The sequence below is a fragment of the Lacinutrix neustonica genome (assembly GCF_026625145.1).
GTDB classification, from domain to species: domain Bacteria; phylum Bacteroidota; class Bacteroidia; order Flavobacteriales; family Flavobacteriaceae; genus Lacinutrix; species Lacinutrix neustonica.
This window is the reverse complement of record NZ_CP113088.1, coordinates 3,370,662-3,428,332: the sequence shown is the minus strand read 5'-3', so window position 1 is coordinate 3,428,332 and position 57,671 is coordinate 3,370,662. Positions and strand designations below refer to the sequence as shown.

Below are 57,671 nucleotides of genomic sequence, written 5' to 3'. Positions count from 1 at the left end.
AAATTTCTAACGAAGAGAACTATAAAGGCTATTATTGGAATCCGAGATAACAGTGAAATAGATTCTAATTGTGTTAAAGATGTCGATGCCATAATTCATTTGGTAGGCGCTAGTATTTCTAAGCGTTGGACAAAAAAGCACAAGCAGGCCATTTTAGATAGCCGACTTAAAACGACGGCATTACTTCACCAAACAGTAAAAAATAATCCGAATAATATAACACAAATCGTTTCTGCCAGTGCTATTGGATTCTATCCAGATTCAATCACTAATTATTATACCGAAGACCAAACTGAAGTCAATGATTCTTTTTTAGGACACGTCGTGGAAGCTTGGGAACAAGTGGTAGACACCTTTAAAACCTTAGATATTACCGTGTCTAAAGTGCGAATAGGATTAGTCTTTTCTGAGCACGGTGGAGCCTTTCCACAGATAATAAAACCAATTAAAATTGGAGCTGGAGCGCCATTAGGTTCGGAGAGCAATGGATGAGTTGGATTCATCTTGATGATTTGTCGAGACTTTTCCTTCACCTTATAGAAAAAAAACGAGAAGGTGTTTATAACGGTGTCTCCCCAAACCCAGTTACGAACACAGAACTCACTAAAGCCGTCGCTAACAAAATGAATATGCCACTTTTTCTACCCAATGTGCCAAAAATTATTATGAAATGGACCTTAGGTGACATGCATATCATTCTATTTGAAAGTCAGCGTGTAAGTTCTAAGAAAATTGAGAATACAGGTTTTCACTTTGAATATGTAACATTGGATCAGGCGTTGGAGGAGTTAATTTAAAACCTGAAAAAAATAATATAAAAAAAGCCATGTCTATCGACATGGCTCTTTATATTAAATTTTAAAATTTTTAATTAAGCTTTCTTTGCTTTAATAGACACTTTTAATTCAATAGCATCTTTAATCATATAATCTCCTAATTTTGCAGGATCTGCAAATTTCCCGAGTTATATTTGATATCCCATTCTGTTCTGTCAATAGTAAAGACATCACTAGTAATAGTCATCATATCACCATTCATCCCCACTTTAACTGGAAAACTTATATTCTTCTTAATGCCTTTCATCATTAAATTACCACTTACAGTGTTACCTTCTACGTTAGTAATTTCAAAAGAGGCATTTGGGAATTCTTCCGCATTAAAAAAGTCGGCACTTTTTAAATGCCCTTCCAATTTCGCTTTATCTGTAGCATCTTCTATATCTGTGTTTTCTAATGTAGAAATATCAAAAATGAAATTACCCCCTACTAATTCATTACCTTTAGTTTGTACGACTCCATTAGAAACATTAATGGTACCCGAATGACCACCAACCACTTTATTAGCCGTCCACACAATCATAGACGCTTCAGGAATGGCCTTAAACTTCGACTCTACCTCCATTTCTTTCACCACTTCTGCGTCACCTGTTTTGGCTTTTTCTGCTCCATCTTTACAGCCTGTCACAGCAGCACCTAAAGCCACTACTGTGAAAATATTTAATACAATGTTTTTCATTTTAAGTTTTAATTTTTGATTAAGTATCAAAGATAAATAAATATTCCTAGGGAAATACTTAAATGTTTCATAAAAAAAAGTGATGACATTTTGACACTTTTACAATACTGGCAATACTTTTGCCAAACTTTAATCGTATTAAAAAGATACAGAAATGAGTAAAGCAAAAGATAAAAAAGAAACCTCCCTTGACAATCAGGTAGAGACTAATGAGACACAACAAACCGTTGAAGTTCAAGAATTATCTATAGGAGACAGACTAAAGGAAGAATTAGACCAGGAGAAAGACAAGTTTTTACGCCTGTTCGCCGAGTTTGAAAATTATAAAAAAAGAACCTCTAAAGAACGTATAGAGCTTTTTAAAACAGCAAGTAAAGATGTTATGATTTCTATGCTGCCCGTTTTAGATGATTTTGAACGTGCTTTAATGCACATTGAAGAAGACAAAGAAGCAGAAGAAATGCGAAAAGGTGTGGTATTAATTTACCAAAAGCTTTTAAATACCTTAGAGCAAAAAGGACTATCTAAAATGGAAGTGCAATCGGGTGATGTCTTTGATGCTGAGATTCATCAAGCTATTACGCAAACACCGGCACCAACTGATGATTTAAAAGGTAAAATTATTGACGTTTTAGAAAAAGGCTACAAGCTTGGGGACACCGTAATTCGTTTCCCAAAGGTCGTTATTGGTCAATAAAAATTAATAATTTCTCTCATACTGAAGAAATAACATAGGAATGGCAAAAACAGATTATTACGAAATACTTGGTATTAGCAGAAATGCGAGTCCCGCAGAAATCAAAAAAGCATATCGAAAAAAAGCGATAGAGTTCCATCCGAGATAAAAATCCGGACGACAAAACTGCTGAAGCTAAATTTAAAGAAGCTGCTGAAGCATATGAAGTGCTAAGCGACGACAACAAAAAAGCACGCTACGACCAGTTTGGTCATCAAGCCTTTGAAGGCGGCGGCGGATTTGGCGGCGGGAGCATGAATATGGATGATATCTTCAGCCAGTTTGGAGACATCTTTGGCGGTGCTTTTGGTGGGAATGGCGGATTTTCCGGGTTTAGCGGTGGATTTGGCGGTGGCCAACAACGTCGAGTAAAAGGCAGTAACTTGCGTATTCGTGTGAAATTAACACTAGAGGAAATTGCTAATGGTGTAGAAAAGAAAATTAAAGTTAAGCGTAAAGTTCAAGCAGAAGGAACAACTTATAAAACCTGCTCCACTTGTAATGGTTCTGGTCAAGTCACACGTATTACCAATACCATCTTAGGTCGCATGCAAACGGCTTCTACTTGTACGACTTGTGGGGGTGCTGGACAAATGATTGACAAAAAACCAGCCGATGCAGATGCTCAAGGCTTGATTAACAAAGACGAAACAATTTCAGTTAAAATTCCAGCTGGAGTTGTAGATGGCATGCAACTTAAGGTTTCAGGAAAAGGTAATGATGCCCCAGGACATGGTATTCCAGGTGATTTGTTGGTTGCCATTGAAGAACTGAATCATGACACCCTACAGCGAGAAGGTGATAATTTACATTATGATTTATATGTCAGTATTAGTGATGCTGTTTTAGGAACGTCAAAGGAGATTGATACCGTTACTGGTAAAGTACGCATTAAAATAGATGCAGGAATGCAGTCTGGTAAGATTTTACGATTACGCGGTAAAGGAATTCCAAGTATTAATGGTTATGGTAAAGGAGATTTATTAGTACATGTGAATGTATGGACGCCAAAAACATTAAATAAAATTCAAAAAGAATTTTTTGAAGACATGAAGGATGATGAGCATTTTGCCCCAAAACCAGAAGAGAGTGACAAGTCTTTCTTCGAAAAGGTTAAAGATATGTTCTCATAATAATAGAACGAATGACACACAAAGCCCATTTAATTAAATGGGCTTTTTTAGTTATAAAACACAACTAATTACCTGTTTTCTACCCTAATTAAACAAAAAATAGTATATTTGATTTATCATTGGCGCAAGCCAGTGGTAATTTTTCTTTTTCATAGCAATTTTTTCCCATCCTTAATTTGCGTTAAGGGTGGGTTTTGTTTTTTTAAGCTCAACTGTTTCTGTACCGCTTTAAATACTACTTATTAATAGACTTCATTACACTCATTACAACCTGCAATAGAAGTAATAGCAAACCCACTATTTATTAAATTATTTCTTCTGCAAAGCGTTAAAATAAATGTAAAGCATCCTACTTCTGTTTTAACATTTTCTATATTTACCGGTATAATACCATTTAAACTTCACAACATCTATGAGCAACCTATTGGAAGCACACGCCGTTTCTAAAACATTTGGTGATTTCAAAGCCCTTAACCATGTTTCTATTGCCGTTGAAAAAGGCAGTATCTTTGGCCTTCTTGGTCCAAACGGCGCTGGAAAAACAACCTTAATTCGCATTATTAACCAAATTACAATGCCGAGATACGGGTCATGTGATATTAGATGGGGAACCACTGCAGCGACATCATATTCAAAACATAGGGTATTTGCCGGAAGAGCGTGGTTTATATAAATCGATGAAAGTTGGAGAACAAGCATTATATCTTGCTCAACTTAAAGGTTTGGAAAAATCGGAAGCTAAAAAAAGACTACTCATGTGGTTTGAACGTTTAGAAATTGGGGATTGGTGGAATAAGAAAATACAAGAGCTCTCTAAAGGAATGGCTCAAAAAATTCAATTTGTGGTTACCGTTTTACACCAACCTAAATTGTTGATTTTTGATGAGCCCTTTTCAGGCTTTGATCCTATAAATGCCGATATCATAAAAAATGAAATTTTAAGATTGCGAGACGAAGGTGCCACGGTTATTTTTTCGACACACCGTATGGAATCGGTTGAAGAAATGTGTGATCATATTGCTTTAATTCATAAATCTAATAAAATTTTAGATGGCAATTTAGATACCATTAAAAGAAACTATAAATCGAACACCTTTGAAGTAGGTATGGTAGCAGAAAGCCATTCCATATTGCAACAAACTTTAGCTGATAAATTTTCGATAATTCCAGCACATTTCAAATCCTTAGACAACGAGTTAAAACTAAATATTAAACTTAAAGACCACGAGACAGCTAATAATTTACTAAGCTATTTAATCACCCAAGGAGAAGTGTCTCACTTCGTAGAAGTGATACCAAGTGTTAGCGATATATTTATTCAAACCGTTAAGGACAATTAAATTATGAATCATTTACCACTTATCATTAAAAGAGAATATCTTACTAAAGTGAGAAATAAGGCTTTTATCGTTATGACGTTTGTTAGTCCTTTAATTTTTATTGCACTCTTCACGGTAGTAGGCTATTTGTCACAAATAAACAATAATACAGAACGAACGATTTATGTCTTAGATGAATCGGGTTATTTTGGCCAATCTTTTGAAAATGCAGAATCCATAACCTATCATTTTTTAAACGGAATACCTTTAGAAGCTGCAAAAAAACAAGTAGAAGCGGAAAACAACTATGGTTTGCTATATATTTCAAAGTTTGATAGTGTTTCTAAAGCTGTAAAAAGTATTGCTTTTTATTCTTCAGATTCACCATCGCTATCCATTATTGGCGCATTAGAATCTAAAATTGAAAAACGACTCACCAATCTTAATTTGGAAAGTAAAAATGTAGACGTCGCCATGATTAACGATGCACAAGTCACGGTAGAAATTAATCAGGAAAATTTTAGTGGTGAAAAATCTTCAAAACTGGATAGTTTAGTAAAACTCATCTTTGGTGGTGCCGCTGGTTATTTACTTTTCATGTTTATCATCATTTATGGTAATATGATCATGCGTTCTGTCATTGAAGAAAAAACCAGTCGCATTATCGAGGTCATTATATCCTCAGTAAAACCAATACAATTAATGCTGGGTAAGATTATAGGTACCTCTCTCGGCTGGTGTCACACAATTTATGATTTGGCTCATTGTGGGTGGGGTATTAATGGTTATAGCTTCCATTATGTTTGGAATCGATTTTGCAGCCGTGCAAACGCCACAACAAGAAATGATGGAACAAGCGATGCAAAACCAAAACGTTACCATGGAGGTTCAACAATTTGTGACCGCCTTTCAACATTTGCCTTTATTAAATCTCATCATTGCCTTTTTACTGTTCTTTATTAGTGGTTATTTACTCTACAGTTCGCTGTATGCTGCTATTGGGGCTGCTGTTGATAACGAAACAGACACACAGCAATTCATGCTGCCTATAATCATGCCACTCGTTCTAGCGGTATATGTGGGGATTTTTACGGTGATTGAAGATCCGCATGGTACAATTTCAACCATATTTTCGTTTATACCATTAACATCTCCAGTAGTAATGCTAATGCGTATTCCTTTTGGAGTGCCTTTATGGCAGCAGGCCTTATCATTGTTAATTTTAATTGGTACATTTATGTTCACCGTTTGGTTTGCTTCAAAAATATACCGTGTAGGCATTTTGATGTATGGAAAAAAGCCTAGTTACAAAGAATTAATTAAGTGGATTAAATACTAATGATGCAAGAGAACGTAACAGACAAGATTGAAAAAGAAGTGGAAAAAGTAAGCGATGTCATTACTGAAAGTAACCTTTGGGAAAAATTTATTGATTTTTTAAATTTTAAAATTTATACTTTCACAAATGATGATGGTGATTTTCAAGCCGCAATCAAAATTAAATATATCTTATTAGTCATTGCTATTTTAATAGTAACCACCTACATCTTAAGATGGGTAAAGAGACTATTGACCCGGAATATGCCAACTGAGGATGCCGCTAAATTTACCACGGTATTCTCATTTGCCGGATGGCTAATATACATGATTGTTTTTCTTATAGTTATAGATTCTATAGGCATCGATGTTACTGCCGTTTTTGCGGCATCCGCAGCCTTATTAATTGGTATTGGTCTCGCCTTACAAACACTTTTTCAAGATATTATATCAGGGGTATTCATACTTGTTGACCAATCGGTTCATGTTGGTGATATAATAGAACTTGAAGGTAAGGTAGGACGTGTGGTAGAAATTAAGTTACGTACTACAAGAGCGGTAACCATTGATAATAAAGTACTCGTTATTCCTAATCATTTATATTTAACCAATAGTTTATACAACTGGACGCAAAATGGCACGTCTACAAGGGAAACGGTAGATGTTGGTGTGGCCTATGGAAGCGATGTCCAGCTCGTTAAAAAATTATTAATAGAAGCCGCACAATCTTGCAAACTTGTTTTTAAACAACCTGCCCCAACGGTAATCTTCAATGACTTTGGAGAGAGTTCACTAGATTTTAGGGTGGCTTTTACGGTAGAAGACAGTTTTAACTCAAGAATTCCAAAAAGTGAAATTCGGTTTGCTATCGATAAATTATTTAGAGAAAACAATATAAGCATTCCGTTTCCTCAACGTGATATTCATATTATTCAGAAACCAGATCAAGACATTCAATTACAGATGAAAACCAATAACAATTCAAATTCTAACACAAACAACTAGTTTACTTACATGAACCCTAAAATTAGTATTACCAAATTAGGAATAACCTCATTGTTCATAGGGTTTTCCTTGATGAGTTTTTCTCAAACTTCTGATTTGTTAAGAATAGAATACCTCAATATCCCTAATAGTGATTCAAAGAATAGTATTGAGCGGTTCCGAGCATTTTTTCAACTACCCCTCAAGATAGATGAACAGAATTATATAGTTGTTGGAGGTGATTATAGAACCATACATTTTGACTGGCAAAATCTGCCTTTTTCAACAGACGAGATCAATTCTGTTCAAACCTTAGAAGCAACATTAGGCTATGTTTATAAAACGGAGGGCGATTGGATTTATGCTGCCAATGGAGGGTTGAGATTAGCTTCTAATTTTGCAGGTAAAATGGTATCCGATGATTACCTCTATGTTGGGAATGTATATGCCATTCGCGATCGTACTAAAACCCCTCAAGAAGGAAGTAGACCTAACCGATTAATTTTAGGACTCAGCTATTCAACGACACCAGGTAGAGATTATCCACTTCCTATTATTAATTACTACAGGGAGTTTCATCTAAACTGGACCTATACCTTAGGTGTACCAAAAACCAATATTCGTTATAAATTTGATAAGAACAATCATGTTCAAGCTTTCGTGACTTTGGACAATTTCTTTGCGAATATTCAGAAAAACAAAGTAGTAGAGGGAAAATTAGCTGAAAACATTTCCATGACAACGGTTTTAGGTGGCTTAGGCTACGAGCATTATTTTACAGATCATTTATTATATTACGGTTACATTGCGTATACTCTTTCAAATGATTTTAGGTTGAGAGATAATGAAAGGAATGACATTTATACTATTGATGAGCAACCCACAATCTATTTTAGAACAGGAATTAAATTTAAAATATAATGCCAAAAATATTAGTAATAGAAGACGAAGCAGCAATTAGAAGGGTTTTAATAAAAATTCTTTCTGAAGAAAACGACAAATACGAAGTAGATGAAGCAGAAGATGGTCTAGCGGGAATAGAAAAAATTAAAAAGGAAGACTTCGATTTGATCCTCTGCGATATAAAAATGCCAAAGATGGATGGTGTTGAAGTATTAGAAGCGGTCAAAAAGATTAAACCCGAAATACCCATTGTTATGATTTACGGTCATGGCGATCTAGATACGGCTGTAAACACCATGCGTTTAGGGGCTTTTGATTACATCTCAAAGCCACCAGATTTAAACCGTTTATTAAATACCGTCCGTAATGCTTTAGACCGAAAAGAACTGGTTGTAGAAAATAAAATCCTTAAGAAAAAAGTTAGTAAAAAATACGAAATGATTGGTGCGAGTGATGCCATTTCTCAAATTAAAGATATTATTGACAAGGTAGCACCTACCGATGCTCGAGTTTTAATTACAGGACCAAATGGTACGGGTAAAGAGCTCGTAGCACATTGGCTACATGAAAAAAGTGAACGTGTTAAAGGCCCCATGATTGAAGTTAACTGTGCCGCCATTCCAAGTGAACTCATAGAGAGCGAGTTATTTGGCCATGTTAAAGGCGCTTTTACAAGTGCAGTTAAAGACAGAGCTGGGAAATTTGAAGCCGCCAATGGAGGTACTATTTTTTTAGATGAAATTGGAGACATGAGCCTGTCTGCACAAGCCAAAGTTTTACGTGCATTACAAGAAAGTCGTATTCAACGTGTGGGGAGTGATAAAGACATTAAAGTAGATGTTCGTATCATCGCAGCAACCAATAAAAACCTTAAAAAAGAAATTGAGTCAGGTAAATTCCGGGAAGATTTATATCATAGACTCGCAGTCATTTTAATTAATGTCCCTGCTTTAAACGACAGACGTGATGACATCCCATTATTGATAAATCACTTTGCTAATAAAATATCTGAAGAACAAGGCACTGCCAAAAAAAGTTTTTCGGCTAAGGCAATAAAACTCCTACAAGAATATGATTGGACAGGCAATATTCGTGAACTACGAAATGTTGTAGAACGATTAATTATTTTGGGGAGTACCGAAGTTAGTGAAACCGATGTGAAACTATTTGCAAGTAAATAATATGAAGTTATTAAACCTATCTATTTATAACAAACGTGCGCTTTTTGGTGGTCTATTGGCAACTATTATCATAGGTCTTGGAGCCTACGGTTTAGGAAATATTAGTGGTTATGAAGCCAAATCATTAATAACAACATCACTTCCTGGTATCAATGCCTTATGTAATACTATTGTTTTAGGCTCAGCAACCATTTTAGCATTACTTTTAACACTATTAAGTATTAGTTCCAGTTCGAAATCAAAACTTACGGAAGAACACTACAAACATGTGTTATTAATAGCAAAAATTGATACCATTGTATTTGTCTCTGCTATGATTGTATTTCAACTTATGAATATACCAGTAACTGAAGCTGAAAATGTACCCAATTCCTGGTTTACTTCTATTTACTATATCAGTCTTGGTCTATCGGCCATACTTAGTGGAGGTTTAATAACAGTCGTTTTAATGCTTTATAATACCGTAGCCAGTATAATTAAAATTGTGGGATTAGGCATTAAAGACCACCCATTATTAACGAAAGAAGATGAGAATGAGGGATAGTACGATTGTGGAAAAGTAGAATAATAAAAAAGGCTCAACTGTAAAAGTTGAGCCTTTTTATATGCTTAAAAACTAATTCAAATTATTCTTTACACGCTTTCAATTTAGCACCAAAATTTTGAGAAATAGTAATGCTCTTATCTAAGTAAAAAGTTTTAATTTCCTGAATAGTTTTGGTCGATAAATCGGATACGCTTTCTTGAGAAGGTGCTAGGGAAGTCCGGCATTCACAAGACTTTAAAACATCATTATACGCATTGATACTACTCGTCATCGCTCTTTCATTTGAAGTGACAAACTGTTGTTTTTTTAAAATAGTTTCTTGTCTTTCTTGTTCTGCCAATTGCAGTTTAATGTCTTTTGCTTTCTGCTCTAACGCTGCCTGCTGTGCCTTTAACTCTGCTTGTTGTTGTTGTAAATCGGTTAATGCATTTTCACCGTAATTACTACTTACAGCATTGGCTTCTTCATTACTACAAACATCATATTCGTAAAACGCTTTAAGAATTAAATCTTCTGTTTTATTTAAATACGTTCTAGCAGTAACCAATTCTTCCGCCAATAAAGCAGTCTCTAGATAAATAGCTATACTATTCGATATATCAAGGGTATTATAGCACTGCTCAGATTCTGTTAATTTTTCTACGATTTCTATGGATTCTTTAGATAATCTAGCATGATATTTTAAATCTTCTAAATTATACGATTCTATACCAGCAATTACATTTTTACTCACTTTACCGAGATTAAATCGCACGTTCGTAGCATTAGACTGCTGACCATAAGACGCAGTTAAAATGAAAGTAAATAGAAAAAATAATAAGTAATTTTTTTTCATAATTTGGGAATGTATATTAAAAGTTAATTCGAAACACAAAAATATAAAAAAGGAGCATTTAATCGGAGTTAAAGTATATTTAATCGATGAAATTCATCGATTTTTATCAATTCAATATTTATTTATGCCATTCTTTGCGTATAAAGACACCTAAACCCTTGATCTATGGCACTAAAATCATTTCATCACGATGTAAAATAGCATTAATTATCACATAAGTTTTAAACGCAAAATTAGTATTCAGTGTAAAATCCTTTGCTACAGAAGTAGTGACCCTAAACTAATACGCCCTTTTTCTCTATAATAAAACTAACCATAGACTCACTCCTATAAATAGGATAAGGAAAAACCATCAAAAATAAACTTCTGATGGTTTTAAGGTTAGTAAGTATTAGAAAAACTCAAAAATAGGCCAATGACATCTTCTTAGTTATTTTTTACAACTATTTAGACTAGTCATATATATTTTTGTAATATTAATGTTCTTTTCAATAAAATAAGTTCTTATTTCTAAAACAGTCATTTTGGCTAACTCTCTTTCGTCATTAGGATCTGATATTTCCTTTCCACATCTACAAGCCTCCAGTGAAGCGTTAAAGTTATTTACTTGAGCCGTAAACGCATTTTGATTGGTTTCAATAAAACTAAGTTTTTTTAAGACCGCTTGTCTCGCTGCATAAAGTTTAGCTTCTCGTTCTAATTGATCTTTTTCAGCTAACTCCTGTTCCGTTAACACTTTATCCGTTGCGCTTTTTGTCGCTCCGGATAACTCATTTTCATCATTGTAGGCAACAACATCGGCGCTTGTGTCTTCAGTTTGTGCTTGTATGTTAAATTGCATAAATACAATAAACATGAATAAAAGTAGGTTGTTCTTTGCCATAATTTGAGAGTTTTGTTGATTAATTTTAATCTAATATAGTAAAATAAATACAGTACATCGTTTTTTTTTGCGTTTAATCGATGAAATGCATAAAATTTAACATTTTAAATAATGCCCTCATTTTACAAAAAACAAAGAAAATACTAATATCGGTAGTGATATCGGCTATTTCAAAGGTTATTAACACTTTACGTGTAAAATACTTTATAGGCATCTATTACATTAAAATTTAAGGCAAAAATAGAACACTTCAGTCATAAAAATGGAAATAATAACTATATTTATTAAGTAAGAAAGATACTATGAAAAAAATAGATATTGAAGAATTTAAAATTACTTCACCAATTAAAATTGAATCACTTCCAACATTGGTGAATTTAAAAACGGATGAAGAGACTATAAAAGATGAATTACGAAAAGTAAGACGTAAGTTGGGAAACCTTCAAGACACGATGTATGCTCATGGAAAATACGCCGTTTTAGTTTGTCTTCAAGGCATGGATACTTCGGAAAAGACAGTTTAATTCGTGAGGTCTTCAAAGATTTCAATGCCCGGGGTGTTGAAGTGATGAGCTTTAAAGTCCCTACGCCATTGGAGCTAAGACATGATTATTTATGGCGCCATTATTTGGCATTACCAGCACGTGGTAAATTTGGTGTTCATAATAGAACACATTATGAAAATGTTCTTGTTACACGAGTACACCCCAATTATATTTTAGGAGAAAAATTACCCAACATAAAAACAGTGGCCGATATAGATGATGCCTTTTGGGAGACACGTTTTAATCAAATCTTAAATTTTGAAAAGCATCTTGCTCAAAATGGAACCATTATCTTTAAATTTTTTATGAATTTATCGAAAGAAGAACAGAAAAACAGGTTATTGCGCCGTTTAGATTTAAAAGAGAAAAACTGGAAATTTTCTGCAGGTGATTTAGTAGAGCGTAAACTTTGGACAGATTATATGGCTTGCTACGAAGATGCCATTAATCGCACCTCTAAGGCGCATGCCCCTTGGTACAATATTCCTGCAGATAGTAAACCTGCTGCGCGGTTAATTGTTGCACAAATTTTATACAATACACTTAAAGAATATAAGGATATTAAAGAGCCTGAACTAGATAATAAAACAAAGGCAAATATCGATTTATACCGCCAAGAATTAAATAATGAATAACTAAAATAAAACATTCATTTAGAATTTAAAAAACCGAAAAATGAAAAATATCCTATTACTAATAATCTTAACTTTTACCTCTATGGTATTCTCTCAAACTGATGAAGAGGTGCTTAAAACCATTTACACACAATCCTTAACCAACGGAAAGGCATACGAGTGGCTTGACCACTTATCTAATACTATTGGCGGCCGTTTATCCGGCTCCGAGAATGCAGAAAAAGCAGTGGCATGGGGCAAAACTGAATTAGAAAATTTAGGGTTAGACAACGTGTGGTTACAAGAAGTTATGGTCCCAAAATGGATAAGAGGCGAAAAAGAATCAGCGTATTTTATAACAGGTTCCGGGACATCTGTACCGGTAGCTATCTGTGCACTTGGGGGCTCTATAGCCACTTCAAATTCAGGTCTAAAAGCTAAAGTGATTGAAGTCCAAAATTTTGAAGAACTTAGTACCTTAGGCAAAGACGCCATTAAAGGTAAAATTGTTTTTTTTAATCGGCCCATGCAAGCCGATTTGATTACTACGTTCTCGGCTTATGGTGGTTGTGTTAATCAACGTTATGCTGGTGCGATGGAAGCAGCCAAGTTTGAGGCTGCTGGCGTTATTGTACGTTCTATGAATTTACGATTAGACGATTTTCCGCATACAGGCAGTATGAGTTATGGCGATTTACCGAACGACCAGCGTATTCCATCTGCGGCCATAAGTACTATTGCTGCAGAAAAACTATCAGAAGCCTTAAAAAATGATACGAATTTAGAATTCTTCTTTAAACAAAGCTGTGAACAATTAGCGGATGTAAAATCCTATAATGTTATAGGAGAAATCACTGGTAGTGAATTCCCCAATGAGTATATGATTGTTGGGGGCCATTTAGATTCATGGGATTTAGGTGATGGCTCACACGATGATGGCGCAGGTGTCGTTCAGTCCATGGATGTTCTTAGACTTCTAAAAGAAAGTGGCATTACACCAAAAAGAAGCCTTCGTGTCGTTTTGTTTATGAATGAAGAAAATGGCTTAAGAGGTGGTAATAAATATGCGGAGGAAGCTAAGAAAAACAAGGAAACCCATGTATTTGCTCCGGAAAGCGATTCTGGAGGGTTCACGCCCGGAGGCTTTAGTTTTGATTGTAGTGATGCGAATTTTGAACAGGTATTAAGTTGGAAGGCTCTATTCAAGCCTTATTTAATTCACTATTTTGAAAAAGGTGGTAGTGGTGCCGATGTGGGCCCTTTAAAAAATGACAGTAACGTGTTAGCAGGTTTACGTCCGGATTCTCAACGTTACTTTGATTACCATCATGCTAGTAATGATACTTTTGATGCTGTAAACAAAAGAGAACTAGAACTGGGCGCTGCTACCATGACAAGCTTAGTGTATTTATTTGACAAGTATGGAACAAACCCGTTAACTTCATCTAAAGCATTGAAAAATTAGTATTACCGTGATTTTGTAGCGGTCTTTAAACAAAAACGATAGATCTGACTACAATTACAGTTTTGAAGAAAGCCACAAGAAAGCTCATAAGATAAAAGGACTATACATTTGCAAAAGCACATGTCTACAACCTCTAAAGAGCAGCTAATAATAGGATTATGTAGAAAAAACATAAATGAGACCTAAAAAAAATGTAATGATATATAAAATAACAGGTATTGTATTGCTATTCTCATCAGTTATATTCGCACAACAACCGGAAAAACCACTTCCTTATTATGAACTTCCCCAAGTTTCAGAAAAATATACTGCAGGAACTGTAGCGGCCGGACAAGTAGACGCTTTAGGATTTAGGTTTTTCTCGGTCTAGTGAAGGCTTAACTGAAAAAGATCTCGCTTATAAACCAACAGATTCTGTAAGGACTTCTTTGGAAACCATAGAACATATTTATGACCTTTCATACATTATTGCAAATGCCGCCTTAAAAAAAGCAAATTCTAAAAATGATAAGCCATTAGAAAATCTATTTGAATTAAGAAAACAAACCCTCTTAAATTTAAAACAAGCGGCTGATATTTTTAGAGTTAGTGCTGACATGTCACAATACAAACTCATATTTGGGTCTAAAGAAGTTCCCTTTTGGAATGCTATTAATGGCCCCATAAGTGATGCCATTTGGCATTGCGGACAATTGGCTTCCTTTAGAAGAATAACAGGAAATCCCATCAACCCAAAAGTAAATCATTTTAATGGAACCGTTAGAAAGTAATGCCTAAGCCAATACTGCATCAAATCCATCCTATTCTTCCCGTTGAAAATGTGGTTGACGCACTCACCTATTATGTGAAAAAATTAGGTTTTACCATTGCCTTTGCCGACGACAGCAAATTGCCAACTTACGCGGGGGTGCGTCGTGATGGTATTGAAATACATCTAGAACAGCATCAAGCAACACCCTTAGAAGTGGAGTTCCCAAAACCAATGCTACGCATAGTCACCGAGCATGTTGAAAGTTTGTACGAAGAATATAAATATAAAAAAGCGTTTCATGAGAACATCAAATTGAGAGCTACGGCCTGGCAAACTCGGGAATTCACCTTCAACGATTTGTATGAAAACAGATTAACGTTTTACCAAAATTTATAGTTGCTTTTTTATTGATTTTTTAGTCTTCGTCCCATACTCTTTTCTGTAAATTTTTGCTAATATAATGAACAAGCTAACTAGTAATGGCCCAAAAATCAAGCCTATAAAACCAAATAATGGCACACCAATAATAACGCCTATAAGTGTAATTAAAGGGTGTACCTTATCTAACTTTTGAAGCACATAAAGGCGTATTATATTATCTGTTGAGCCAACAACAACAAGGCCATAAATTAAAATGCCCCACGCTTGAAAGTTATGACCCGAGGATAAGGCCGTAACAAAAACAGGAAGAATCCCAAGTAGCGTGCCAATAAAAGGAACCATAGAACCGATTGTGACAATAACAAACCAGAAAAAAGGATCTTTAATCCCAAAAATTAAAAAACCAACCAAGGCTATAACACCCTGAGCCAAAGCAACTAATGGAATTCCAAGCGCATTGGCGCGAACCATAGATTTTATTTCATTACCAATTTCACTCATATTATCTTCTGCCAAAGGAATATATTTTAAAAGTGAATCTTTCATCAGCTGACTATTAGTGAGCATGTAATAAAATATGAAGGCCATCACACCAACAGAAATAAAAACAGTAAAAGTACCACCCGCGAGGCTTTCTAGATTTTTGGTCAGCCACCCTGTGATACTGCTTGTGTTTATCTGAGAATTTAAATCAAAACCTACAAATTGCTCTACTTTTTCTAATTGACCTTTAATAGCTTTAATGACTTTTTCACTATTATCCACAAAGCCACTAATTTTGTTTCCTAGCATTAAAAGAGTTCCTACAACAGGAATAATAATAACTATAAAAGAAAATAGAAGCAAAAGAATTGCAGAAAGGCTGGTACTCCACTTTTTAGTATTCACCATTTTTTGCATCCATTTATGCAGAAGTACATATAAGGTAATAGCGCCAAGGACACCACCAAGGTAAGGAAGCATTTCTGTAAAAATAAGGCTACCTACCAAAAGAATCAATGAGATTATAAAGATTTGACGTATTAGGATTGGTGATATTTTTTCCATTTTTATACTGTTTTACTGCGTCGTTAAATTTACATTAAAATATAACGAACTAATAAAAATATGACGCCTAAAAAATAAAATCTTTACTACAAAAAACTACGGCCGACCCAATACCATAGGTAGAATGTATTGAGTATTCACAAGAATGATTTAATTAATTAAAAATTTTATATGTGCAAAAAAAAACATCCAAGACGTGTTATTCTTGGATGCTATTCGTATTAAAATCACATATGAACTTGAGCCTTAATACTTTTTTTTTGTGGTAGTATGTCTATTTCAATTTGATTTCTTAAGATATCATCAAAAATTTCTCGTTTTCTAATTAAATGTGCTTTCCCATTATGCCACATCACCTCAGCAGGACGATACCGTGAATTATAATTACTAGCCATGCTAAAACAATACGCACCAGCATTTTTAAAGGCTAAAAGATCACCTTCATTAATTTCAGCAATACGCCTGTTATTAGCAAAAGTATCTGTCTCACATATATACCCCACAACAGTGTAAAACCGTTCTCTACCTGTAGGGTTGGATATATTTTGAATGTCATGCTGAGAACCATATAACATGGGTCTAATAAGGTGGTTAAAACCGGAATCGATTTGTGCAAACACCGTAGAAGTTGTCTGTTTTACAACATTAACTTTTGCTAAAAATTGTCCTGCGGCACTCACTAAAAACTTCCCAGGTTCAAAGGCAATGGTGAGCTCTTTTCCATATGTTTTACAAAAAGTATTAAATCGCTCACTTAATTTTTCGCCAAATTCTTCAATATTTGTTTCAATATCATCAGACTTATAAGGGACTTTAAAACCGGAACCAAAATCCATGAAATCTAAGTTTTTAAAATTTTTAGCGGTTTCAAATAAAATTTCACTAGCATACAGAAATACATCAATATCTAAAATATCACTTCCTGTATGCATGTGAATGCCGTTAATAGTCATGTTTGTATTCTCAACAATTCTTAGAATGTGTGGAATTTGATGTATCGAAATTCCAAATTTACTATCTATATGCCCCACTGAAATATTAGTATGACCACCCGCCATGACATGTGGGTTAATCCTAATACACACAGGGACATGAGGGTGTTTTGTACCAAACTGTTCTAGAATCGATAAATTATCAATATTAATCCGGCAGCCTAATGCCGCTACCGTTTCAATCTCTTCTAAGGAAACGCCATTTGGTGTGTAAATGATACTTTCTGCTGGAAAACCAGCAGCCAAGCCCAATTTCACCTCTTGTATCGATACCGTATCTAAACCAGCACCAAGCGTATGCATTAATTTTAAAATGGAAATATTAGATAAAGCCTTAACCGCATAGTTAATTTTCACACGCTTTACCTTATTAAAAGCAGACATTAACCGTTGATATTGAGTCGTAATAATTTCGGAATCATAGATATAAACAGGGCTTCCAAAGTCCTCTGCTATTTTAAGTAATTGGCTGTTTTTCATAAGTTATTTTTCACAAAGTTGCTTCTATTTAAAATACCAAAAAATAAATAACTACTAATATTACACATTTCAAACATTTTGTTAATTATTTAACATAACGTGTAACGGTAGTACGCGCTATTTTTCATAATTAAATATTAGGGTAAGTTATTGTGATTATTTACTTTTGTGGCTCTAAAATTTTACAGATTACCTCTTTTGGGGCAATAGAAAAAATAAATCTATCAAGGATGAATTTACACGAATATCAAGGAAAAGAATTACTAAGCACATTTGGCGTACGTATACAACGCGGTATTGTTGCTAAAAATGCTGCCGAAGCAGTAACTGCTGCCAAGCGTTTAACGGCTGAAACTGGAACAGGATGGCATGTTATAAAAGCTCAAGTTCATGCAGGTGGCCGTGGAAAAGGAGGTGGTGTAAAACTAGCCAAGAGTCTACAGGAAGTTGAAAGCATTGCAGAGCAAATCATAGGAATGGATTTAGTAACACCACAAACTTCTGCTGAAGGAAAGCGTGTTCACCAAGTTTTAGTTGCTGAAGATGTATACTATCCAGGAGCCTCTGAGCCTAACGAATTTTACATGTCTGTTTTATTAAATCGTAGTACAGGACGTAATATGATTATGTATTCTACCGAAGGTGGAATGGATATTGAAACGGTAGCTGAAGAAACGCCGCATTTAATTTTTACCGAAGAAATAGATCCTGCAACGGGTATTTTACCTTTTCAGGCGCGTCGTGTTGCCTTTAATTTAGGATTATCTGGTGCTGCTTTTAAAGACATGACCAAGTTTGTTACTGCTTTATATACAGCTTATGATAAATCTGATGCCTCTTTATTTGAAATCAACCCGGTTTTAAAAACCAGTGATGATAAAATAATGGCAGTTGATGCTAAGGTTACCTTAGATGATAATGCATTATACAGACATAAAGACTTAGCTGAATTGCGTGATTTACGTGAAGAGAGCCCGATAGAGGTCGAAGCTGGAAAGCTAGGCCTTAACTATGTTGACCTTGATGGCAACGTGGGTTGTATGGTGAATGGTGCTGGTTTAGCAATGGCTACAATGGATTTAATCAAGCAAGCCGGTGGAGAGCCAGCAAACTTTTTAGATGTTGGAGGTACCGCAGACGCTAAACGTGTTGAAGCTGCTTTTAGAATTATATTAAAAGACACGGCTGTTAAAGCAATCTTAATTAATATTTTTGGTGGTATTGTACGTTGTGACCGTGTGGCCCAAGGCGTTGTAGATGCCTATAAAAATATGGGAGACGCTATTAATGTTCCTATTATTGTACGTTTACAAGGAACCAATGCAGACATCGCAAAAGAATTAATTGATAATTCGGATTAGATGTTATGAGTGCAACCGAATTTCAGGAAGCAGCAGATAAAGTTCAAGCTGTCTTAGCTTAAATAAGTTAAATGCTATCAAACTGATGCTTATTGCAAGCACATTAATAAAAAAAAGAGCAACGATTAGTTGCTCTTTTTTTATGTTTTTGATGCATTGAAGTCTTATTTATTATCCAGTTTCTTAGTCTTTCCTTTTTCAGAAAGTGGCTTTTCCAAGGTTTCCCCTTTTTTCGGCATTGGTCCTCGCAGATGAATAATTAAAGCATTTAAAAAATTTCGCAAAATCTGATCTCCACATTCTACATAATTAGGATGCTCTTCTCGTCTAAAAAAAGCACTTAATTCTGACTTTGTAATTCTAAAATCTACCAGTTCTAATATCTTAATGATGTCTGTGTCTCTTAACTTATGTGCTACTCTTAGCTTTTTAAAAATATCGTTATTTGTCATGTCTTAAAATAGTGATTTTTAGATGTTTAAATACTGTATTTATGTTTCTAAAGGCGGGGTTTTTGATAAAAAGCATTTAAAATCGGTGTAAAGCTACTCATTTTTCGACAACCGACGTGCTTTCAACGTTTATTAATTAGTTTTAATGCTTAATTTTATAACATGTAATTTAATTCACTGATAACATGCCTAATAGAGTAGAAAAGCTAAGTTTATTATCTGAGATGATAGCTTTTGCAAAAGCAGACAAAGAGATTAAGAATATGGAATATAATTTTCTTATAGGGGTCTCTAGGCAACTTGAAATTTCTCGTGAGGATTTCGATTATTTAATAGAGCATCCGACCAACTACTATGTCAATTTAAAATCACATAGTGAGCGCATTGTACAATTTCATCGTTTAGTGCTCTTAATGCATATTGATAATGAACGTACTCATGCCGAAGTTGTAAAACTCTACAATTATGGCTTAAGAATGGGGCTCAATCACGAATCAATTACCAAGGTATTATATTTAATGGAAGGCTTTCCGGATATGATTGTGCCTGCCGATGTTTTAATCGACATCTTTAAGGTGCAGTACAATTAAGATTCTAAAATTTTTGCGATGTCAGGCTTAAAGTAATTTGGTCCTTTCAGGACTTTTCCATCGGCTCTGTATATAGGCTCTCCATTTTCGCCTAACTTACTCATATTACTGCGTTGTATTTCATTAAAAACCTCCTCTATTTTATGCTGCATGCCGTGCTCAATAATAGTACCGCACAAAATGTACAACATATCGCCCAAGGCATCAGCAACCTCAACCAAATCATTATTGTTTGCGGCTTCATAATACTCCTCGTTTTCTTCCTTCATTAAGTTGTAACGCAAAGTATTCTTCGAATGCCCTAAATCTCCTTTTGGATCTTCTAAATGCCCTATTTTAAATGCTGTATGAAAGGCTTTTACTGCTTCAATTTTATTTTTCATTCTCAATTTATTTTGATTTTCGTAATAATGGAAATCTGTATTATTCTGTTTTTTATCAATGCTCGCTCGCCTATATAAACTTTAGGCGAGATAAAAACAAAATATCATTTTTCTAACAGTTTCTAACAGCATGACTTGCTTCCTGAACAATACATTTCTTTATTCAACCCCTAGACAATAAGACGACTCAAAACTAGAAAAACGCGTTGATTTTTTTTTTAGTTATTAATCACACTCGTGGACAACCTTACTTAAAATGTCATCCAGTAAACGATTGGTCTCTATGATATTTACAAAATCAAGCCTATGCCAAGACTAGAAAAAATCACTCCTAATTCTTCTTATACATTTTTCAAATATAAAGATTATAACGCGTTTACATGCTACAGGATCTACATAAACTACTTCGGCATTCCTAATATTTCATATGAAAGACATCATACAAAAAACAGGAGATACCTGTGCCTATTTTTGTTGTTCTATGCGTTTTAATAAAGGCCTTAAAACAGTGTGTTTATATTTAGAAAACGCACTATATCCTTTCTTATAACAGTAACAAATACAGAACCATGATAGTGAATCGTGTTATTCTCTTTTTAAGAAGAGAGGGCTATAAATTATGGCCTTTGGCATTTTAATAGTATTTTTGACGAGTTGTAATGTAATCATTTTATATAAATTTAAAAGTAGGGATATGTTTAGTACAGGACAATTAATTTTTGCCATTTGTTTTGCCGTAGTCTTTATTACTGCACTAATCTATACTTATAGAAAAGACTTAAGACTACACAAGATGTATTACAAAGGCACAATCTGGGTTCTTTTAGCTTTTATTGCATTTATAGGCTTGATCGCTGCTATTAAGTTCTTTTTTAAATAGCATGTTTTTAAAAATAGGTATTGATAATTGTATATTATTATTTTAGTAACTTTGATAAACTAACAAATACCTCAAACCAAATGAAAGCCTTAAAATACATTTTCTTCCTTTTACTTATTACAATCATCGCTTTAGCACTTTATATTGCCGTGCAACCCAATGATTATGAAGTGACGCGAACAAGAACAATCAAAGCACCCGCGGCAGTAATTTATGACCATGTTAATGATTATAAAAACTGGTCTTCCTGGTCGTCTTGGGTAGAAAACAATCCGAATATGAAAATCACACTTCCCGAAAACACAAGCGGTGTTGGCGGCTCTTATTCCTGGGAAGATGCTGACGGCGTGGGTACAATGAAAACGGTTGAAGTGAACCCTAACAGCGCCATAGAACAGGAAATGCAAATAAATGATTACCCTAAGTCTGAGGTGTCATGGAAATTCAGTTCGAATGAAGATGGTTCTACAGATGTCACTTGGACCATTTCGGCAAAGATTTGCCTTTCGATTTTAAGGCATATACAGCATTTATGGGGGACATGGAAAAACAAATTGGCCCTGAATATGAGCGTAGCTTAGAGAAACTTGATAGTGTCATTCAAGTGGACATGAAAAAATACAGTATTGTCGTTGATAAAGAAACAACACAACACAGTGGTGGTTTTTATATCTATAATTCTACAGCAACAACCTTTGAAGATTTTCCATCTAAAATGGAACAAATGCTTCCTGAAATCATGAGTTATGCCCAAAAGAACAACATCAGCATTGCTGGTGCTCCTTTTGTCCTCTATCATAAATGGGATGAAGCTAATAATGCGGTTATGTTCTCTTGCTGTATACCTACAGCAGCCCGTGTCATTACAACTGGCAGCACTATTCTTACTGGCCAAATAGAGCCTTTTAAGGCCCTAAAAATAACATTAAATGGAAATTATAGTCATTTAAAAGAAGCCTGGGATACAGGTATGAAAGCCATTGCCGATAGTGGCTTAGAACAAGAAAAAGATGGACCAATGCTTGAAGCGTATTTAAATTCGCCAATGAACACACCAAATCCAGCGCACCTTAAGACAGAAATATATATTGCCGTACAATAAATTGGCATAAGTTGTAATTAATAAAAAAGCAGTTCTAAAGTTTAGAACTGCTTTTATTTTAAAAAAAATATAGTTGTTTAGGTCTTTTAGCCTATAATTTTTCGTTCTGGATCAGGATTAAATATCGCTGCACTATTGCTAACCGTTCTCGTTATTGCAGATAATGAAATTTCTTCACTATTTTTTGATGAAGATGATGCTATTGTATATACTCTAGGCGATAAAACAACTTTGCTCTCTACAATTCAATCATCCAGGTCTCATACTGTAATATTTAAACAAAATCACAAAAGTGATACATCGTACATAAGGCATTCACTCCAATCTATTAAATGGCTACGTAATAAAAAAAGTTAACGTCTTAACTGTTAAAATTGAAATGCATATTTTTAGGATTTATCAGGATACCCAGTAAAAAAAGAGATAATATTGTAACCTCAACTGTTTTTAAGTAAGTATGAAAAACCTTTTACTCGTATTTTTTGGTGGTGGCTTTGGGAGTGTCCTGCGCTATATTATAGGGAAGTATTTAAACAGTACTGAAACAGGAATTCCGTATGGTACTTTTGCTGCTAATATGTTAGGAAGCTTATTAATTGGTGTCATTTTAGGAATCGCACTAAAAAATAACGCACTAACTCATAGCCACACGCTATTGTTAGCCACAGGGTTCTGTGGTGGTTTTACAACTTTTTCTACCTTCGCTTATGAAAATCATGTATTTTTAAAAGCTGGCGATTTTACAAGTTTTGCGCTTTATACAGTTGCGAGTTTTGTCGTAGGTTTTTTAGCTGTTTTTGCAGGAATGTACTTGGTCAAGTGACCTCTATTTAATGTTTTTTGAAAGCTTTCACTCCGGCTTCTACTCGAGTTGCTAGGTAATTATCTCTTGGCACTATTGGACAAGAATATTTCTCATTATACGCACAATAGGGATTGTATGCAGTATTAAAATCTATAATTATGCTATCGCCTTTAGGAATTGTTAGATCAATATAACGCCCGCCAGCATAACTTCCGTCTCCATTACTATCATCTAAAAATGGTAGAAAAAGATAGTCTTTGTATTCTTCCTGCTTTGTTAATTCTTTTCCCTGATAAACATTTAGTTTATAATTAACATCTTTTATATCAAAAGTTAAGACACCATAAATTCTTTCTAAAGACACTCTACTTGTCGTTGTTTTCATCTTAAAGTATTTCGTGTTTGGTGTTCTTTCTAACTTCGCTCTGACCACTAAAGTAGCATCAAACTTAAAAAAATCGAGTCCTTCAAAATCCTTTAAGTCTTTAGCTTTAAGGGGCGATTTCGTCGCATCCTTATATTCTGAGTTCATCTCTCTTTGGAATTGTGTTTCTCCCAATAAAGGTTCTTTATCTTGAGCACAACTTAATAATGACACACATAGGAATACTAAGCAGCAAATATTCTTCATTATAATTTTTATTTGCTTCAAAAATACAACTAATACCAGTTTAATCGTCTTCGACCCGTTTAAAAATTACTTTCAAATTTTCTCGGATACATGGTGAAATCAAAACGTTCTTTAATATCCGTTACATCCGATTGTAAGCTAAAATCGAAATGCTTACATAAAACAGAGATGAGGACCACCATTTCACTTTTTGCCAAAAACATACCCGGACAAAAACGCGGACCACCACCAAAGACGCGCATCACATTAGGTGAGTGGTTTTCATGCATGGGACACGCATTTACCAGCCATCTTTCAGGAGAAAAGGTATTGGCATTCGAGAAATAGTGTTCTTGAGTTTGAGGTACTTTATTTTGAAGAATAATATTTGTGCCTTTAGGAAGTGAAAGATTATTAATAACGACATCCGTTTTCGACTCCATGTACATTTGTGGCGTTGTTGGTTTTAGTCGCATCGCTTCCTGAGCCACTGCATCGGCATATTTTAAAAACTCCAGCTGCTCATAATGAAGAGGCACTTCTTCTTGAGGATATACGTTATAAGCTTCTGTTCTTACTTTTTTAACAACTTCGGGTGTTGTACCAAATAATATACCGCCCATGACAATGAATTTGATGTCGTATCTTCTCCAGCCAACAAGAGGGTGAAAATGTTTCCATAAATTTCTTCATCATTAAAAGTTCCTGCTTTATTTTCGCCCAATAACGCTTCTAAAAAGTGTTCGGAGGACGATTTAAATCGGAAGTGGCGGGCATTTTACTTTTTGCAGTAGCGATACCGTCATAAATGATTTTTTCTATGGCTTTTAAAGAGCGGTCTAGTAATCTATCCTGTTTACTTTTAAAAAAACGCCATATTGGTATTGGCGCTGTCAATCGGGCATTAATAATAGGAAAAATAACTTCAAGATGTTCTTGAAACCCATTAGACTGATTATTAATGGTGTCTAATTTAAGACCGAAAGCAATTTCTGTGGTGATATCAATCGTAAATGCTATAAATTCCTTTTGAACATCAACTTCCGTTCCCGTACTGGCATGGGTTTTAAATTTCGAGAGGATGCTTTTTGTTTTATCAAAAAGGATAGGATAAAATGCTTTTACGTTTTTCACGTTCAAAGCATCTGCTATTGGTTTTCGGTGCCGTTTCCACCGGTCTCCCTCTGCATTAAAAACGCCGTCGATTCCTATTTCTCTTAGTACTTCATCAATTTTAGAAAAGCGAATAAAATGTTCGGTCTTTGTCTCAATATTTTATTATTAATCTCCGGGTTCGCAGAGACAACAAAGGCCTTTCCTAAGAAATGTATTTTAAATAAATCACCGAGACTCTTCAACCCATCGCTCCAGTACTTGATGTTTATTACTGACATTAAACTGTGGTAAGTGCCCCAGTAAAAATGTCCCTTTTGGAGATTTCAAATCTTTAATTGTCTTTGGTTTTTGATCTAACATAATTGGTGGCTATGGCACTTTTAAAGCGGTCCCGTTTTTATTTAAAAAAAATATCCTCTTTCAAAAATACGACATAAAACTTTTTTTGTTTAGCTTTGAAGCATCAAAAGGAAAAACATGAATTCAGTCATTAGAAATTATAAGCAAAAAACCACTTGTAGAGTTACAAGATGGACTTCTTATATTTTATGATGATTTAAATATCAACGAATACAATATTAAAAAGTCCAACTTCACCGTTGGACTTTTTACATTTATATAACCAACCAAACCAATACACCCTTTTGTGGAAACCTTATGAAAAAATTATTTAACAACTATATAGATGCCTTTAATGGACTATCAAAAGAAATATGGTGGCTAGCATTAATTACGTTAATTAATCGTGCGGGCACAATGGTTATCCCTTTTTTATCTATTTATCTAACAGAGGATTTAGATATTTCCATGTCAAATGTGGGCTGGATAATGACCTGTTTTGGTGTTGGCTCTTTAGTAGGCACCTGGCTCGGTGGAAAACTAACAGATAGCATTGGCTACTATAAAATCATGGTATTTAGTTTACTTGCGACTGGCTTTTTATTTATTGGATTACAATATTTAACAACTTTTAAATCGCTTTGTATTGGTATCTTTTTAACCATGTGTGTTGCTGATATGTTTCGGCCTGCCTCCTTTGTTGCCATGAGTGCTTATAGTAAGCCTGAAAATAAAACACGCAGCGTGACACTTATTCGTTTAGCTATAAACCTTGGTTTTTCGGCTGGACCAGCTATTGGGGGCTTAATTATTACCCATTTAAATTACGCGGGGTTATTTTGGGTAGATGGCATTACATGTATCTTAGCTACGCTTGTTTTATTTTATGTATTAAATCCAAAAACTGCAAAAATACAAGATGATGTGATTGCCATTCATCCCGAATCGGCTTACAAAGACAAACCTTTTTTAATTTTCTTTGTCGCTATGGTTCTCTTCTCTATCGTGTTTTTTCAATACTTCTCTGTGATGCCTATTTATTATAGAGAGGCTCATGACTTGAGTGAACTACAAGTAGGGCTGATTTTAGGTGCAAACGGATTGTTTATTTTTCTGTTTGAAATGCCTTTAATTAAATGGTTGGAAAAAACCAATAATACTAAAATTGGACTCATTTTATTTGGGGCCTTTTTAACGGGGTTGAGTTTATTGGTACTCAACCTCACCAGTTGGTCCGGCATTCTTATCATTGGCATGCTATTAATGACCGTGGGGGAAATGATTGCTTTTCCTTTTGCTAATGGTTTTGCATTAGATAGAGCGAAACGAGGCAAACAAGGGGAATTTATGGCCATGTATGCCATGGCCTTTTCTGTAGGTAGTATTTTTGGTCATAATATTGGTTTGCAATTAGCAGAAACATTAGGCTTTGATAATACTTGGACTATTATGACTGTTCTCGCTGGATTATGTGTTTTTTTACTCTACCTGTTAAAGTTATATCTGAAGAAAAACACAGTGCAAATGCCGTTGAGATGAAGGACTATAGCATCCTTAAGAAACAACTAGAAATGTAGACTGGTCAAGATTACACAGTAAAATACAGAATACAGAGGGCAATACGAGAACCTTTTCTAAGGGATAAAAAAGAAATGTCAGACAAAAAAAAAGCCTAAAAAGCATTTTTGGTTTAGTATTTATCCTAAGACAATAATTAAGCTCAAGATAAAATGCCTTCTATTTTCTTCTTAATCCAACAATTAGATACTAATTAAAATAAGTATCTTAACCTTAAAAAAGAGACTTTGACACAAAATAAAGATATCATCATAATTGGTGCAGGACCTATTGGCATTGCTTGTGCTTTAGAGTTCAAGAAAAGGCAATGGGATTATTTGGTTTTAGACAAAGGAGCACTTACCAACTCTCTTTTCAATTACCCTAGAAACATGACCTTCTTTTCTACTTCTGAAAAATTAGAAATTGATGCTATTCCATTTATTAGCAATAAACCAAAACCCACCCGAGATGAAGCTTTAGAATATTATAGGCGTGTGGTAACGTCTAATACTCTAAATATTGCTCTATATGAAACTGTAGAATCCATAGATAAGGTGGATAATCACTTTCATGTAAAAACGAATAAAGCAGACTATAACAGTAAACATGTTATTATTGCTACGGGTTTCTACGACATCCCAAATGTTTTAAATGTCCCTGGTGAACAACTACCAAAAGTGACGCATTACTATAAAGAAGCGCATAACTATGCCTTACAAGAGGTCATTATTGTGGGGGCTAGCAATTCGGCAGTAGACGCCGCTTTAGAAATCGGCGTAAAGGTGGAAAAGTAACCATGATTATTAGAGGAAAACAAATTGGTGATCGGGTTAAATATTGGGTTCGCCCGAGATATCATTAACCGTATTGAAGAAGGCAGCATCACCGCGTATTTCAATTCTGAAATTAGCGAAATAAATCCCGATAGTGTCATGATTAAAACCAAAAATAAAAAAATCACTCTTTCCAATGATTACGTAATCGCACTTACAGGATATCTTCCTGATTTCGATTTTCTAGAACAATGTGGCATTACCCTCTCTAATGATGACAAAAAAATCCCCTCCTACAATCCTGTAACCATGGAATCGAATATCAAAGGCTTGTACCTTGCGGGAGTTATCTGTGGTGGTAAAGAAACCCACAAATGGTTTATTGAAAACTCGAGAATACACGCAAAAAAAATTGCAGTAGCTATTGAGAATAGCATTTAAACTTTTTCAAGAAATCTCAATAATTATCCTTGTTAATCCATTCGTTTATTTCTGCACCTGTTGACCGTCTTTTAATTTTAGATGCCGTTATCCCTGCTAATCTAAAATAGTAAATTCAACATTAGAATCGTTAAACACTGTGTGTGTCTGATTCTTAAAATCTTCAGCTTTTGCTTTATAAATGTTAGGCACAAAGGTTTGGGGATTTAAATCAATAAGTGGAAACCACGTGCTTTGAATTTGCACTTGTAATTTATGTCCTGCTTTAATGGTATGAAACACATCTTGTAACTTAATGGTGACCTCTGTTTTCTTGTTAGGCACAAACGGCTCTGGTGTTTCGAAACTATTTCTAAAACGCCCTCGCATGACCTCACTGCGCACCATCATATGATAATTACTCAGTTTCAAATGATCCTGCATCCCTGCCTCTTGCTCCTCAATACTTGCTGGATGCACATCAATAATTTTCACAACCCAATCGGCATCGGTACCTGTCGTGGCCACCTTTAGATGGGCGATAATATCTCCAGCTAATGTTAAATCGGTATCTAGCACCTGGGTTTCAAAACCGTGAACATCCGGGCGTCTTGCAGCAAAACGCTGATCGTCTGTCATATATTTTCCGGGCGTAAACACTGTCTTTATATCTTCAGAATAAGGGACTGGTCGTTTTAAGTCACTAACAAAAACCTCTTTGGTATTACCCCTTTTCGATAAGGCTAATTCTTGGTTAGTATTGAGATACCTTTTTTGATTCGAAATCGCTTTTGGTGGCCAGGTCTCAAAACTACCCCACGTTTTTTTTCCCGAATCGAAAACGTAAGCTTCGGTAATCCTGAGTTTTTACTCCCATCACCTTTTAAGAAATGATTAAAGAATTTAGTCTCAACATCCCTTTGAAATTTTAATGATATCGAATCACCAAAAAAGTAATTTCCTACATAATTCTTCACATCGGTCTTCGCCCAACGTCCATGACCCCAAGGGCCAAAAACAAGGGTGTTGTAATTATCTGGATTGTTTTTTTCAATGGTTTTATAAGTTTCTAAAGGCCCATATAAATCTTCCGCATCATAAAAACCACCAACAATCATAGTGGCTACCGAGGATTTTATATGTTTTAAATTCTGAATTAACCCTTTTGGTTTCCAAACACTATCGTAGTTTGGATGGTCTATAATTTCTTTCCAGAATACATCATCTATTTTATCAGATTTTGAAGCAGAAACATCGTCTCGGTTTTTCATATTGAAAATAGCTATTTAAATTACTTAAGGGTCCAGCATCTAAAAAGAATTGGTATTGATCTTGGGTTCCTAACTCCGGCGTTTTATACCAGGAAGAATCGGTAGGCTTATTTTTCTCCGTTCCAAATAAAGATATGGCTCTAAAATAGCTTAATAAGAAAGCCCCGTTATGATGAAAATCATCAAAAAAGAAATCACCAATACACGCTTGAGGGGATGCGGCCTTTAACGCAGGATGTGCGTCTATTGTTGAATACGTCGCGTAAAACCCGGGATAACTAATCCCCCAAGTCCCTACCCGTCCGTTATTATTTTTAACATTGTTTACCAACCATTCTATGGTATCGAAGGTATCAGACGATTCGTCAATATCCTTTTTGTCCTTTTTATTTGGAATGTAAGCGCGCATATTATCGTACACTCCTTCACTCATCCAACGCCCGCGCACATCTTGATAAACGATAATATTACCTTCTTTCATTAAGTGGGTATTGGGTCCAATTTTATCTTTAAATTCACTATCACCGTAAGGCAAACTCCCATATGGCGTACGCATCATAATCATGGGATACGTTTCAGTGGTATCACGTGGTGAGTAAATCGTAGTATGCAGTTTGACACCATCACGCATAGGTATTGTTACCTCCTGTTTGCTGTAATGTTCGTGAACATAAGAGTCTATTACTTGTATTTCTGTAGTTTCGGCTTTCTTGTCTTTTGTACAAGAGGTTAAAAGTAAGATTAAAATGAAGGAGCACTTGAAAAGGTTTTTCATGAAAGTGGTTAGTTATTTTTGATTCAATAAATTTACAAAACAATTGTCTGCTATTGTTAAGTACTCCTTGTTTTATAATCTTATTCTCCTGAAGAAATAAAAAAAGAAAAACAAACCAATCAATTCTTTTTTGAAAAAAAAAACGACAAAGACCAATGAAAAGAAAAAGCATAAACTCTTGTTTTTAGAATACCCCCTTTGGAAACAGCTATCACAAATGAGCTAATGATTTCAACAGCCTCTTGGATAAGGGAAGCCTGTTATTTAAAAATTGAGCACACTGCCTTTTGTAGTGAAACTGAAAATAAATTATTACTGATACTTGTGGAACGCAGACAATTGACCCTGAATGCATTTGACATCTGCATATGTTGATGAGAAATTATTTAATCTTCCAAAAATAGCGTATAACGACATTGATTCACGATGAGTCTTTCTTTAAATTAAACGTCTTTTTTACAATATTTAAAGCTAGTGTTTGGCAAGCGAGAGAAATATTAACAAGATTACAAAAACACGAGAGGTAGTCAAGGCTTTTTTATTGCCTTATTTTTAACAACATGAGATAATACTATTTGTGTTTTTGTTTCTCCATAAACTATTAATTGATCTATAAAGTTTTCTAAATGTTTTTGATTTCTCAAAACCACTTCCATAACTATATTTTCGTTTCCAGTAATGCGATAACAATTAACCACTTCGTCATAGGTTTTTACTTTTTCTAAAAACGGTTTGAGTTTACCCATAAAAGCTCTTAAAGTAATTAATGCTTTCAATTGATAACCAGCTTCAAAGGATGAAATTGTGGTATGATAATTTTCTATAACCCCTAAATCTTCCATTTTTTTTATTCGTTCGGAAACGGCAGGTGAACTGATACCAACTTTACGCCCAATTTCGGCATTTGAAGCTCGGCATTATCTTGTAAACAGCTTAAAATCTTCCAGTTAAGAGTGTCTATGATCATTATAAATAAAATAGGTGTAAAAAAATCAAAATTTAAAGTAAATATACGGTTTTACTTTAATATCTAAAGTATAAACTCGTGTCTTGTCGCTACTTTTGAGTAAAACCTAAATAAAATGTCTACAAATATGTCTTCACATTTTTCTGAATTGCCTATCTACAGAAAGGCCATGGAAATTTTTGTGTTATCTCGAAGTATTTGTACGTACTTAAATCAAGATCTCGCGTGCTTAAAACCGAGATGGTTCTGAAGATGAACACATTTATTTTTCGGGAGATATTGTACAGCAATCGGTGTCTCCGGCTCCGGAAATTCTTAGTGCCGTGTCTGAGCATTGCTACCATAAGAAACAAAAACATATTGCTGCTTTAGAACGTTTAACCAATGCTTTACATCGCAATTGCAATCGTTTAGAGAAGTCTAGAAGTAATGGAAGAGATTATTTTCCCATTTTGAGAAAAGAGCTCAATAAGTTTAATAAAATTAAGCGCCATTGGGTTTTAACACTTTAATTGAAGTCTGTTTTCAAAAAATCAACATAAAATCCGCATAAATACTCTTAACATACCCAAATAAACCCTGGAGCGTATTCTTCATATTTACTTGAGGTAAAGCAGAAATACCAATTCATTTTTTTGATAAAATAGTATTTTAGTTTGAGTTAAAGCCTCATGACCCTAACAACCCAATGACGTTCAAAAAAAAGCTTAATAAAAGGTTTTCTCTGATGGCTTATATAAATTTCAAAGAAATACGCTAGAATAAAAAAGCAAAACCAAAATTGGTTATGCTTTTTTATTCATAGTAGCTGTTCTTAATTAAGTACTATATTATTCATATTCTTAATTAAACTAATATGTCTAAAATCCGGAGTATATTTCATCTTTGGATTTATGAAAAAATCATCAATTTTTTCATCTGTAACTCTCACATTATGCATTGAATAATTATAATTCTTTACTGGTAAGTCCAATATTAGATCCTCAAAATTAAGACTAAAATCCTTTTTACAATGACTTATTCTAACGTCCTTTAATTTTACATACTCTTCGAACTCCTCTAAAATAAAAATATCATTAACTACTATAAAATCTTTAAAGCCATATACATTGCTATTAATAAGATTTAAATAACTGTCTTTTTCTAGGTAAATAGCCTCCTTAACTAAACCTTGATCATTATCTTGTATATTAACCAATGTTACATTATTCCCTTTTACATTCGTTTTTTTTCTTGAAGGATCAAAATTCTTAGGTTCATCATAACTATCAATCTCAATAGCTCTAGGTGAGTCGTTTCCTGAGGCATATGGACTTCTAATAGCGATACTATTATTTATGATCGATTGAGTTCCTTTAGTGAAATCAAAATCATCATCTGAGGCTTTGTAGGACACTAAGTTATTCACTTTTATATTACCACCATAAAACTCAAAAGAATCATCACTGGCAAAACTTACTTGAATATTTTCTATAATTGTTTTACTTCCAACACCTGCAAACAGAATACCACTTAATTTTTTATCTGAACTCGCACTTCGTCCACTATATTCTATTCGTATATACTTTAGAATACCGGATGAACTCTCTGCATTTTCTCCACCATAAATAGAAAATTTTGGTTGTATACCGAAATCCAGTCCACTAACACCTCCAAACGTATTAATTGGAGCATCACCCATAACTATAAGGCCACCCCAATCTCCTGGTTTCCTCCGGGAACGTTCCTTATTGGAAGTAAAGACAATAGGGTTTAAATGTGTTCCTTCAGAAATTATTTTTGCTCCTTTAGTAATTACCAATGTTCCATAGGACTCATAATCCCCTCTTATTACTGTTCCAGGCTCTATTGTTAAAGTAGCATTATTGGTTACATAAACACTCCCTTTTAATAAATAAGTATGTCTATTTGACAAGGTTGTATTGTCTGTAATTAATCCAAGGAGTATTTTATCAGCTTTTCTATACTCTTCCTTTGCGGGTTTAAAGTTCGTCCAATTTTCAAGCCAGTTTGCTTCTTCTAATATTTCTGAACCTGTTTGACTATAGCTATTTAAACTAAGTAAGCTAATGATAATTAATAAAACGTTTTTTTTCATGATTGTTAATTTTAGTAGGGATTATATTTTAAGTAAGTCTATGTTTCTATGTTTTTTTACTATTTTTTTATACAAATCTGTGTTTGTATTATTATCATGCATCACTACTAAATCGCTATTAAATAACACAAGTCGCCTTGTCCATTTAATAAATTAAATAGTAATAAAGTTGTAATTAAATAGCGGGGGTTCGTGTAGTATTATTAGTAATACACATTTAGGAACAGTAAATTTATTTTAATGAATGAAGGTTTGATATAAGAGCATTTTTATTTCATTTGTGCTCTTATATTATTTAAAATAAGAATGTTGTAGATTGTTTATTCTTTTTTTAAACTAATATCCTTATTCGATTTACTCTCAAATTTTAATAAATAAAATCTTAATTTTTTACTTGTTATTCACGAATTAGATAGCACTAATTAATTGTAACAAACAAAAAATAAAATGATATCATGTTTTTATTGAGTAAAGGGATAACAAAAAGGGAGTGTTGAGGTGGTAATAAGTAGGATTAATCATTGTGATAAGGGTTTTAATTTATTTAAAGATACATAATAATATTTATTATAGACTTTTTTTTTAAAAATAAATTTGCTTTTATGTTAAAACACCATAAATAATGCAATAAAATATATAAAATTCAAATGACCTCATTTTCAATTATAAATCGAAAAGCAACATTTCACCTTAGACAATAAACTATTGACGAAGCATTCTAAATTTTATAATTTTTTTCACAAATTACTGCTCTAAAACTATGTTATTACTCGTAATTCTGTATAATAATTTTTCTAATTCGTAAGTGCTGCCTTTTCGGAAAAGGTTTTAGCAAACCAATAAGCATTCTAAAATTCGCAAGCCACATCTATTTTAACGATTACAACCGTTGTGATTTTGTAGCATTCTTTGATATTTCATTTTTAGGCATTTTGAAACGGCCACCAATGGCGGACTTACTTATCTTTAAATTTCAATAGCAGATTTGCATGATGGTGTTGTAGATTGTTTTAAAATCTTCTCATTAATAAGTGATGGAAATAATTTTAAAGCATTGAGTCAAATACTTTCAAACATTAATGGAATGCCTACTTTATTTCATTTAAAACAAAAAAGCTGACACGTTTAGGATCAGCTTTTTATGCATATCATCATTTGATATTATAAGGTAAATCAAAACACTTTAAAACATTTTCTATAATAAACTCTATTATAAGATCCCAAAATCAATTCAGCATAAGCGATTCACACACGTTTTGGGAAAGCAAAAAGTGGTTCTCTGAGATACTTTCGTCTGCGCTCAGCATAAGCGATTCACACACGTTTTGCGAAAAGCAAAAAGTGGTTCTCTGAGATACTTTCGTCTGCGCTCAGCATAAGCGATTCACACACGTTTTGCGAAAAGCAAAAAGTGGTTCTCTGAGATACTTTCGTCTGCGCTCAGCATAAGCGATTCACACACGTTTTGCGAAAAGCAAAAAGTGGTTCTCTGAGATACTTTCGTCTGCGCTCAGCATAAGCGATTCACACACGTTTTGCGAAAAGCAAAAAGTGGTTCTCTGAGATACTTTCGTCTGCGCTCAGCATAAGCGATTCACACACGTTTTGCGAAAAGCAAAAAGTGGTTCTCTGAGATACTTTCGTCTGCGCTCAGCATAAGCGATTCACACACGTTTTGCGAAAAGCAAAAAGTGGTTCTCTGAGATACTTTCGTCTGCGCTCAGCATAAGCGATTCACACACGTTTTGCGAAAAGCAAAAAGTGGTTCTCTGAGATACTTTCGTCTGCGCTCAGCATAAGCGATTCACACACGTTTTGCGAAAAGCAAAAAGTGGTTCTCTGAGATACTTCGTCTGCGCTCAGCATAAGCGATTCACACACGTTTTGCGAAAAGCAAAAAGTGGTTCTCTGAGATACTTTCGTCTGCGCTCAGCATAAGCGATTCACACACGTTTTGCGAAAAGCAAAAAGTGGTTCTCTGAGATACTTCGTCTGCGCTCAGCATAAGCGATTCACACACGTTTTGCGAAAAGCAAAAAGTGGTTCTCTGAGATACTTTCGTCTGCGCTCAGCATAAGCGATTCACACACGTTTTGCGAAAAGCAAAAAGTGGTTCTCTGCTTACATATTTCTCCTATACTGTCCTCCTACTTCGAATAATGCGTTTGTAATTTCTCCCAAGGAACACACTTTACAAACCTCCATTAAAGCTTCAAAGATATTTTCATTGTTAATGGCCTTTTGCTGCAGGTTTTTTAACAAGGCCTCGGTGTCATGAAACTGATGTAAATTTTGAAGCGTTTTAATTTGAAATTCCTTTTCTTCCTCAGTAGCACGAATCACTTCCTTAGGGATTACCGTTGGCGATCCTTTTGAACTTAAGAAGGTATTCACACCTATAATAGGAAACTCACCGTTATGTTTTAACGTTTCGTAATACAAACTTTCTTCTTGGATTTTAGAGCGTTGGTACATGGTTTCCATAGCACCCAAAACGCCACCTCTTTCTGTTATTCTATCAAATTCTGTTAATACTGCCGCTTCCACTAAATCGGTTAACTCTTCAATAATAAAAGACCCTTGAATTGGATTTTCATTTTTAGCCAATCCTAATTCTTTATTAATAATCAATTGAATGGCCATGGCGCGACGTACAGACTCTTCTGTTGGTGTTGTAATCGCTTCATCGTAAGCATTAGTATGTAACGAATTACAATTGTCGTATATCGCATACAAGGCTTGTAAGGTTGTACGGATGTCATTAAAATCGATTTCCTGAGCATGCAAACTTCGTCCGGAGGTTTGAATGTGATACTTTAACATCTGGGCTCTCGCGTTTGCACCATATTTATGCTTCATGGCTTTTGCCCATATTTTTCGAGCAACACGACCAATAACTGCATATTCCGGATCAATACCGTTAGAGAAAAAGAACGATAAATTTGGACCAAACTTATTAATGTCCATACCACGGCTTAAGTAATACTCAACATAGGTAAATCCATTAGATAATGTAAGTGCTAACTGCGTTATGGGATTGGCTCCTGCTTCAGCGATATGGTATCCCGAAATAGATACCGAATAAAAATTACGCACATTATTTTCAATGAAATATTCTTGCACATCACCCATTAAACGTAAGGCAAATTCAGTCGAAAAAATACAAGTATTTTGTGCTTGATCTTCCTTTAAAATATCGGCTTGTACCGTACCACGAACCTGAGCTATGGTATTCTTTTTAATTTCAGCATAAACCGCTGCCGGTAATACTTGATCTCCAGTCACTCCCAATAACATCAAGCCTAAACCATCATTACTTTCTCGGAAGATCTCCATTATATTTTGGACGCTCTTGACCTTTATAAAGCGTTGCTATTTTAGCCTCTACTTCTTTTTCTAGTCCGTTTTCTTTAATATAAAGCTCACATTGTTGATCTATAGCGGCATTCATAAAAAAGCCTAATAACATTGGCGCAGGCCCATTAATAGTCATACTTACCGAGGTCAACACATGTGCTAAATTAAATCCGGAATACAGTTTTTTAGCATCATCCAAACAGCAAATCGACACCCCTGCATTTCCAATTTTACCATAAATATCTGGTCTATAATCCGGATCATTTCCGTAAAGGGTAACACTATCAAACGCGGTTGATAAGCGTTTCGCTGGCAATCCAGCACTCACGTAATGAAAACGCCTGTTAGTACGTTCTCGGTCCACCTTCACCTGCAAACATACGTGCTGGATCTTCACCGGTTCTTTTAAAAGGGTATAGTCCTGAGGTATACGGAAATTCTCCTGGCACATTCTCTTGTAAACACCATTTTAAAAGATCTCCCCAAGCTTCATACTTTGGTAATGCCACCTTTGGAATATCGGTTTGAGAGAGTGATTTTGTATGGGTTTCTATTTTTATTTCTTTATCTCTAACTTTAAACGAATAGATTGGGTTTTTATATTTATTCACTTTTTCATCCCAACCGGTAATCACTTCCCAATTGTAAGGATCTAAATTTAGTTTTACCCGGTCAAACTCACCCACTAAAAGTTTAATAAAATCTTGGTTCTCTCCTTTCGTCGTTATAGATTCTGAAGCAATCCCTGCTTTATCCAATTCCGGTTTAACTTCTAAAACAGATTCTATTGTTTTATAAATTCCGAAAAGTTTTTGCGCGACTTCCACTTGTGCGGTTGCCGTTTTATCATAGGCGCGATTACTTTCAGCGATTTCAGACAAATAGCGTGTTCTACTTGGCGGAATTACAAAGATTTTTTCGCTCATTTCCTTAGAAATTTCGAACGTTGACTTTAAATCACTCTCTGTTTTCTCCACTAATTTGTCCATAATCGCCTTATAAAGCGTATTCATTCCTGGATCGTTAAATTGAGAGGCTATGGTGCCATATACAGGTAATTTTTCTTGTGGTACATCCCATAAATTATTATTACGCATGTATTGCTTTTTCACATCGCGCAACGCATCTAAAGAACCACGTTTATCGAATTTATTAATAGCCACTAAATCTGCAAAATCAAGCATGTCTATTTTTTCCAATTGAGTTGCTGCACCAAATTCAGGAGTCATGACATAAAGTGCGACATCACTATGCTCAATAATTTCAGTATCACTCGGCCAATACCGAGACGTTTCCAAAATAATTAAATCATACTCGGCCGCTTTTAAAACTTCAACGGCTTCATTTACATATTTAGATAAGGCTAAATTAGATTGTCGCGTTGCTAAACTACGCATGTATACCCTTGGAGAATTAATGGCGTTCATACGAATACGATCGCCTAACAATGCCCCACCAGTTTTACGTTTTGAAGGATCGACCGAGACTAAACCTACCGTTTTCTCAGGGAAATCTATTAAAAAACGACGCACCAGTTCATCAACTAAAGAGGACTTACCGAGAACCTCCTGTTCCTGTAATGCCTAAGACTGGAGTTTTAGAATTTTTATTTTTTATATGAATCTTTTCTAACGTGCCTTTAGCTACTTCAGGAAGTTTTCCGCTGAAGAAATAATTCGAGCGATGGCTTTTGGATTTTTAGTTGGCAAACGATCGATTTCGCCATTTAAGGTATCGCCCACAGCAAAATCTGATTGTTCCACTAAATCATTAATCATGCCTTGTAACCCCATTTCACGACCATCATCTCGGTGAATATATTCGTGAAATCCCATAATCCATTAACGCCTTAATTTCTGAAGGCAAAATAACGCCACCGCCGCCGCCAAAGATTTTAATATGCTCCGCGCCACGCTCCTTAAGTAAATCATACATATACTTAAAGTACTCATTGTGACCGCCCTGATAGGAAGTTAAACAAATAGCATTTGCATCTTCTTGAATCGCAGTATTTACAACCTCATCCACACTACGATCGTGCCCCGGATGGATGACTTCCACTCCTGTAGATTGGATAATACGTCGCATGATATTTATTGAGGCATCATGCCCATCAAATAAAGCTGCTGCGGTTACAATTCTTACTTTATGTTTTGGCTTATAAGGTGTTGCTTGTGTCATTCTTAAAATGTAATCTATTTTGAGCTTGCAATTTACGGAATATTCAAAAATTATGAGTATTTATCTCAAATTATATAAAACTTTCATTGCATAAAAATAGGTTCTGCTTTTAGTTTAACTTAGTCTTAAGCTAATAAGCCCCATTTACCTTTTTAATTTTAAAAAAGGACATGAAGCACGCCACATAAAAGCCGAAGCCAAAGAAAAAAAACTGTTCGATGAAAAACATCACCTTATTAATACATTGTCCCGATCAAGCTGGTATTATAGCTGCGGTCACCAATTTTATAGCCAACACAAATGGAAACATTGTTTACATCGATCAGCATGTGGATAGAGACCGAGAATATTTTCTTTATGCGTTTAGAAAGTGAATTTCATTCCTTTACCATGGAGGCCTTTAAAGCTGATTTCAATAGTGTATTGGCTGAAAAATTTAAAATGAAATGGCGTATCTATGATATTGATTACAAGCCAAAAATGGCGCTATTTGTTTCAAAATACGACCATTGTTTGTTTGATATTCTTGGGCGGCATAACTCCGGTGAGCTCCATGCCGAGATCCCTTTTATTATAAGTAACCACAATGATTTAAAACCGATTGCAGCCCGTTTTAACATTCCATTCTATCACATTCCTGTAACCAAAGACAGCAAACCGTGAAGCTGAAGCCCAACAACTTAGGCTTTGCGAAACACACAACATTGACTTTATCGTTTTAGCTCGTTATATGCAGATTGTATCAACCAACGTGATTCATAAATTTCCCAATAAAGTGATTAACATTCACCATTCATTTCTACCTGCATTTGTGGGCGCAAAACCTTACCATTCGGCTTATAAACGTGGGGTGAAAATCATTGGAGCCACGAGTCATTACGTCACGGAAGCTCTTGACGCTGGACCAATAATTGAACAAGATGTCGCAAGGGTGTCACATACACATGCTATAAAAGATCTAATTTCTAAAGGGCGTGATCTTGAAAAAATTGTTCTCTCCAATGCTATAAAACTCCACATCGCAAGAAAAGTGATGGTATTTAATAATAAAACCGTGATTTTTTCTTGATATTGAGGTTCGAAAATAATGGCTAGCAATTGACTCTGTTTTTGAAAAGCGCTTCTTTTTTTTGTGGAATTATAGATAAAAGAGCTAGCGAGCGCCATTGTTTTTTATTTTAAAAAAAACACATCCAAAATAGTGTTATCTTAGACTTCAATATTTCCAATTTAAAACAAAATCATCATGAAAAAAATTTTATTAATATTTACTGTTTTCATCTTTACCGCTTGCGCAGAACTTCAGGACGTTGTTAACCAATTACCACAAGCTGGTGGCGTTTCTCAATTAGATATTGCCAATGGGTTACGTCAGGCCTTAGATTTGGGTATTGATAAGCAAGTGAGTACACTAACGCTTGAAGATGGTTTTTATAGAAATGAATTGGTAAAAATTCTATTGCCTCAAGAACTACAAAAGGTAGACAAAGCCCTTCGTGACATTGGTTTAGGAAACCTAGCTGACGAAGGATTAAAAGTTTTAAATCGTGCTGCAGAAGATGCTGTTGGAGAAGCCACTCCTATTTTTATTGATGCTGTTAAAGGCATCACCTTTTATGATGCTAAAAACATTTTATTAGGAAGTAACGATGCGGCAACACAGTATTTAAGTAACAGAACGCAAACCGCATTATACAACAAATTCAATCCTGTCATTAAAACGAGTTTCGCCAAAGTTGGTGCAGACCAAATTTGGGAGAACCTCATTAATAAATATAATGCGATCCCTTTTACAAGCAATGTCAATCCTGACTTAACCGATTATGTAACTACCGAAGCATTAAAAGGCGTCTATACCATGATTGCTGTTGAAGAGTTACAAATTAGAGAACGGGTAAGCGCTCGTACTACAGAACTACTAAGAAAAGTCTTTGCTTTACAGGATTAGATATAAAATCTAAATTTGTTTGATTTTTTTGGTAAGAGCACTGATAGCCTTATATAACTAAATCCTCTTATACCATCCGTCAAAGGCTATGCTGATGTCTTTTCCGTTGGTTATCGTTTCCCAAAGCTGCTGTACAGAACCATCCGGATTAAGCGTCCAGGTGATACGATGAATATACGGTTCTCCATTGGCATTGTTTTCTTCATCGGTTTGTAAAATCATTTGATTTCCTTTCTTACTACCTTTTAGTTTTAAACTTTCACCTTTGTTATCTATCCGGAGTTGCTCCCACTGCTTTGTTTTATGGTTATAAAAATTAGTACTCGACCCCGTATAATTCCCTGTGGCACTCGTCCACCGTTCTCTTAATCCACACTTATCCTGAATTTTTTCTATTACATTTTTACCAGCCATTGAGCCATCAGGGTTCCTGACCTCCCAAGTTCCAATCCGAAGTCGAATGCTGCATGTTGCTCTGTACAGCAAGGGCATTGTTCCTGAGCCACTATGGTATTAAAAAGGAACAACGTAAAACAAAAAACAATGAGTTTCATAACACGAACATTTAAATGACATCCTTTAGATAATATAAATGTAATATTCCCATAACATTAAAAACTAACCTATACAGTACTTTTGGAAAACAAGTAGTTTTCTCACACGACTTGAGTTAGTTAATTTATTATTATCGTTTAAAAAACCAATCTTTAAACTCATAAAGGCTGGTTTTTTTTATTAATATCCAAAAAAAGTAAAGTAATATAGCAAAATAAATAATTATAAGTTGCTAATTATCAATATTTAATGTACATTTAAAAGACTTAAAATCAGCATCATGAGTCGCAAAGATCTTTTAACAAGTCATCAACAAAAACTCAACAAACGTTACAAGCAATTGGTTGAGCAGGCCTATAATTTAAGCCAAACAGATCATGCCCTTAGTGATCATTCTGAATTTAAAGCAATGAAATTACTTCATAAATTAAATCAGATTAAGTTTTTATCTAGAGACCACTCACAACCTATTTCTTAGTGCTTTGAAATAATTGAAAGCTTTAACTAATCTTGAGCCATACCAAGAAAAATACTCCCCATCGACAAAGACAGTTTTTGCATGATGCGAATGCCTGTCTATTTCAAAAGCATGTTCTTCTTTAAACGGATAAGGTTCACTTGATAACAGAATAAGTTCCGGATCCCCCTCTTGCTGTATTTTTTGGAGTTCTACTTCGGGATAGCGCTCTAGATTCGCGTAAATATTTTCAAAATTATTGAGTTGCAATAAGTGGTTTATAAAGGTATTGCTACCTACCGCCATCCAGGGTTCTCTCCGGATAAAATAGGCCACTTTTAATAGGGGCTTTTCTTTGATATAAGCTTGAAAATCACTTAAATTAAATTCAATTTTATCACTAATTTTTTTAGCATGAGTTCTTTTATTAAAAAGCACACCATACCGGTTAATGAGCGCAATACAATCTCTTATCGTGACAATATCTGAAACATGGGTGGCACAAATTTGTTCGCAGGCTTCCACAATGGCTTTCGTGTTTTCCTCTTTATTACACAGAATAATATCTGGCTGTAATGCTTTTATTTTATCTATATTGATGTTTTTAGTGCCCCCTACAACCGTTTTGGTACTCTTGAAATGAAACGGATGTACACAAAATTTGGTAATACCTACAATAGCCTCCTCAAGGCCTAAATCGTAAAGTAATTCGGTTTGAGACGGCACCAGTGAGACGATTCGTTTTGGTGTGTTCTCGATAGTTATTGGTCTTCCTATTTGATCTTTTATATCCATTAAAACACTATTAACAAGAAGCCTATCTACTATTAAGACTAATAAAGGCTATTAGCGCTTTAAAATCACTTCCATTTGATGTTGCAATTCTTTAGCTTTATGTGCTGCAGCATCGGCAAAGTTTGTTTCATTCGAAGCGTAAATAATTCCTCTTGAGGAATTAATTAGTAATCCTACATGGTCGCTCATTCCATATTTACAAACCTCTTGCAAGTTTCCTCCTTGTGCGCCAACTCCTGGTACCAATAGAAAACTATTAGGTACTATTTTTCTAATATCTGCGAAGTACTCCGCTTTTGTCGCACCAACGACGTACATTAAATTTTCTGAATTTTTGTAGTTTTTTGACGTTTCTAATACTAGTTTATAGAGTTCCTTTCCATCAAGAGCTTTGGTTTGAAAATCGAAAGCACCGGCATTCGAAGTCAACGCCAACAAGATGGTGTGCTTCTCTTTAAAGGCTAAAAAAGGCTCCACCGAATCTTTTCCCATATAAGGTGCCACCGTAACACTATCGAATGCTAAGTCCTCAAAAAAAGCTTTGGCATACATCGTACTGGTATTCCCTATGTCTCCGCGTTTCGCATCTGCAATTGTGAAGATTTCCGGATGATTTTGATTTAAATAGTGTATCGTTTTCTCTAGTGATTGCCAGCCCTTAATACCATAAGCTTCATAAAAAGCGGTGTTTGGCTTATAGGCGACACAAAGGTGATGTGTGGCATCTATAATCGCTTTATTAAATTCGAAGATTGGATCTTCCAGTTCCAACAAATGATGGGGTATTTTATTTAAATCGACATCCAATCCTATACATAGAAAGGATTTTTTTTTATGAATTTGTGTAATGAGTTGCTGTGTTGTCATTTTTACCGCCTTATCCTCCAAATGAGGAAACTGTTTTGTATTTAGGATTTTGGTTTAGGATTCCGCGTCAGGCACGGAATGACAAAATTAAAAATTTTATTAAAAAAAAGCCTCATGAAGAGGCTTATAAACTACATAATATCACTGTTAGCTTTTAACTTTTCAGTATTATCAGCCAACATCAATTCATCTATGATTCTTTGAATGTCTCCATTTACAATGTTTGATAGATCGTATAATGTTAAACCAATTCTATGATCTGTTACACGGCCTTGCGAATAGTTATAGGTTCTAATTTTTGCACTTCGATCACCACTGGTTACCATGGTACCCCGTAACGCCGAATCTTCTTCCATCTTTTTAGCTAACTCCATATCATACAAGCGAGAACGTAATACTTTAAAGGCTTTCTCTTTGTTTTTATGTTGCGATTTTTGATCTTGACACTGGGCTACTAAACCTGTTGGAATGTGTGTTAATCGCACTGCCGAATAGGTCGTGTTAACCGATTGCCCACCTGGTCCTGACGAACAAAAGAAATCTACTCTCACATCTCTAGGGTTAATTTCAACGTCAAATTCTTCTGCTTCCGGAAAAACCATAACGGTTGCAGCACTAGTATGCACACGGCCTTGTGTTTCTGTTTGTGGTACTCGTTGTACACGGTGCACACCGGCTTCAAACTTTAAAGTGCCGTAAACATCGTCACCTGAGACTTCGAATTGAATTTCTTTAAACCCGCCGTTTGTACCTTCACTATAATCCACCGTATCCACTTTCCAACCTCTACCTTCACAGTATTTGGTATACATTCTAAATAAATCTCCTGCGAAGATACTAGCTTCATCCCCCCTGTTCCTGCACGTAATTCTACTACTGCATTTTTAGCATCCTGAGGATCTTTGGGTATTAATAGCAGTTTTATTTCTTCCTCTAACTTAGGAATCCCCACTTTAGCTTCTTCATACTGCATTTTGGCCATTTCTACCATCTCGGCATCGCTTCCGTCTGCAATTATTTCTTCAGCTTCCGCTAAATTATTAGTAAATTCTAAGTAGAGTTCCCGCTTATCCATAAGCGTTCTCAAGTCTTTATATTCCCTATTTAGTTCAACATAACGCTTTTGATCTGTAATTATATCAGGCTGAATGATTAAATCACTAACCTCATCAAAGCGTTGTTTTACTATTTGTAATTTCTCTAACATCTATTTTAAAAATTGTGAAACAAAAATACGATAATTTATGAACTTGCAATAGTTTCTAACCTGTTTCAATTTTTGAAAAATATTCCTGTTGTTTTAACGTTATAAAAATAGATGTTACACCAATTTCGCGCCATACTATTTTATTATAGACCTCTTACCTTATGGTCTTTTATTACGACAATTATATTACTAATATTTAGTCCGGAAATTATCCCTGCACTATTAACAAAATTTTTTCTGATTGCTATCTTTTCACTCATGATTAGTGACAGAGGCATTCGTAAAAAATTAGGGTTTTATAAAATGGTTGGTATTTCCAATTTCAAACTCTTGATGGCGCTCTACCTCATAGACTGCATTCTAACATGTAGCTTTTTATTATTGATTAAAGGATTTATATAAGTGCTATTCCTCTAAGAGAACCTCCTCATTTTTGTTTGTGTCTAATGCATAAATTATTAAAAAGCAAGACGCTAAAAGGTAAAATAACACATCAAAATAAAAGGCGTTTGTATAATTTAGATAATAGCCAATAAACCAAGAAGCATCTGATAATATTAAAGAAAAAACAAGATATAAATAATATATGGAGTGCCTAGTACCGTAAATAAAATTATAGTTTAAGGCAACAATGCAAGCCGCAACATTTACAGCACCGTAAAATAGATACACGACACTTTCGGCGTAATCCTCCATCCTTAAAAAAGTAGCCCATACCGTTTGAAAAACAAGTAAGACATTGAGTAGAACTACGATAATAAAAAACAGAGTAACAGGCTTATTAATGTTCTTAATTTTGACTTTTTTTATCACTTCACTGATTATTAAGAGGTAGGCAGTTAATTTTACAACAGGACCAATAATATCAATTAAGCCATATTCGTAAAACAGCCCTAACACATCAACTGTTGATAAAAGAAGTAATATTATTCCTATTTTTTTTTCTTTATAACCTTTAAAAATAAAAAAAACGAAAACATAACATCCTATTGAAATTAATCGAATCCATCGTCTCTCAAAATAACCAAAAGAATTAATTATATAGAAATTAATAAGTACTAATATTACTGTAAGAATAATAAGCACTTTTTTTAACACTGGCGTTAGTTTAGCTATTAATGTATTTAAATGTAATAAAATAAAAATGAATACTCAAAAAACTGGCACTTACTTTTTATTTCTATGTTCACGAACACTGACTCAGCAATTTATCACATTTTAAGAAACAAACACATAAAAATAGAAATAGCTTTTTTTTGTTTTCCTTTAAGATAAAACCTGTATTTATAATACGGTTTATTTTTTATTTTATATTAATGTTACAGTGAGCCAAAGAAAATTATAAGAGATACCAAACATTACATCCGCCATCAATATAGTTCCTAAGCGTTTTCACGAACACTGCTATTTTATTTCGTTTACACTTGAATCGCAAACAAGTAATAAACTGCTTAAATCTTATATCAATATTTATAACCTAAAATGTATAATACCACTTCAGTCACTGACATAAATAAGTCAATTAAAAAGTATCAGGATTTGTGTACTATTCCGGAGCTAACTAAACTCTATAATGACACCAACACCTAAAAGCTGTTTCCATTGTAATTTTGCACCACGCTCTACAAATACATCCTTAACTTCTGTTTCCTCCTGCACCTTTATGTCATTATCATATTTTATATGAGAGCCCAAAGTGGCGCGAACATAATGGTTTACTTTTAAATTTAAAACCAATTCCCAGTCGATATCTATATTTCCAAAATCTTTAAGATAGTCGGTATATGAACTAAAAACATTTTTAATTTGAATATTTTCAAACACTTCTGTTTCAAAAGTACTAGTAAACAAAATTCCCATTTCTGTTCGTACCCGTTCTCCTTCTTTCAAAACATGACCTTCTGCGTCATAAACGGCCGGCGTAACACCAAATGCTCCCGTATTAGACAATGTTTTATCCAGAACAAATGTGCCTTTAATAGTAAGTGGTGAAATATAAAGCGATAATTTTTCTAGGTTCTTACCGTATTCTGCACCGCCTCCAATAAACAAATACCCTGGCGCCATTAATCTAGAAATTTCATTCTCTCGATCTGGATATTTATAACCATTTGTAAGCTGTGTTTTAAAATTAAATCGCGCAGAATAATACCAATTCGTTATGGTATCTTTTCTGTAACCCAATGTAGAACTGAGTTCAAACTCGTCTTCGGTCTTTCTTAGTCTTTGGTTTTCCTGCTTATTAACGCCATAACGCACCCGCATTAAATTATTCCAATTCAAATGCTTGTACTTGTATTTTAAATTTGAAACCAAACCTGTTAAAGCAGAAATAGAATTACTTCCTCCTGCATTCCAATTTACAAAAGTAACTTCGTTAATATCCAAGCTTCCTACATTGGTTTGCTTCCATGGAGAAGTCGTTTTTACTGTATCTTTAGATGTTAAATTTACTGTATCGTTCTTTACAGTAACTATTGGAGCTTGTGCTAGGCTTAATTGGGCAAAAGTAATTGCCATTACTAATACTACTTTGTTCATGATACTAAAAGAAAGTCAATATCGCGCTTAAAAAGTGGGGCTATTGAAATTAAAAATAATAAAAATTGGTTATTAGACATTCTTCTTCAAAACTCATAAATTAACAGTTTTTGACTCAAAAAACAGCCTTAATTAAAAAAGGGTTTTATTCATATTCAAAAACACCAAATTCACTTTTTATTGTTAGTTTTTTGGTCTTGGAAGCTTCCACCCTACCTACGACTTTCGCATCAACATGATAGCTTTTTGATATTTCAATAATGGCATCTGCCACTTCAGATGAAGTATATAGCTCCATTCGGTGTCCGCAATTAAACACTTGATACATTTCCTTCCAGTCTGTTTTCGACTGCTCTTGAATTAATTTAAACAAGGGGGGCACAGGAAACATATTATCTTTTACTATATGAAGATTGTCAATAAAATGAAGAATCTTTGTCCGGGCGCCACCGGAACAGTGGACCATACCGTGAATGGTATCACTTGAATATTTTGAAAGTATTTCTTTAATTATAGGTGCATAGGTTCGTGTAGGAGACAGCACTAATTTCCCTGCATTTATAGGACTATTTTCAATGGCATCTGTTAATTTCATTTGACCTGAATATACCAAATCTTCCGGCACAGCAGCATCAAAGCTTTCCGGATATTTTTCAGCTAAATATTTATGAAACACGTCATGTCGTGCAGAAGTTAAACCATTACTTCCCATGCCACCATTGTATTCCTTTTCGTAGGTTGCCTTTCCAAAACTTTCTAAACCAACAATAACGTCTCCCGATTTGATGTTTGAGTTATCAATTACATCGCTTCGTTTCATTCTAGCGGTTACTGTTGAATCAACAATAATAGTGCGCACCAAATCACCAACGTCTGCCGTCTCTCCTCCTGTGGAATGGATGGTGACCCCGTGCTTTTTCAAATCGGCAATTAATTCTTCGGTTCCATTAATTATGGCTGCAATAACCTCGCCCGTAATCAGGTTTTTATTTCGGCCTATGGTTGAAGATAGCATTATATTATCAGTAGCACCCACGCATAATAAATCGTCAATATTCATTATTAAAGCATCTTGAGCAATCCCTTTCCACACAGAAACATCGCCGGTTTCTTTCCAGTACATATAAGCTAAAGCACTTTTTGTACCGGCACCATCAGCATGCATAATAAGACAATACGCATTGTCATTCGTTAAATAATCTGGAACGATTTTACAAAAGGCTTTAGGAAACAACCCTTTATCTATGGTTTTAATGGCATTATGAACATCTTCTTTCGATGCTGAAACACCTCTTTGACTATAACGTTTACTTATTTCCGAACTCATAATTGTCTATTGAGTTGCAAAGATAACTGTAAAAAAAAAGCACACAAATATTATTGTACCCTTCTTTGTAATTAAGTTTATCATTGGTGTAGACCTACTTTTTTAATCCCAATCGGCATTGAGCCTTCACTAAATTGCAGACTTTCCTCTGTAACGGCACCAAATTGATAGGTGAATACGCTTGGTGTTGCCAATGGAGCATTAGAAACTCGTGTAAATATCACAGACCCTTCATCTGGTGAGTACTTCACATCCAAATCATTATCACCTAATATAACATTAGTAGGTAATTGAGTACTGGTTAAACTTAGGACATCAAATATAAAAATTCTACTTTGAAATTGTCGGTAATCTACATTCTCTGAACCTGAGATATCTCGAGTATAAACAATTTGATTTCCATTAGCCGTAATGTCAATACCACCTAAAGCTCCAGAAAAATTTTCAGCTACTACTGTTTCTTCTACTCCTGTAGATAACCTAAAAGTAAATATTCGTGCATTATAACCATCAAATGTATTTGTTTTCAATAATAACAAATCGGTATCAAATAACGTTTCTTGAACTTCTGAGACAAAGGAACCATCAGTGGTTTGATAAATTTGAGACACCCCACTGCCATCTATATTAATTTGATATAACTTATCAAAATTAGGATAATACAGTTTACTGGCATTTTGTGCCCAACAAAAATCAAGATGTTCTGCTCGAAATCCTGATACAGGAATCGCCGAGGTCACTTGTCGTTTATTGGAGCCGTCACTATTCATTACAAATAGATGTGTACTCCCACCAACACTTCTTAAATAAGCCACTTTATTTAATAATGAACTCCCTCTTGGTCTAAAGCTATTGTTGTTCTCACTCGTGAGTTTTAAAACATCGACATCTATTACAGTGGTTGCGCCATCATCAAAACTTTCTTTACCGGAATAAATCACACTGTTCCCATTTTCCTCCCTAACAAAATACAAGGGGTTCTCCGGATCTGTTATGGTTGTAAACTGGCTAACAGAAGACACCACCTCATCATTAATACCATCACTAACTTTTACTTGCCAAAAATAAGTTGTTGATAATTGTAAATTAGTCGCTAAATAAAAGGTGTCCTGAGCGGTTTCATACAATTCTATTTCATTCGTATTACCATTTCTTAATTCTAATACATACGATAACTCATCATTAGAATCGGATCTGACGCCTCCCATGTAAACTCCACATCCAAAGCGACTTCGGTGGATAAATCTTCCGGAAACACGAGATTAGGCGCTGTTGGTGGCTGATTATTTGCATTAGAAGTTATCAATTCGAATGCAACCGTTGCGGCGGCATCCTCTATTACAGTAACGGATTCAAAAGAAGTTACATAACCACTAAGTTCTGCCTGGACAGAATAGGTTTGAACCTCAATATTATCTAAAACAAAATTACCTTCAGCATCAGTAAACACCGTACTTGAAGAAGGGTTGGTTGAAATTTTTACGTTTTCTAAAGCAATGTTAGTTCCTGAGCTTACAACCCTACCATTTATAGAACCAACTATAACGCCATCAATTTGATCTTCACTACAAGTCGCAAACAGTAGCATAGCAATAGAAAGAAATAGTATCTTTTTAATTGTTTTCATTTTTTCCTTTTTATTAATTCTGACTATCATTTTTAAATTCTACTTCACCCTGTCTAGACTTTGAATTATTTAATGCTTTTTCGATATTTTCTCTTTTAATTCTCTTGAGTTCTTTTTTTCTTACTTTTTCCGCTGCACGCTCTCTATCTTTTTTGGTATTATAATTACCAACGTAAAAATTTAAGCCAAAACCTACACGCATAAACATGTCATCACGTTTCCCCCTCTTCAGTCCATCTACTAAGTCACTAAAAACAAGATTATTTTCTCCGTACAACGTGAGCCCAATTCTATCGGTAATTAAATACTCCGGACCTGCACCAAACTGAATTTTTGGATTTATATTATTAAAGTCGTTTGAAACACTTGTTCCCCCTCCGGCGTAAATATAAGGAGACAGCTTATCCAAGGGTATCACATTATACTCAACGTTGGCATCTATAGACACGAAACTTTTATTAAAAAGGTTTTTATTCGCAAGGTTAAATGTATTGGCATTTAAATTGAGATTAAAATGAGAATTGATATATCTTTTATAACCCAGTCTAGTGTTTAATTTATACTCTGCATTTGTATAATCACCATTAATTAATGCAGCGCCAAAAGATACATGCATTACATTCTCTGTTCGTCTTTTAAAAGTAAATCTATTATATAAATGTGTCAGGTTAGCCCTTTCCTCTTCTGCATTATACTGGTCGACTATTTGTTTATCTTTTTCTTCTCCATCCTTTGTAGACCAATACCCATCTCTTATACCTTCAACAATCAAGTCGTGCACCGCTTTCTCAACGGCATCTTTTACGGCGAGTTGTACTGGTTCATTTTGTGTAAATCCCGTTTCTGCCTCCAGTAATCTTTGAAATTTTACAAAACGAAATAAACTCACATCAACAGCTTGAGATAAAATAGTTTTAGAGACATAAATTGTTTTCAATATTTCACCACTACTGGTGGATACTGCTCTTAAGTAAACCGTAATTCTATCTTGTCTATATTTTGCAGATCCGCCAACACCAAAGTATCTTGCTCCTGCACCCCCTGTAACAATATTAGTATCATAAGAAATGATACCCCCTTCTAACATTAATCCCGCATACAACAACGCTGGTAGCGGCGGTTCATTGGGATTTAAGCCTTTCATGTATTCTTGTTTGGTATTTCTAATAATATTTCTTTCTGTAGAAAGATTATTAAAATTTTCTCTTTCTACTGGAATAAACCACCCCGAATCTCCTAAGGCTTTTATTAAAATTGTGGTCGCGCCTTGAGTTACGGCTGTACTAAACGTGCTTCCGGATTCAACCGCTTTATATTGCCCTGTTTGATCACTAAAGTTATAGACTGCAATTTCGACTGGATCCTTGGCTGGTGGTAAATCTAAAAGAATATTTGTAGATTTGGAAAGCTCTCCTATTCGAGCCGGTTCCTGGGTAAATGGCTGATTAAAATAGGTGCCACATGAGCTTAAAAATAAACAAATAATTAAGTAGGTTGCACATTTGTGGAAGTTTGTCATAAAGATAAATTCTATTAAGGATTTGGAACAATGACCTGAGTTTCTTCTCCATTAGAAGTATCTAAGATATTAATGACCAAGCCTTCATTCGAGTCAAATATTTCAACATTCAAAGATCCAAAGGTAAAGGAGCCTTCCTGACTAAAATTTCCAACACTTTCTAATTGTTGCGCTAGTAATGATCTTGAAATTTGACTTAATACTTGTTGATTTAAAGTGGCTCCAAATCTATCTAGAGCAGATTGGGTTGTTCTTGGAGTTGTAGCTTCTTTAAATCCGTTTTGGGAAGTCGCAGAACTTAACAACCAATTATAATTAAAGGTATCTCCTCCAAAGGCTGGATTCGTTGGTTTATAACTAAATTGCTGTGCTATAACCCCAGTTGTGGATATAAAAAAAAGCAATATAAATACTTTCAGTTTCATTATTAATAGCGTTTTAAGGTTTCTTTTTGTTTTTCTAATTGCTGTAAATAACGTAGGCTTCTTTGCAAGCCAGTTATTGCCATTTCTTTTAAAAATTCTTTTTTTGGTCTAGAAAAAAATTGCCGGACGATTTGCCCATCTATTTTTACAGATATTCGCGTACTTCTTCTTTGCCCTGGAACTTCTTGGATGACAATATTTTTTGTTGTTTTTATTTGTCGATTATAATATTCTGAATAAAAATACCTGTAGAAATCTCGACCAGATTTCGTTAATGTTTTTTGTATGACCAAACCTTCTAAGAAAACCCCATCATTCGAAACCATGTCTTGATCTTCGGAATTGTTTTCTGCTTTTAGTTCCGCTTCTCTTTCTTTACTTAATTCAATATTTAGTCCCACTCCATTCTCATTACCTGTGACTACTATACGATCCTTTCCAATAGCCCCCTGTTTTTCATCATTACTAATAGGATATACTAATAATAATATGATGATTTTCTCTTTCAAATTCGAGTTTATATCAACTGAAGATAATACTTTCTTATCACTCCCTTTTAAAAAAAACCGATTTTCCTGTCTAGAATTAGACGTATTACCGTTAGTATCGGTTTTATAAACCGTAAATTCATAGCGCAAACTTAAATCTGAAAGTGTTAAATTCTCAACTGTTGCTGAAAATGTCACAAATTCACTGGTTTGATCTATTTTAATCACCGCCTTAACTTCCTTATTAAAATACTTTTGAGTAAAACCATGGTTACTCAAAAGAAGAAATACAAGAATAAATAACGTTTGTTTCGAATTCATTTTTTATTTAAAACTCCTAATAATAATCGTGGGAGACGCTGCGGTTTGAGTGAATTTAATGTTTTTTGATATTTCATTGGTTCCAAACCTTTCAAAATTTAAATTATCTCCATTCTGCTTTAAATTTAATGAAATATCCTGATTTGTTTCTATAGAATAATCCGTAATGTAATTGTTATTACCATTTTGATACAAATCTGTAAACACAGATTTTACTTGGTATTTCAAATTAACATCATTGTCATTCCCGTTTTGCACAATATTGATGTCTGAAGCTTGAGCTACAACCTGTACTCTTGCATTATTATCCTCTCCTATTTGTGTTAAAAACACAGCACTCCCTGGTCTTGTAGTTGGTGCACTATTTGTATCGAAAAAAGAATTAAACACTCCTTCCGAAACATTTGTACCGTTTAATGTTACTGTTTCATTAGTATTTGGATCTTCTGACGAATATGTCTGCCCGACACTGATCTGCATTACTAAAAAGCAAAACACTAACCCGCATATTACTTTATTTGTTTTTTGGTTCATAATCTTCCGTTTCTATTATAATGAAAGCGATATTCTGATTCATTTTTATATATTAAACTAAAAAAGGAGAGTGCTTGCTATATAGTCACCCTCCTTTTTTTTATTTAATGTACTGTGATTTATTTTTAAAATCTATACGTACTCTAATGGTCCTTGACAGATATCTAAAATTAGATACATGGTGCTGGACACGGAGCTCCTATTGTGATTTCCGGTAAAGGTGTTGGACAGTTTAATTCCACTCGCTCTTGGAAATCACAACCTTCAGCATCAGCAGCAAAATCACCACCTGGACCTAATTGTAATACATCAGCCATGTTACCATTACCATTTTGATAAATTCCAGCGTTATGACCTGCGCCACCTTGAGATTTTTGAACTAACAACGCTTGGTTATCATTTCCTGTTTGTTGTGTTATACCAGTATTGTTATCGTCTTGGTAGCTACTAGCAATGTTTCCATCTCCAGCAAATTGCCCCATAATCATGCTGTTATTGTTTCCTAGTTGTCTTACATAACCTTTACTATTTGTTCCATACTGTCCAAAAGACGTGTAGTTATCATCCCCTGTTTGATCGATACGCCCGTAGTTATCACCACCTTGCTGACCTTTAAAGATCTCATTTCCGTTACCATATTGGTTGTCCTCTGAATAATTATTATTACCCGTTTGGAACACAAGATTATTTATGTTGTTATCGCCAACTTGGATTTGTTTAACTTTACCATTGGTACCCGATTGCGTTGAATTAGCCGTGTTACCATTACCATTTTGGTATTGATCTGCTTTATTATTTTCTCCTGATTGTGTCGCAGATAACGAATTGTTATCCCCATCTTGAGAGGCCCAACTTTTGTTATCAGTCCCCGTTTGGTTAATCGTTGCAGAATTCCCTACAGCTGCATAACTAAGAAGGCTTTGTAACACCGCCGATTTGTTTGCCGTACCATCTTGAGTGATGTCTACTGTACCTGATGTGCCATCTTGATGTGTAAACGCTTCGTTAAGATCGCCATCTTGATTTAAAGTAGCCACACTACCTGTCCCTCCATGTTGTCTTACTCGCGCTTTATTATCAGCACTAGCGGTATTATTTTTACCTTGATTAATTGTGGAAGAAGCACTTGTTGGAGGCGTGAAATCAGACTGGTCTACATACGCTTGGTTATTAGTACCTTCTTGATCAATAGCAGAAGAACTACCGTCTCCTCGTTGCCATACTATAGCTCGGTTCGAGCCTAAAGCACTCCCGTTACCTTGCGTAATAGCCGAAGATAAATTAGTTCCAGCTTGTCTAACATATACCCTCTGATCGTCGCCGATTGAGTAGAAGTTGATGTGTTCTGCGCAAACATTGCGCCCGTGAATAATAGTGCCGCAGCACCAAAAAATAATTTTTTCATGTTAAATATAAATTGATTAATAGCAATTCAAAGATAAAGAATTAAATCAATACTCCTTTTGAAGATTCGTTAAAATTTTAACATTTTAACAGTATTTTCGACTAGCTTATGACTATGTTCGTTGAAATGCATTTTAGCGTCAGAAAAAACCTATAAATTGAATTTTATAATCCTTGATGCACATACGTAATTTTACGTACTTTTGAGTAAACACAAGCCTTTTCAATGCTATTTCTGAATTTTTAAAAGGAATAAAATCCATAAGTTTACCCAATAAAAAGAGCGACTTGTCATAGCCGCTCCTTTTAATATCATATCAGTTGTTTTTTACTTTTGTCTTTGTCCTGTATAATCCATTAGATACAAGGTGCTGGACATGGCGCATCAATAACAATTTCTCGGCAATGGTGTTGGACAATTTAATTCTTTAGGCGCTTGGAAATCACAGCCTTCAGCGTCATCTACAAAATCTCCACCTGGACCTAATTGCAATACATTTGCCATATTACCAGTACCACTTTGAGAAATAGAAGCAAAGTGACCTGCACCTCCCTGAGATTTTTGAACCAATAACGCTTGATTATTATCTCCCGATTGCGTTGTAAACCCTGTGTTTAAATCATCTTGATACGTACTTACGATATTGTCACTTCCACCATATTGACCAGAGCTAATAGAGTTATCACTACCCAACTGTCTTTGATAAACAATATTACCCGTACCAGCAGCCCATTGATTTACGGTTGCATTGTTATTATCTCCAATTTGATCTTGGCGCACTATGCCTCCGTCGCCATCTTGGTCTGAAAACGCTGAATTGTTGTCACCATATTGATTTTGCTCAACATAATTATCAACACCAGGCCCAGTAATAGCATGTTGTACTGCCGTAGCGCTATTCCCGCCTCCAACTTGACGTTGTCTCGCTTTGTTACCGGAAGAGGATTGACTCACCGATGCATAATTACCAGCGGCGGCACCTGTAGAATTTTGAATTTGATCTGCCTTGTTGTCATCACCCGATTGGTTAGCCAACAACGTATTGTTTTCTCCATCCTGAGCAGCATAACTCTTGTTATTGGTTCCGCATTGATTAATAGTTGCTGCATTTCCAACCGCCGCATAACTACTAAGACTCTGCAAAACTACAGATTTATTAGCCGTCCCATTCTGAGTGATAGCCACTGAACCCAGTGTACCATCTTGATGCGTTGCCGCTTCGTTGAGATCTCCATCCTGATTCAAAGTAGCTACACTCCCTGTTCCTCCATGTTGTCTCACGCTCGCTTTATTGTCGGCACTAGCAGTATTGTTTTTACCTTGATTAATAGTAGAAGAAGCACCAGTTGGAGGAGTAAACTGCGCCTGATCTACATACGCCTGATTGTTAGTGCCTTCCTGATCAATAGCCGAAGAACTGCCATCGCCTCTTTGCCATACCATAGCTCTATTAGAGCCTAAAGCTGTACCGTTGCTCTGAGTAATATCAGATGATAAATTTGTTCCTGCTTGTCTGACATACACTCTTTGGTCGTCGCCGATTGCGTAGAAGTTGATGTGTTTTGCGCAAAAATTGCGCCTGTGAATAATAGTGCCGCAGCACCGAAAAATACTTTTTTCATGTTAAATATAAATTGATTAATAGCAGTTTAAAGATATAGAATTATTCCTATAACAATTTTGTACGCCATTAAAATTTTAACATTTTTAGCATTTTTTCGATTACCTCAATAAAAATACCGTTAAACTGTTTAAAAAAGAAAGAAAAAAGCTACAGTTAAAAATTTTAGCAAATTATTCTTCTACGTCATTTTACTTAGAACACTACGTAGTAAAAAGGAGCTCCCTGTATTTTGTAAGTGGCCAAAGTTCATCATCGACCAATAACTCCAATTTATCACAATGGTATCTTATATCTTCTAACATGGGTTTTATTTTATTACAATAGGCATTCGCCTTCGCTTCAATCTCTACAATTTCGTTCGCTTTTTTACGGTTGTTTGTCATTTTTGTCACCATATTATTAATAGATTCAATATGGATAGAAATTTCTTCAATTAAGTCTAACTGGGCTTTACCCACTTTTTTAAACCGCTCTCCATAAATTTCTTTTAAACCTTTTACATTCTCAATAAGGATGTTTTGATATTTTACTGCGGTAGGCACAATATGGTTTCTTGCCAAATCACCCAAAACGCGTCCTTCAATTTGAATACGCATGATATACTCTTCCATTTCTATCTCGTAGCGTGCTTCAACTTCTATAGCATTCATAACGCCCAACTCCTCATATAGCGCCAATGCTTTTTTGGAAGTTTTAACTTTTAATGCTTCAGGTGTTGATTTATTATTACTTAACCCGCGTTTTTTTGCTTCTTTCTCCCACGCTTCACCATAACCATTGCCTTCAAACAGAATATTTTTTGATTGCTTAATATACTCTCTTAACACATTAAAAACCGCTTCGTCCTTCTTCAGGTCTTTCTTTTCGATTAGTTTATCCACTTCAATTTTAAACGCCATCAATTGCTTGGCAACGATTGAATTTAATACCGTCATTGGATTGGCACAATTTGCTTTTGAGCCTACTGCTCTAAATTCGAATTTATTTCCAGTAAAAGCAAAAGGCGAAGTTCGGTTTCTGTCGGTGTTATCTAAAAGTATTTCTCGGAATTTTCCCTACCACATTTAATTTTAAATCTGTTTTTTCTTGTGGTGATAACTTTCCGTCGGTCACATTTTCCAACTCATTTAAAACGCGTGTAAGCTGTTCTCCTATAAATACAGATATAACCGCTGGAGGCGCTTCATTTGCTCCCAACCTATGATCATTACTTGCCGAGGCTATGGCCGCGCGAAGTAATTCCTCATAATCGTAAACCGCTTTAATCGTATTAATAAAAAAGGTTAAAAACTGTAAATTGCTCATGGGTGTTTTTCCGGGACTTAACAAGTTCACCCCCGTATCTGTACTCAAACTCCAATTG

General features: G+C 34.8%; 49 protein-coding genes and 12 pseudogenes (2 of these 61 cut by a window edge). 28 read left to right on the top strand and 33 right to left on the bottom strand.

Going from position 1 to position 57,671, the window contains the following annotated elements:
• The 3 genes in view from N7U66_RS22285 to N7U66_RS22275 are tightly spaced (at most 49 nt apart) and all read left to right on the top strand, a layout consistent with a single transcriptional unit that may run on beyond the window.
• Positions 1–50, top strand: partial view of an NAD-dependent epimerase/dehydratase family protein gene (locus tag N7U66_RS22285; RefSeq protein WP_313791307.1) — the 3' portion only. 106 nt of this gene lie to the left of the window's left edge; 50 of the gene's 156 nt are visible here — the last part of the coding sequence; its start codon lies off the left edge, out of view; the stop codon is at positions 48–50.
• A 49-nt stretch (positions 51–99) separates the two neighbouring features.
• Positions 100–492: a hypothetical protein gene (locus N7U66_RS22280; protein ID WP_313791306.1), complete on the top strand. Its 393-nt coding sequence runs from the start codon at positions 100–102 to the stop codon at positions 490–492.
• Positions 489–797: a DUF1731 domain-containing protein gene (locus N7U66_RS22275; protein ID WP_313791305.1), complete on the top strand. Its 309-nt coding sequence runs from the start codon at positions 489–491 to the stop codon at positions 795–797. The genes N7U66_RS22280 and N7U66_RS22275 overlap by 4 nt, the downstream gene beginning before the upstream one ends.
• A gap of 136 nt (positions 798–933) precedes the next feature.
• Here N7U66_RS22275 and N7U66_RS18555 read toward each other — a convergent pair whose 3' ends face one another.
• Positions 934–1,515 carry a YceI family protein gene (locus tag N7U66_RS18555; RefSeq protein WP_267676446.1) on the bottom strand — a complete coding sequence of 194 codons (582 nt, stop codon included), beginning with the start codon at positions 1,513–1,515 and terminating at the stop codon, positions 934–936.
• Between the two features lie 154 nt (positions 1,516–1,669).
• Between N7U66_RS18555 and N7U66_RS18550 the strand changes: the two genes are divergently transcribed.
• The 9 genes and pseudogenes from N7U66_RS18550 (at position 1,670) to N7U66_RS18515 (ending at position 9,632) form a co-directional block, all read left to right on the top strand.
• Complete coding sequence (locus N7U66_RS18550) at positions 1,670–2,212, top strand: nucleotide exchange factor GrpE (RefSeq protein ID WP_267676445.1); 543 nt, start codon at positions 1,670–1,672, stop codon at positions 2,210–2,212.
• Between the two features lie 40 nt (positions 2,213–2,252).
• Positions 2,253–3,384 (top strand): annotated as a pseudogene (gene dnaJ, locus N7U66_RS18545) (molecular chaperone DnaJ).
• Between the two features lie 412 nt (positions 3,385–3,796).
• Positions 3,797–4,217: pseudogene (locus tag N7U66_RS22715) on the top strand (ABC transporter ATP-binding protein); the annotation flags it as partial.
• Positions 4,206–4,724, top strand: a complete 519-nt coding sequence (locus tag N7U66_RS22710) for an ABC transporter ATP-binding protein (protein ID WP_390886663.1) — start codon at positions 4,206–4,208, stop codon at positions 4,722–4,724. The pseudogene N7U66_RS22715 and the gene N7U66_RS22710, both read left to right, overlap by 12 nt.
• A 3-nt stretch (positions 4,725–4,727) precedes the next feature.
• A pseudogene (locus N7U66_RS18535) lies at positions 4,728–6,042 on the top strand (ABC transporter permease).
• Between the two features lie 2 nt (positions 6,043–6,044).
• Entirely contained in the window at positions 6,045–7,025 is a 981-nt protein-coding gene (locus N7U66_RS18530) for a mechanosensitive ion channel family protein (protein WP_267678557.1), read from the top strand.
• A 9-nt stretch (positions 7,026–7,034) separates the two neighbouring features.
• Positions 7,035–7,925, top strand: a complete 891-nt coding sequence (locus N7U66_RS18525; RefSeq protein ID WP_267676444.1) for a hypothetical protein — start codon at positions 7,035–7,037, stop codon at positions 7,923–7,925.
• Positions 7,925–9,088: a sigma-54-dependent transcriptional regulator gene (locus N7U66_RS18520; protein WP_267676443.1), complete on the top strand. Its 1,164-nt coding sequence runs from the start codon at positions 7,925–7,927 to the stop codon at positions 9,086–9,088. The genes N7U66_RS18525 and N7U66_RS18520 overlap by 1 nt, the downstream gene beginning before the upstream one ends.
• A 1-nt stretch (position 9,089) precedes the next feature.
• Positions 9,090–9,632: a hypothetical protein gene (locus N7U66_RS18515; protein ID WP_267676442.1), complete on the top strand. Its 543-nt coding sequence runs from the start codon at positions 9,090–9,092 to the stop codon at positions 9,630–9,632.
• Positions 9,633–9,714: 82 nt separating this feature from the next.
• Here the strand turns inward: N7U66_RS18515 and N7U66_RS18510 are convergent, their stop codons facing one another.
• Entirely contained in the window at positions 9,715–10,470 is a 756-nt protein-coding gene (locus N7U66_RS18510) for a hypothetical protein (RefSeq protein WP_267676441.1), read from the bottom strand.
• 430 nt (positions 10,471–10,900) lie between these two features.
• The gene (locus N7U66_RS18505; RefSeq protein ID WP_267676440.1) at positions 10,901–11,353 is read right to left on the bottom strand and encodes a hypothetical protein; all 453 of its coding nucleotides are present in this window, start codon (positions 11,351–11,353) and stop codon (positions 10,901–10,903) included.
• A 302-nt stretch (positions 11,354–11,655) separates the two neighbouring features.
• On the opposite strand from N7U66_RS18505, the pseudogene N7U66_RS18500 reads away from it, so the two are divergent.
• The 5 genes and pseudogenes from N7U66_RS18500 (at position 11,656) to N7U66_RS18480 (ending at position 15,124) form a co-directional block, all read left to right on the top strand.
• Positions 11,656–12,533: pseudogene (locus tag N7U66_RS18500) on the top strand (PPK2 family polyphosphate kinase).
• Between the two features lie 40 nt (positions 12,534–12,573).
• Positions 12,574–13,977, top strand: coding sequence for a M20/M25/M40 family metallo-hydrolase (locus tag N7U66_RS18495; RefSeq protein ID WP_267676439.1), 1,404 nt, complete (start codon positions 12,574–12,576; stop codon positions 13,975–13,977).
• Positions 13,978–14,152: 175 nt separating this feature from the next.
• Complete coding sequence (locus N7U66_RS18490) at positions 14,153–14,347, top strand: hypothetical protein (protein ID WP_267676438.1); 195 nt, start codon at positions 14,153–14,155, stop codon at positions 14,345–14,347.
• Between the two features lie 58 nt (positions 14,348–14,405).
• Positions 14,406–14,747, top strand: coding sequence for a hypothetical protein (locus tag N7U66_RS18485; protein WP_267676437.1), 342 nt, complete (start codon positions 14,406–14,408; stop codon positions 14,745–14,747).
• Positions 14,747–15,124 (top strand): glyoxalase superfamily protein, encoded by a 378-nt coding sequence (locus N7U66_RS18480; RefSeq protein ID WP_267676436.1) that lies wholly within the window; start codon positions 14,747–14,749, stop codon positions 15,122–15,124. The genes N7U66_RS18485 and N7U66_RS18480 overlap by 1 nt, the downstream gene beginning before the upstream one ends.
• On the opposite strand, the gene N7U66_RS18475 is transcribed toward N7U66_RS18480, so the two are convergent.
• Positions 15,119–16,156, bottom strand: coding sequence for an AI-2E family transporter (locus N7U66_RS18475; RefSeq protein ID WP_267676435.1), 1,038 nt, complete (start codon positions 16,154–16,156; stop codon positions 15,119–15,121). The genes N7U66_RS18480 and N7U66_RS18475 overlap by 6 nt on opposite strands.
• Positions 16,157–16,383: 227 nt before the next feature.
• Complete coding sequence (gene lysA / locus N7U66_RS18470; RefSeq protein ID WP_267676434.1) at positions 16,384–17,628, bottom strand: diaminopimelate decarboxylase; 1,245 nt, start codon at positions 17,626–17,628, stop codon at positions 16,384–16,386.
• Positions 17,629–17,858: 230 nt separating this feature from the next.
• On the opposite strand from lysA, the pseudogene sucC reads away from it, so the two are divergent.
• Positions 17,859–19,051 (top strand): annotated as a pseudogene (gene sucC / locus N7U66_RS18465) (ADP-forming succinate--CoA ligase subunit beta).
• A gap of 102 nt (positions 19,052–19,153) precedes the next feature.
• On the opposite strand, the gene N7U66_RS18460 reads toward sucC, so the two are convergent.
• The gene (locus tag N7U66_RS18460; RefSeq protein ID WP_267676433.1) at positions 19,154–19,441 is read right to left on the bottom strand and encodes a DUF1456 family protein; all 288 of its coding nucleotides are present in this window, start codon (positions 19,439–19,441) and stop codon (positions 19,154–19,156) included.
• Positions 19,442–19,626: 185 nt separating this feature from the next.
• Between N7U66_RS18460 and N7U66_RS18455 the strand changes: the two genes are divergently transcribed.
• Positions 19,627–20,031 carry a TerB family tellurite resistance protein gene (locus N7U66_RS18455; RefSeq protein WP_267676432.1) on the top strand — a complete coding sequence of 135 codons (405 nt, stop codon included), beginning with the start codon at positions 19,627–19,629 and terminating at the stop codon, positions 20,029–20,031.
• Here N7U66_RS18455 and N7U66_RS18450 read toward each other — a convergent pair.
• A complete protein-coding gene (locus N7U66_RS18450; protein WP_267676431.1) occupies positions 20,028–20,414 on the bottom strand; it encodes a nucleoside triphosphate pyrophosphohydrolase family protein in 387 nt (128 codons plus the stop codon). The two genes, N7U66_RS18455 and N7U66_RS18450, sit on opposite strands and share 4 nt — an antisense overlap.
• Positions 20,415–21,374: 960 nt before the next feature.
• Between N7U66_RS18450 and N7U66_RS18440 the strand changes: the two genes are divergently transcribed.
• From N7U66_RS18440 to crcB, 3 genes are all read left to right on the top strand, one after another.
• Entirely contained in the window at positions 21,375–21,875 is a 501-nt protein-coding gene (locus N7U66_RS18440) for an SRPBCC family protein (RefSeq protein WP_267676429.1), read from the top strand.
• Positions 21,836–22,396 carry a GyrI-like domain-containing protein gene (locus N7U66_RS18435; RefSeq protein WP_267676428.1) on the top strand — a complete coding sequence of 187 codons (561 nt, stop codon included), beginning with the start codon at positions 21,836–21,838 and terminating at the stop codon, positions 22,394–22,396. The genes N7U66_RS18440 and N7U66_RS18435 overlap by 40 nt, the downstream gene beginning before the upstream one ends.
• A gap of 457 nt (positions 22,397–22,853) precedes the next feature.
• Positions 22,854–23,219: a fluoride efflux transporter CrcB gene (crcB, locus tag N7U66_RS18430; RefSeq protein ID WP_267676427.1), complete on the top strand. Its 366-nt coding sequence runs from the start codon at positions 22,854–22,856 to the stop codon at positions 23,217–23,219.
• Between the two features lie 7 nt (positions 23,220–23,226).
• Here the strand turns inward: crcB and N7U66_RS18425 are convergent, their stop codons facing one another.
• The 4 genes and pseudogenes from N7U66_RS18425 to N7U66_RS18405 form a co-directional block, all read right to left on the bottom strand.
• Positions 23,227–23,760: a DUF1684 domain-containing protein gene (locus N7U66_RS18425; RefSeq protein ID WP_390886597.1), complete on the bottom strand. Its 534-nt coding sequence runs from the start codon at positions 23,758–23,760 to the stop codon at positions 23,227–23,229.
• Between the two features lie 131 nt (positions 23,761–23,891).
• A pseudogene (locus tag N7U66_RS18420) lies at positions 23,892–24,535 on the bottom strand (cytochrome P450).
• Between the two features lie 8 nt (positions 24,536–24,543).
• Entirely contained in the window at positions 24,544–25,017 is a 474-nt protein-coding gene (locus N7U66_RS18410) for a cytochrome P450 (protein WP_267678556.1), read from the bottom strand.
• A 135-nt stretch (positions 25,018–25,152) separates the two neighbouring features.
• Complete coding sequence (locus tag N7U66_RS18405) at positions 25,153–25,287, bottom strand: hypothetical protein (protein ID WP_267676423.1); 135 nt, start codon at positions 25,285–25,287, stop codon at positions 25,153–25,155.
• Between the two features lie 297 nt (positions 25,288–25,584).
• Here N7U66_RS18405 and N7U66_RS18400 point away from each other — a divergent pair, with 297 nt between their 5' ends.
• Together N7U66_RS18400 and N7U66_RS18395 are read left to right on the top strand one after the other, a co-directional pair.
• Positions 25,585–26,805: an MDR family MFS transporter gene (locus N7U66_RS18400; RefSeq protein ID WP_267676422.1), complete on the top strand. Its 1,221-nt coding sequence runs from the start codon at positions 25,585–25,587 to the stop codon at positions 26,803–26,805.
• A 266-nt stretch (positions 26,806–27,071) separates the two neighbouring features.
• Positions 27,072–28,040, top strand: a pseudogene (locus N7U66_RS18395) (YpdA family putative bacillithiol disulfide reductase).
• Positions 28,041–28,136: 96 nt separating this feature from the next.
• On the opposite strand, the gene N7U66_RS22705 reads toward N7U66_RS18395, so the two are convergent.
• From N7U66_RS22705 to N7U66_RS18385, 4 genes and pseudogenes are all read right to left on the bottom strand, one after another.
• Entirely contained in the window at positions 28,137–28,805 is a 669-nt protein-coding gene (locus N7U66_RS22705; protein ID WP_390886661.1) for a CocE/NonD family hydrolase, read from the bottom strand.
• Positions 28,763–29,290, bottom strand: coding sequence for a CocE/NonD family hydrolase (locus tag N7U66_RS22700; RefSeq protein WP_390886596.1), 528 nt, complete (start codon positions 29,288–29,290; stop codon positions 28,763–28,765). Before N7U66_RS22700 ends, N7U66_RS22705 begins: the two co-directional genes overlap by 43 nt.
• Complete coding sequence (locus N7U66_RS22695) at positions 29,253–30,065, bottom strand: CocE/NonD family hydrolase (RefSeq protein WP_390886595.1); 813 nt, start codon at positions 30,063–30,065, stop codon at positions 29,253–29,255. Before N7U66_RS22695 ends, N7U66_RS22700 begins: the two co-directional genes overlap by 38 nt.
• 527 nt (positions 30,066–30,592) lie before the next feature.
• Positions 30,593–31,032: pseudogene (locus N7U66_RS18385) on the bottom strand (Lrp/AsnC family transcriptional regulator).
• 293 nt (positions 31,033–31,325) lie between these two features.
• Here N7U66_RS18385 and N7U66_RS22270 point away from each other — a divergent pair.
• The gene (locus N7U66_RS22270) at positions 31,326–31,544 is read left to right on the top strand and encodes a hypothetical protein (RefSeq protein ID WP_313791304.1); all 219 of its coding nucleotides are present in this window, start codon (positions 31,326–31,328) and stop codon (positions 31,542–31,544) included.
• Between the two features lie 302 nt (positions 31,545–31,846).
• Here N7U66_RS22270 and N7U66_RS18375 read toward each other — a convergent pair whose 3' ends face one another.
• Entirely contained in the window at positions 31,847–33,130 is a 1,284-nt protein-coding gene (locus N7U66_RS18375; RefSeq protein WP_267676421.1) for a hypothetical protein, read from the bottom strand.
• Between the two features lie 2,121 nt (positions 33,131–35,251).
• Positions 35,252–38,668: pseudogene (locus tag N7U66_RS18370) on the bottom strand (methylmalonyl-CoA mutase family protein).
• A 218-nt stretch (positions 38,669–38,886) separates the two neighbouring features.
• Here N7U66_RS18370 and purU point away from each other — a divergent pair.
• Both purU and N7U66_RS18360 read left to right on the top strand, forming a co-directional pair.
• Positions 38,887–39,737: pseudogene (gene purU / locus N7U66_RS18365) on the top strand (formyltetrahydrofolate deformylase).
• Between the two features lie 177 nt (positions 39,738–39,914).
• Positions 39,915–40,616 carry a DUF4197 domain-containing protein gene (locus N7U66_RS18360; RefSeq protein ID WP_267676420.1) on the top strand — a complete coding sequence of 234 codons (702 nt, stop codon included), beginning with the start codon at positions 39,915–39,917 and terminating at the stop codon, positions 40,614–40,616.
• Positions 40,617–40,673: 57 nt separating this feature from the next.
• On the opposite strand, the gene N7U66_RS18355 is transcribed toward N7U66_RS18360, so the two are convergent.
• On the bottom strand, positions 40,674–41,030 hold the full coding sequence (locus N7U66_RS18355) for a hypothetical protein (protein WP_267676419.1): 357 nt from the start codon (positions 41,028–41,030) through the stop codon (positions 40,674–40,676).
• A 421-nt stretch (positions 41,031–41,451) separates the two neighbouring features.
• Here N7U66_RS18355 and N7U66_RS18350 point away from each other — a divergent pair, with 421 nt between their 5' ends.
• Positions 41,452–41,649, top strand: a complete 198-nt coding sequence (locus tag N7U66_RS18350; RefSeq protein WP_267676418.1) for a Lacal_2735 family protein — start codon at positions 41,452–41,454, stop codon at positions 41,647–41,649.
• On the opposite strand, the gene N7U66_RS18345 is transcribed toward N7U66_RS18350, so the two are convergent.
• The 15 genes and pseudogenes from N7U66_RS18345 to N7U66_RS18275 form a co-directional block, all read right to left on the bottom strand.
• A complete protein-coding gene (locus N7U66_RS18345; RefSeq protein ID WP_267676417.1) occupies positions 41,632–42,423 on the bottom strand; it encodes an ABC transporter substrate-binding protein in 792 nt (263 codons plus the stop codon). The genes N7U66_RS18350 and N7U66_RS18345 overlap by 18 nt on opposite strands.
• Positions 42,424–42,474: 51 nt before the next feature.
• Positions 42,475–43,290 carry an orotidine-5'-phosphate decarboxylase gene (gene pyrF / locus N7U66_RS18340; RefSeq protein WP_267676416.1) on the bottom strand — a complete coding sequence of 272 codons (816 nt, stop codon included), beginning with the start codon at positions 43,288–43,290 and terminating at the stop codon, positions 42,475–42,477.
• A 131-nt stretch (positions 43,291–43,421) separates the two neighbouring features.
• Positions 43,422–44,497: pseudogene (gene prfA, locus N7U66_RS18335) on the bottom strand (peptide chain release factor 1).
• 405 nt (positions 44,498–44,902) lie between these two features.
• Complete coding sequence (locus N7U66_RS18330; RefSeq protein WP_267676415.1) at positions 44,903–45,583, bottom strand: hypothetical protein; 681 nt, start codon at positions 45,581–45,583, stop codon at positions 44,903–44,905.
• A gap of 471 nt (positions 45,584–46,054) precedes the next feature.
• Positions 46,055–47,017, bottom strand: a complete 963-nt coding sequence (locus N7U66_RS18325) for a DUF3078 domain-containing protein (RefSeq protein ID WP_267676414.1) — start codon at positions 47,015–47,017, stop codon at positions 46,055–46,057.
• Positions 47,018–47,183: 166 nt separating this feature from the next.
• Positions 47,184–48,365 carry an AIR synthase related protein gene (locus N7U66_RS18320; RefSeq protein WP_267676413.1) on the bottom strand — a complete coding sequence of 394 codons (1,182 nt, stop codon included), beginning with the start codon at positions 48,363–48,365 and terminating at the stop codon, positions 47,184–47,186.
• An 80-nt stretch (positions 48,366–48,445) separates the two neighbouring features.
• The gene (locus N7U66_RS18315) at positions 48,446–49,573 is read right to left on the bottom strand and encodes a TolB family protein (protein ID WP_267676412.1); all 1,128 of its coding nucleotides are present in this window, start codon (positions 49,571–49,573) and stop codon (positions 48,446–48,448) included.
• A complete protein-coding gene (locus tag N7U66_RS18310) occupies positions 49,525–49,992 on the bottom strand; it encodes a carboxypeptidase-like regulatory domain-containing protein (RefSeq protein WP_267676411.1) in 468 nt (155 codons plus the stop codon). Before N7U66_RS18310 ends, N7U66_RS18315 begins: the two co-directional genes overlap by 49 nt.
• Positions 49,993–50,005: 13 nt before the next feature.
• Entirely contained in the window at positions 50,006–51,511 is a 1,506-nt protein-coding gene (locus tag N7U66_RS18305) for a CsgG/HfaB family protein (protein ID WP_267676410.1), read from the bottom strand.
• 14 nt (positions 51,512–51,525) lie between these two features.
• A complete protein-coding gene (locus N7U66_RS18300; protein ID WP_267676409.1) occupies positions 51,526–51,936 on the bottom strand; it encodes a curli production assembly/transport component CsgF in 411 nt (136 codons plus the stop codon).
• Between the two features lie 2 nt (positions 51,937–51,938).
• The gene (locus N7U66_RS18295) at positions 51,939–52,745 is read right to left on the bottom strand and encodes a CsgE family curli-type amyloid fiber assembly protein (protein WP_267676408.1); all 807 of its coding nucleotides are present in this window, start codon (positions 52,743–52,745) and stop codon (positions 51,939–51,941) included.
• A 3-nt stretch (positions 52,746–52,748) separates the two neighbouring features.
• A complete protein-coding gene (locus N7U66_RS18290; protein ID WP_267676407.1) occupies positions 52,749–53,279 on the bottom strand; it encodes a hypothetical protein in 531 nt (176 codons plus the stop codon).
• A gap of 170 nt (positions 53,280–53,449) precedes the next feature.
• Positions 53,450–54,316, bottom strand: a complete 867-nt coding sequence (locus N7U66_RS18285; protein WP_267676406.1) for a hypothetical protein — start codon at positions 54,314–54,316, stop codon at positions 53,450–53,452.
• A gap of 752 nt (positions 54,317–55,068) precedes the next feature.
• Positions 55,069–56,208 (bottom strand): hypothetical protein, encoded by a 1,140-nt coding sequence (locus N7U66_RS18280; protein ID WP_267676405.1) that lies wholly within the window; start codon positions 56,206–56,208, stop codon positions 55,069–55,071.
• A gap of 300 nt (positions 56,209–56,508) precedes the next feature.
• Positions 56,509–57,671: pseudogene (locus tag N7U66_RS18275) on the bottom strand (glutamine synthetase III family protein) (it continues 1,025 nt past the right edge of the window).

Excerpts from the sequence above, each read along its gene's own strand:
- N7U66_RS18310 (WP_267676411.1), bottom strand. The coding sequence starts at position 49,992 with ATGAAAACAATTAAAAAGATACTATTTCTTTCTATTGCTATGCTACTG.
- N7U66_RS18505 (WP_267676440.1), bottom strand. The coding sequence starts at position 11,353 with ATGGCAAAGAACAACCTACTTTTATTCATGTTTATTGTATTTATGCAA.
- N7U66_RS18360 (WP_267676420.1), top strand. The coding sequence starts at position 39,915 with ATGAAAAAAATTTTATTAATATTTACTGTTTTCATCTTTACCGCTTGC.
- N7U66_RS18495 (WP_267676439.1), top strand. The coding sequence starts at position 12,574 with ATGAAAAATATCCTATTACTAATAATCTTAACTTTTACCTCTATGGTA.
- N7U66_RS18300 (WP_267676409.1), bottom strand. The coding sequence starts at position 51,936 with ATGAAACTGAAAGTATTTATATTGCTTTTTTTTATATCCACAACTGGG.
- N7U66_RS18530 (WP_267678557.1), top strand. The coding sequence starts at position 6,045 with ATGCAAGAGAACGTAACAGACAAGATTGAAAAAGAAGTGGAAAAAGTA.
- N7U66_RS18490 (WP_267676438.1), top strand. The coding sequence starts at position 14,153 with ATGAGACCTAAAAAAAATGTAATGATATATAAAATAACAGGTATTGTA.
- N7U66_RS18460 (WP_267676433.1), bottom strand. The coding sequence starts at position 19,441 with ATGACAAATAACGATATTTTTAAAAAGCTAAGAGTAGCACATAAGTTA.
- N7U66_RS18455 (WP_267676432.1), top strand. The coding sequence starts at position 19,627 with ATGCCTAATAGAGTAGAAAAGCTAAGTTTATTATCTGAGATGATAGCT.
- N7U66_RS18440 (WP_267676429.1), top strand. The coding sequence starts at position 21,375 with ATGAAAGCCTTAAAATACATTTTCTTCCTTTTACTTATTACAATCATC.
- N7U66_RS18375 (WP_267676421.1), bottom strand. The coding sequence starts at position 33,130 with ATGAAAAAAAACGTTTTATTAATTATCATTAGCTTACTTAGTTTAAAT.
- N7U66_RS18480 (WP_267676436.1), top strand. The coding sequence starts at position 14,747 with ATGCCTAAGCCAATACTGCATCAAATCCATCCTATTCTTCCCGTTGAA.
- N7U66_RS18515 (WP_267676442.1), top strand. The coding sequence starts at position 9,090 with ATGAAGTTATTAAACCTATCTATTTATAACAAACGTGCGCTTTTTGGT.
- N7U66_RS18345 (WP_267676417.1), bottom strand. The coding sequence starts at position 42,423 with ATGGATATAAAAGATCAAATAGGAAGACCAATAACTATCGAGAACACA.
- N7U66_RS18555 (WP_267676446.1), bottom strand. The coding sequence starts at position 1,515 with ATGAAAAACATTGTATTAAATATTTTCACAGTAGTGGCTTTAGGTGCT.
- lysA (WP_267676434.1), bottom strand. The coding sequence starts at position 17,628 with ATGAAAAACAGCCAATTACTTAAAATAGCAGAGGACTTTGGAAGCCCT.
- N7U66_RS22695 (WP_390886595.1), bottom strand. The coding sequence starts at position 30,065 with ATGAAAAACCTTTTCAAGTGCTCCTTCATTTTAATCTTACTTTTAACC.
- N7U66_RS18400 (WP_267676422.1), top strand. The coding sequence starts at position 25,585 with ATGAAAAAATTATTTAACAACTATATAGATGCCTTTAATGGACTATCA.
- crcB (WP_267676427.1), top strand. The coding sequence starts at position 22,854 with ATGAAAAACCTTTTACTCGTATTTTTTGGTGGTGGCTTTGGGAGTGTC.
- N7U66_RS22275 (WP_313791305.1), top strand. The coding sequence starts at position 489 with ATGAGTTGGATTCATCTTGATGATTTGTCGAGACTTTTCCTTCACCTT.
- N7U66_RS22710 (WP_390886663.1), top strand. The coding sequence starts at position 4,206 with ATGGCTCAAAAAATTCAATTTGTGGTTACCGTTTTACACCAACCTAAA.
- N7U66_RS18550 (WP_267676445.1), top strand. The coding sequence starts at position 1,670 with ATGAGTAAAGCAAAAGATAAAAAAGAAACCTCCCTTGACAATCAGGTA.
- N7U66_RS18525 (WP_267676444.1), top strand. The coding sequence starts at position 7,035 with ATGAACCCTAAAATTAGTATTACCAAATTAGGAATAACCTCATTGTTC.
- N7U66_RS18405 (WP_267676423.1), bottom strand. The coding sequence starts at position 25,287 with ATGTTAGATCAAAAACCAAAGACAATTAAAGATTTGAAATCTCCAAAA.
- N7U66_RS18295 (WP_267676408.1), bottom strand. The coding sequence starts at position 52,745 with ATGAATTCGAAACAAACGTTATTTATTCTTGTATTTCTTCTTTTGAGT.
- N7U66_RS18520 (WP_267676443.1), top strand. The coding sequence starts at position 7,925 with ATGCCAAAAATATTAGTAATAGAAGACGAAGCAGCAATTAGAAGGGTT.
- N7U66_RS18450 (WP_267676431.1), bottom strand. The coding sequence starts at position 20,414 with ATGAAAAATAAAATTGAAGCAGTAAAAGCCTTTCATACAGCATTTAAA.
- N7U66_RS18475 (WP_267676435.1), bottom strand. The coding sequence starts at position 16,156 with ATGGAAAAAATATCACCAATCCTAATACGTCAAATCTTTATAATCTCA.
- N7U66_RS18305 (WP_267676410.1), bottom strand. The coding sequence starts at position 51,511 with ATGACAAACTTCCACAAATGTGCAACCTACTTAATTATTTGTTTATTT.
- N7U66_RS22700 (WP_390886596.1), bottom strand. The coding sequence starts at position 29,290 with ATGAAAAACCGAGACGATGTTTCTGCTTCAAAATCTGATAAAATAGAT.
- N7U66_RS18325 (WP_267676414.1), bottom strand. The coding sequence starts at position 47,017 with ATGGCAATTACTTTTGCCCAATTAAGCCTAGCACAAGCTCCAATAGTT.
- pyrF (WP_267676416.1), bottom strand. The coding sequence starts at position 43,290 with ATGACAACACAGCAACTCATTACACAAATTCATAAAAAAAAATCCTTT.
- N7U66_RS18510 (WP_267676441.1), bottom strand. The coding sequence starts at position 10,470 with ATGAAAAAAAATTACTTATTATTTTTTCTATTTACTTTCATTTTAACT.
- N7U66_RS18290 (WP_267676407.1), bottom strand. The coding sequence starts at position 53,279 with ATGAACCAAAAAACAAATAAAGTAATATGCGGGTTAGTGTTTTGCTTT.
- N7U66_RS18435 (WP_267676428.1), top strand. The coding sequence starts at position 21,836 with ATGGAAAAACAAATTGGCCCTGAATATGAGCGTAGCTTAGAGAAACTT.
- N7U66_RS18355 (WP_267676419.1), bottom strand. The coding sequence starts at position 41,030 with ATGGCTGGTAAAAATGTAATAGAAAAAATTCAGGATAAGTGTGGATTA.
- N7U66_RS18350 (WP_267676418.1), top strand. The coding sequence starts at position 41,452 with ATGAGTCGCAAAGATCTTTTAACAAGTCATCAACAAAAACTCAACAAA.
- N7U66_RS18320 (WP_267676413.1), bottom strand. The coding sequence starts at position 48,365 with ATGAGTTCGGAAATAAGTAAACGTTATAGTCAAAGAGGTGTTTCAGCA.
- N7U66_RS18315 (WP_267676412.1), bottom strand. The coding sequence starts at position 49,573 with ATGGGAGGCGTCAGATCCGATTCTAATGATGAGTTATCGTATGTATTA.